We start from the raw sequence: 57,671 nt of genomic DNA, 5'->3' as shown, positions 1-57,671 counted from the left end.
GGAGCCGGAGACTGCGGAGAAGTTGATTAAGTCAGACGACAGGGAATGGCTTCTCTACCTGGCCGGTCTTAATGACGGCTACAGTGGGGAGGAACTTTCCGCGCTTGACGACGGGGATAGCGCGCGCAACACCACAGCGACACAGGACTAGTCGAGGAGCACTTTTCGTGAATGAGCAGGGCGGTCATAGTCACAATGGTGGCCACTATGAGGATCGGCAGGCGGACGTTAACCGTTCGGCATCGCTGATTACGCTGCTCATCGCGGGAATTAGCATTGTGGGTCTGGTGATTTTCGCGATTGTGAATACCACTGGTGGCAATGACGAGGCCGACGGTGGTGGGACTGGATCTGGTGTGAGTGTCGGTACGGATGGCGCTGGCAACGGTGATGGCGCTGGCAGTGATGGTGAAGTGGATGGTGCACCGGCAGCGCCAGCGATGTCGAAGGATGAGATCGCGGCGGTAGCGGGTAGTGGCTCGCTGACCGGTGTGCGCTTGCCGCTGTTGGCGGAGTCGGGAGGCTCGGCAGGCCAGGACAACGAGGTTGGGCAAGCGGAGCTGGTGGACATGGGGCAGGTCGTCGAGGGCAAGCCGACAGTGCTTAATGTCTGGGCGTGGAACTGTGCGCCGTGTCGCCAAGAGCTACCGCTTATTGAGCAATGGGCCAAGGACAATCCGGACGTGCAGGTGGCGACGGTGCATGCGGCTCGCGAGGCGGGGCGTGGCCAGGCCTTCCTGCAGGAAATCGGAGTAAAGCTACCGACCTACTCGGACACGGTCGACGTGGTCGGACCAGCGTTGAATCTACCGCGAGTTGTGCCCATCACCGTGGTGTTTAAGGCAGATGGCACGGTGGCGACCATTCATCCTGGTGAATTCACCGATGCGCAGCAGATTACTGACCTCGTGCGAGGTGCATTGAAGTGACTCAGGGACAGTCGTGGAATCGTGACGCAAGCTCGGGGCTGTATCTGCCGAAGTGGTTGACCAATAGTTTGCCGCCGCACCTGGTCAGCGCTGATCACGACGCGGCAGGTCACGCCAGCAGCGCCAGCCACGCCAGCCACGCCAGCACCAGCCATGCCAGCAGCGCCAGCCACGCCACAACAGGCCACTCGGAGCAGCAGGTGGCCGGCCGCTCCGCTTCGTCGTCAAGCGTGAAGCGTGCGTTTGCGAAGTTGCGGCGAGACTCTTCGACGCAGGAGGAACCGTTGCGGAATCCGGCGCGGTCGGCGGTGTTGGTGCTGATCAGCGGTGATGCGGAGGCGCACCAACGGCCGGAGGATGCCAGCGTGGTACTTACGCACAGGGCGACAACCCTGCGTAAGCATGCAGGCCAGATGGCTTTTCCGGGCGGTCGTGTCGATCCCGAGGACGTGGATGAAATCGATACCGCGCTGCGTGAAGCCGAGGAAGAAACCGGCCTGAACCGAGAGACGGTGACACCGGTGCGGGTGCTGGACTCGATTGACATTTCGCGGACTGGCTTCGCGGTGAATCCGGTGTTGGCGTATTGGCATGCACCGCATCCGCTGCGTGTGGTCGACCCTGCAGAGACGGAATCGGTGCTCAATGTGCCAATTAGCCACCTGACGAATCCGGACAACCGCATGATGCTGGGCTATCACGGCTGGACAGGACCGGCATTTAAGGTTGGTGACTTCGTCGTTTGGGGCTTTACCGGCGGCGTGCTGTCCTACTTGCTAGACGTGGCCGGCTGGTCGGAACCGTGGGACGACACCAACGTGCAGAAACTTTTGCCGGTGCTCGCGCGTTCCGCTAATGGTGAAAAACTGTCCGTACTGAAGGGAGGCCGACGATGATGCCTGCAATCGCTGTGTTTGACGTTGCGCTGCTGGCGGTCTTCATTTTCGCGCTTATCGTCGGCTGGCAGCAGGGCGCCGTCTCGTCGATTATGGCCATTTTGGGCGTTGTCCTGGGCTTGGTCATTGGTGTGCCCTTGGCGCCGCTAGCTATGGCGCAGGTCGAGAACCAGTCGGGAAAGGTTCTTCTGGGCCTCGGCACGGTGATTCTGTTGGCGTTGATTGGTCATGCGGTGGGAACAGTGGCAGGGCAGTCGCTGCGGAATACCATTCGCTCGCCGTTGGCTGTCGGCCTGGATTCTAGCCTCGGTGCCATCGTGCAGTCCGTGACGGCGCTGGTAGTGACATGGATGATCGCCGTACCCCTGGCCACCGCCGTGCCTGGGCAGTTTGCCGACTGGGTGCGTGAGTCCAAGGGCATGAACCTCATTGACCAGGTCGCGCCCGACGAATGGAGCGACGGCTTCAGTGGCATCCTCCGTCAGCTCCGCGATGATGGAATGCCCGCCATCGCTCCGCCATTCGGCTACAAGCAGAACGTCCCCGATGAACCCGCCGACCCCAATGTGATTTCACAAGGTGTCGTCGACAGTATTCGACCGTCCATCGTCCGCGTCTTGGGCGAGGCCCCGCAGTGCGAACGCTTGCTGCAGGGCACGGGCTTTGTCATCGCACCGGATCTGATTCTCACCAACGCGCATGTTGTCGCCGGCGCCACCACTGTTCGGCTGGAAACCGTGGTCGGCATGGCTGACGCAAACGTCGTGCACTACGATCCGCTTGACGACGTCGCCCTGCTCCGAACCACCGACCTACCCCTGGAGCCCATGCAGTGGGCGGACCAGGAAGCTCGTTTGGGCGATGACGCGGTAGTGCTGGGCTTTCCCGAATCCGGTCCCTTTAAAGCCACGCCTGCACGCGTGACGGAGAACATCATTATTCGAGGCCCGGATATTTATTCGTCGACTCGCCACGAGCGCCAGTCCTATGTTCTGAAGGCAGATGTGCGCCACGGCAACTCGGGCGGACCACTGATTACGCCACAGGGCCAGATCCTGGGCTTGGTCTTCGGTGCCGGTGTGAACAATGACCAGACTGGTTACGCGCTGACGCACGCCGAGGTCCAACCACACATTGATGAGGCGATGGATAACTACGGGGCCATCAGCACGCAGGAGTGCGTGGCGGGGTAAGCGGAAAGTTGTGTGGGGCGCGCCAGCCCCAGCCGAGCCGGAGTCTAAGACCCCTCCGGCAACCAGTGCAGGTGATCCCTGATTGCCTGCACCACAGCCTGAGGTTTCTCTGCCGGCAGGAAGTGCCCACAATCCGGCACAACGCGCACGTGACTCGAGCTGAGCTCCACTAGCGCACGTGGGGTACGAGTGTCCTGCTCGCCGACGAGCAGCACCGTGTGCTCATCGCTTTTCGACGACCCCTCCATCGCGCCCAACCACTTGCGGAAAGCGGCCGGAGCCGGTCGCGTCCACCAATTCATGTGAGCCAGTGCAGGGCGGAGTGCCCCACTGGCCAGGCTGTCAGCCATGAGTTCCGCGGTCTGTTTTCCCTCGGGGGTCTCGGCAAACCCTTGCCCGGTGGTGGACATGGACTCGCGCACGATGCGGTCAATAAGCCGCTGCTGGCGAGCCTCAGCCGCCTGCGTGCTGAACTTACTGCGACGCAACTGCGGTACCCGTGGCCGCGAGTCCCACCACGAACGGCGCAGCAGCGGGGCAAGGCTATTGCGGAAGTCCTCCGACCACGGGCTCTTCAACTGGTTGAGCCACACCTTCGGATGTGCAGCACCACAACCAATAATTCCGGCAACAAGGTTCGGCTGCCGCGAGGCCAGCGTCCATGCCACCCACGTGCCGAACCCCTGACAGACCAGCAGTGCAGTCGAGTGCCCCAACGAGCGAATCGACGAGGCGATGTCCTGGGCCGCCTCAAACGGATCATAGCCATGCGGTGTTCGGTCGGACTGACCGTAGCCACGCATAGAAATAGCCACAGCGTGCACGGGGAGGGGGTCTCCCGAGTCGTCGTTAAGCATTGGCAAAACCTCGCGCCATTCAAACCAACCGCCAGTCGAGCCGTGAATAAACAACACGAGCGGATCGGAGGGGCGGCCGCACTCGGCGATGTGTAGGCGCTGGCCGCGGACGTGAATGAGACGATGACGCCAGGGGCCAGTGAGAGAATCGCTGAGGGAGGTCATGAGGGGAAAATACCTTTTCCGAAGGGCTTAAACCGGGACTGAATAAGACAAAAGGGCGAGACCAACAAGTCCCGCCCAATTTCTTTTAAGCCTTTAGGTGTACATACCGTTCGACTGCGAAGACTTCTTCGCCGACCCCGACGGCACGACCCCCTTCAGCTCCTGCATCGACTCGATGGTCTTCTCCGGCTTGCGGATCGACTTGACCTTCTTCAGACCCAGCAGTGCTGCAACACCGGCGATGACCAGCATCAGAACGAAAACGATGAGGAACGCAGCCCAGGTTGGCAGCCAAACATCCAGCAGCCAGCCGAGGAAGAAGAAAAAGAAGAACGAGGAGTACAGTGCGACGACGCCGGCAACCGCGAAGAAGCCACCGCCAACTGCGCCCTTCTTAGCCTCGCCAGCAATTTCGGCCTTGGCCAGCTCAATCTCAGAGCGAACCAGAGCGGAAATCTGCGAAGAAGCATTAGACACGAGCTGGCCGACGCTAGCATCACCCGATGCGTTGCTATCCACATCACTCAGCGGGATAGCGGTAACACGCGGTTCGGTGCCGTCGGTAAAGAGACCCTTCGTATCGTCGTTGCTCACGTGTACTTCCTCCTACGCAGATGGTTGGAAAAGATGGTTTGAAACTTTAAAACTGCAGTTACAAACTGCCATACTACCTCTGATTGTGGGTAGGGCGCGCCATAAGGGCGAAAAAGCCAAGAACTCGTTGAAGTTTTTCTCATCTTTGACCATTTCTATATAAGTTTGTCACTTACTTAGCGGTGAAGAATTAGGGTGTGGGATATGAACAATCAGCCTGAGAACGTGCGTGGAGCCGATGGAATTGGCGCCGGTGCTGGCAACGGTGTCGGCAATGGCGCCGGTGTCGGAAAGGGTGGCCTAGCTGGCATGAGCCTGGGTGTGTCCTCCGTGTCGGCGAAGAAGCGCGCAGAGCGTGAGGCAGCGCAGGCGAAGGCATCTGAATCGGGTGCCGGTGGCGCTGACAGTGCTCCCGCCGCTGCTATTCCGCAGCTTGACCCCAAGGACCCCCTCGCGCCCCTGTGGCAGCTCGACGGCGTTGCGCACGCGGCTGATGTCGCGGCCAAGGCTATCCAGGCCGTCCATAGGCACAAGGCCAACCTGCGCAAGCACAACGTCACCGGCTCCGAGTCGGTCCTGCGTGGCGCTCGGGCATCGGCGTGGCTAGAAGGCGGCGAGCCATCGCTTCCCGACGACGGCAACATCACCGACCCCGTACTCGCAGCAGCCCTGCGGGTTGCCGACACCATTTCCCCGGAGTCAATTGGTGAGACCACCCGCGTGTGGCAGCGCGCTCCGCAGCAGGTGCTGGCCAAGTTTGCGTTGAACGCATCGCCCGCAGGTGAAACTGAAGACGGTTCCGAGGCTCGGATGAAGGCCGGCCGTCCGGTCGGTGACGACAAGCTCTCATCTGCGATGAAGGAGCAGCGTCTGCACGTGCTCGGTGACTTCATCACTGGCCGCAGCCAAATCCATGCTGGCGTGCTCTCGGCGATTGTGCACGGTGAGCTGCTGACTCTGCGCCCCTTCGAGTACCACAACGGCATCATCGCCCGCGCCGCCTCGCGACTGACAACTGTCGCAACCGGCCTGGATCCGCGTGGCTTGGCCGTGCCCGAGGTCTACTGGACCCGCCACCGCCAGGAGTATGTCGAGGCTGCAGAGGGGTTCGCGTCGGGAAGCGCCGATGGCCTTCGTGCGTGGATTCTGCTGCACCTGGAGGGGCTGAAGGCCGGTGCCGTGGAAGCGCGCGGTATCGCCGAAGCGGTGTAGGCGGGCCGGCTGCTGGATGGTGGGTTAGTCGGCCTTTGGCTCGTCGTCGTTTTTGCGCAGTGCCAACAGCGTCGCACCTGCGCCAAGCGCCAGTGTGACGCCGGCAAGAATTGCAGCATTGCGTTTCGACGGCGCGCGAAACAGCGGGACGGGATTCCGGAATTGGCGCACAGGCCACTCACGTTCCGTCGCAATCTTGCGCAGAGCGCGATCGGGATTGACCACGACGGGATGGCCGACTGCAGACAGCATGGGCTCATCAGTGATGGAATCCGAGTATGCGAAGCATTCGGCCAGGTCGAACTGGCGCTTTTCCGCTATCCGACGCATCTGCACAGCCTTGTTTTCGCCTCGGCAGAAGAACTCCGTTTCACCCGTGAAGAGCCCATCGCGGACCTCCAGCTCGGTGGCCACCACGTTGTAGACACCGAGCGCCTGCGCAATGGGCTCAACAATCTGTCGAGCCGATGCCGAGATAATAAACACCTGATGCCCCTGCGCGCGGTGTTCACGAATGAGCTCCAATGCCTCGGCGTAGATGTACGGCGTGATGTTCTGCTCTAGGGTTTCGATGGCGACCTGGCGCAGCTCCCTGGCACTGTGACCAGCGATAAGGGCGGAAAACTGCTCGCGGGTGGCCTCCATTTGCGCCTCATCATGCCCCTGCGACATGTACAGGGCATGGCTGAGCGCCATTTGCAGCATGTCTGTCGGCGAAATGATGCCGCGCTCGAGGAATTGCTTGTTGAACGCATATGCCGAGCTCTTGGCAATAATGGTTTTATCCAGGTCAAAGAACGCAGCGACGCGAGAGCCAGCGGTGGCGGAGGCACCTTCCACGATGCGTGTGTCCGTAGAAGCGCGCGGCTGCGGCGTTGTTGAAGCCTTGTTCTCGCCGGTGTTCATAGACTCCGAGCTTACCCATGGATGTCGGGCTCGGGGAGAGCATTATGAGTGTTTAATTGCTGGGTGGGGACTGGGGGATTGGGGCGGTGGCGGTCGTGGGGGCTTGGCGGCGATTGGGGCGCGGCATTTCCTGGGCGCGATTAATCGAGGAAACGTGACATCGAACATATTGGGCATTAAATCCTTTGAAAGGTATTTGCAGATTCCTCGGGATATGTAATACTTGGACGTGGCTGGCCCCTTCTTGTTCTTTTTAGAAACAGACTGCGAGGCCGCCCCGGCTCAATCCCCCCCCCGAGCCGGTTAAAGACGCCTCGCGCCAATCCCCCCCCCCGGCGCGGGGCGTCGCCCCTTTTTGCCCAATGTTGAGGGTTATGTAGAAAAAGTTACAGGCTGCAAATGTGAAACTGTATGAGTTTATGACACTTTCAAGCCATTTTTCGTGCCATTTTTGTCATAAACGCAGTCACTAACTTGCATTGGCCAGGCCGCGCAGTAGTCATGCCGCGCAGTAGCCATAAGGCAAAGGCGACGTGGCGTTCTGCAGTTATCCACAGTCTGAAAATTATCCACAGACAGCGAGGTTTTGGCCCCTTGTGGGCATCATTGAATCCGCCCTGTAGTGCACGCTATGGCCATGGCGATCAAGAAACTGTCCATGGCTCAGCGAACCGAGGCTCCAACAAATCCAGTAGTCAACGCCGTCGATGATGAAGCGCTGCGTGAAGAGGTTGCGCTCATAGTCGCTGCTACCGGTCGTGACTGTGTGCAGGAGACCGTGCCACCTGTGGCTGCAGCGTCAGTGGCCGCACAAACATTTGCTTCGCCGCCAGCATCACTATCATCATCAGCCCCAGAGCCTTCCCCATCGTCAGTATCGACAGGAGCGGGAGTTTCATCGGCCCTGTGGCGTCGGGCACCAGCGGTGTTCGTCGATGCACCGGCAGCCCGAAGATTAGCCGGGCGGCCTCATTGTGAGGGAGCAATCTTTCTGGTCCGCAGTGATACTGAGGCGGAAGATGCGCAGGTAGCGAAGGTTTTAGCTCCTGTTTACAGCGCTAGTTTGCCCGCGGATAACGTCGATATTGTCGAACTGCTCGGCCGAGCCGAGGTACGTCCGGATGGTCCGAGGCTCTCCGATTTCCACCACAGCTCGAGCCTTCTGAACCACCAACACACCCCAGCGTCACCTGCGAGCGCAGACGTGATTACAGCACCAGGTACAGAACCCGCACCGAACGTGCCAGCAACTACAACCGATTCCACGGCAACGTGCCTGATGGTGGTTCCTGCGGTCGGCGGTGCCGGTGCTTCCATTACGGCGGCAGCGAGTGCATTGGTTCTTTCCCGTGAAAAGCCCATCTGCTTGGTGGACGCAGATGCGCTGGCGGGAGGTATTGATCTGGTGCTCGGGATGGAAACGGAACCGGGACTGAGGTGGCAAGACTTCTCGGCTGCTGATGGCCGTCTTGACGGGGCGGCACTCTACGAAGCACTGCCATCCTGCCCGCGATCGCCCGCGCTGAAAGTGTTGACGTGGACTCGCAGTCGCACGCCCGAGACGGCTTACAACCACGCCTCGGCGGCCACCAAATTCGACAGTGCCGACAGACCCGGCAGAACCGACAGGCCCGACGATGTCCGGCACATTGCCAGCACCATTAGTTGCCTTATTCATGCCGGAATTACGGTCATCGTGGACTGCCCGAAGCAAGTGGAGTACGTCACCACTCTCGGCGCGCTTGCCGATGACACCGTCATCATCCTGCCCACCTCGGTCCGAGCTATCGCAGCCGGTGGACACCTGGCCAGCGTCTGTGCACAGGCAGGATTCACGCCAAGTCTGGCGGTTCGGCACCAGCAGCACCGCGATATCAGTGTCGAAGAGGTTGAGTACGCGCTCGATCTGCCCATTGCTGGTGAGATTGAGTACTGCAAGAAAGTAGCTCACGAGATAGATGTGGGCGGGCTCGCTGGAACCGTCGGCAAGCTGACGCGGGGATTGGAAGCGATGTTTGCCCTTGTCGGCGGTGGTGGCGATGGATGACGTCAGGCTGTTGGCGGCGGTGCGGGCGGCGCTTGCGGAGCGGCCTGGGGTGGCATCGCATAGCGAGGTCGCCGACATCATTCGCGCGGAGACCGCGGGAGTTGTCTCCGATGTGAAGGTGCTGGAGATTCTACGCACGATTCGCGAGGAAACAGTGGGCGCGGGTGTGTTGGATGCGCTGTTGCGACGCCCTGGTGTCAGCGATGTGCTGGTCACCGCGCCGGGCGAGGTCTGGGTCGACGCTGGCAACGGACTGGAGCGGGCCGAGATTTCCTTCGCGGACGAGGGCGAGGTGCGCGCGTATGCGGTGCGGCTCGCGTCGCGGTGTGGACGAAGGCTTGACGACGCGCAACCCTGGGCCGACGGCCATATTCCTGGTGGTGTCGGCGGCTGTGGTGTGCGAGTTCATGCGGTGCTTTCCCCACCGTCGGCGACCGGCACTCAGATTAGCCTGCGGGTGCTGCGTCCGGCTCGTCGCGGACTTGCGGAGCTATGCGATGTCGGGCTATTTCCACCGGAAATTCTGCCGGTGTTGCGGGGAATCGTGGCGGGACAGCTTTCGTTTATTGTCGCCGGTGGCACGGGTGCGGGAAAGACCACGCTATTGGCGGCGATGCTCTCAGAAGTTAATCCTGACCAGCGCATTGTGTGTATCGAGGACACTCCGGAGCTGCAGCCTCAGCATCCGCATGTGGTGAAGCTGGTGACCAGGGCCGCCAACCTGGAGGGCGCCGGTGCGATTGGGCAGCAGGAGTTGCTGAAGCAGGCGTTGCGCATGCGTCCCGACCGCATTGTCGTCGGTGAGATTCGTGGCGCCGAAGTGGTGGATCTGCTGGCTGCGTTGAACACGGGGCATCGCGGTGGGGCAGGGACAATTCACGCCAACCGGATTGGGGATGTCGTCGCGCGCTTTGAGGCTTTGGGGTTGATCGGTGGCCTTAGTCGCGCCGGGCTGCATGCGCAGTTGGTCTCTGCGGTGCAGGTGGTGTTGGTAGTCGAACGCGCTGATGTTCGCCGGCTGGCGCAGATCGGGCTGCTGCGCGGTAACCCACCGGAGGTGGTGGAGGTTTGGACTGCTCGGGACGGGCCGGGACCGGGGTGGGAAACGTTGCAGAAATTGCTGGTCGGCAGGGAACAGTCGGTGGAATAACCGGTGGAATAACCCGGGGGAAAAGTCAGGGGATTAGACGGGGAGATTAACAGCTATGGGGGAGGGATTTAGCGTGACCGTACTCATTGGGGGCGCGGCTGCGGCAGTCGCTATCTGGCCGGACAGCTCGGCGGCGGTGCGCTCGCGAGCGCTGGCAGGCCGTGCCCGTGAGGTGTCCTGTGGACTGAAGTGGTTGCAGCGCATGATTGGACTTGGTGCTGGTTCCACGGGGTCGAGCGCCGCAAGCACTGGCAGTGCGAATAGAGCTGCAGGGCTATCGATTCTCATCGTTGCAGGCCCGGCACTTGTGTTGCTGTGGCTCGCCGGGATTCCAGGTGTCATCGCCGGGCTATTGCTGGGCCGCACCGCAGGGGCCGTAGTGCGCGCTGTGGGGACTAGGCGCTGTGAACGTCGGGAAGCGGACAGCGCTGCGGTAGCGCTGGAAACCTTGACCGCGCAGTTGCGCGCAGGTGCGGCGGCCTCAAGAGCGCTCAACGCGGCAGCAGCGGAATTGCGCAGGGCAGAGGACATGACTGTGTTGGCCGATCATCTTGCGCACGCGGCGCACCGCGCGAACTTCGCCGACCCGTGGGAGGGCGAAGAATCTTCGGAGCAACTGCGTCGGATTGGGCGTATGTGGACGGTGGCGCAGCAACATGGTCTGAGTTTGGCCGGGTTACTGGACTGCGCGCGGGGTGATCTGCAGGCTCGTCAGGCACATCGTTCTCAGACCTCCGCTGCGCTGGCGGGACCACGCATGACGATTGCCATTTTGGCTTCGCTCCCAGTCTTCGGGCTGATTATGGGGCAAGCGTTCGGAGCGTCCCCCTTCGAGTTCCTCAGTCGCGGTATCGGAGGAATTGTGCTGGTCATCGGTGTTGGATTGGTGTGCGCGGGCATAGAATGGGCCGTCGCGATCATCGATCGTGCGGAGGCCGGACAATGATCGCCGCCGCACTTCTCATCGCTGCCTACCTCTGCTTGCCGACATTCAATCCCGTCCGCAGCCGACTGCCCGAATTGGTAGCGGAGTCGGATGCTCGTACGCGAGGAAGCGTGCGCCGGCAGGTGACCAGTCGGGTTGCGCAGATTGCCGCACAGGTGAGGGAACGTGTGCGAACTGTCATTGGCGGTGAGCGCATCAGCCCGGCTGTGCTTCTCGATGCCGCGGCGGCCCTCGACATCATTGGCGCTTGTTTGAGCTCCGGTATGCCATTGTCCCAGGCAATGGAAGCAGCCGCCGATGGCGCAAACTCTGAGCTGGCCGAGCCACTCCGACAGTGTTCCGCCAGGTTATCTGTGGGCGCGCACTCCGCTTGGGACAGCCTTGCTGCCACACCCGCGCTCGTGCCCCTGGCGACGGCTGGGCGCCGCGCAAGCGAATCCGGCACCGTTCTGGCGCAGGCATTGGAAGACACCGCTGCCACGTACCGCAGTCAAGCGCACGATGCGGCGCAAGCCGTCGCCGAAAAGGCTGGTGTCCTCATTGCCGGGCCGCTGGCGTTGTGCTTTCTACCCGCGTTTGTGGTGCTGGGTTTGGTGCCCACCATCGCTGGGCTTGCCGACGAAATGTTTGCAGGACTGATGCCGTCATGAAGCGTGGACACTTCTGCGCCCAGCCTCGCGCGCTGGCACGCGCCGGATGCAGTGCTGGTTGCGCTCTCAGCTGTGGCTTCGGTTGTGCGCGTGGTCCGCCTGCCGCGCCGCAATCCAACACGCATCAACCCGCATCAACGCGCGTCAATGCACATCACACCTCACAACTGACCTGTCACTCGACATCCACACAGGGGGAAACACTCATGACCACTCAAAACTCCAACCATCCGACCAACCTTCCAACCAACTCTTCAACCAATCCGCTGACCGCTGCGCAGTCCCAGCTGCGCTCGTATTTGCACAAGCGTCTGCACGCTCTGGCAACTGAGGAAAACGGCATGTCAACCGTGGAATATGCTCTCGGAACGATCGCTGCCGCCGCTTTCGGAGCCCTGCTCTACACCGTCGTGACCGGCGGCGATATCACCCAGGCGCTCACCGACATCATCGAAAGGGCGCTCAACACCGATGTCTAGCCGCATCCGCTCTACGCTTCATCGCCTGTGCGTCGGCGACGAAGGCCAAACGACGGTAGAAACCGCTTTCGGTCTCGCGGCGCTGGTCACGGTCATGGTCACGGCTCTGTCCGGGCTGGTCACAATCGCAATGTACCTAGGGCTTACCGACGCAGCCGGAGCCATCGCACGGGCTGAGGCGCGGGGCGATGCGGAGACAGTAGCCGAGCTTCGCGCAGACGCGGATGGGCAGGTCGCGATATCGGAAACCTCCGGTACCGTGCGCGTGACCATTCGGCGCTCAGCGGGGCCATTTTCGCTGGAAGCACGCGCGGTCGCACTGCGGGAAAGAGCGGCATCGTCATGAGAAACGTGACAGCCCGCCTTCTCCGCGAAGAAGAAGGTTCCACCACAGTCGCAGCTGCACTGTTCATCGCCGCTTTCGTCGTTCTGACTTTGGTCGGAGTTACGGCCGGGGTGAGGGTGGTGCAGGCTCGGCAGGCAGCGGTAGCAGCGGACCTGGCCGCGGTGGCCGGCGCCGTGGCAGCGCAAGAGAGCGACGACGCCTGCAAAGCTGCGGGGTCAATCGCAAAAGCTAACCACGCACGCCTTGTGACCTGTGAGATTGATGGGGAGGACGTGCAGGTCAGCGTCCAACGAAAGGAGAGAAAAGCCACGTCCAGAGCAGGGCCGGTAGCGGTGGAGGATGCTGCTACTGGCCGTCGTTAAGCGCGCGCGACACCCCACTGAGCACCTTGATTGCGCCGGCCTTGTCCAACGGATCGTTGCCATTGCCGCACTTGGGCGACTGGATGCACGATGGGCAGCCGGATTCGCACTCGCAGGCGGCGACGGCATCGCGGGTTGCGCGAATCCACTGAGCGAAGGCCTCGTAGCCACGGTCGGCAAACCCCGCACCACCAGGGTGCCCGTCGTACACAAAAACGGTGGGCTGCTGGGTATCGGCGTGCATGACCGTGGAAACACCGCCGATGTCCCAGCGGTCGCAGGTGGCAATCAGTGGCAGCATGCCGATAGCCGCGTGCTCGGCTGCGTGAAGAGCCCCCGGCGCGATGTCGGAGCCCACGCCCCAGGAGCGCAGGGTGGACTCGGGCATTGTGTAGGCCACGGCGCGCGTGACCAAACGTTGCGGAGGGTAGTCAAGTTCAACACTGTCGAGAATCTCGCCGGTATCCAGACGACGAAGATAGGAGGTGACCTGGTGAAAGACCTCGACCTGGCAGGAAGCGACCTGTAGGCCCTGGTAGTGGCGCATATCGTCAACGTCCAGAATGCGGATGGTGGTGTCCATGCGCGAGCTGGTGGAATAGCGTGGCTGCTCGGGGTGGACCAGGGCTACGAGGCTGTCGAAGTCCAGCTGGTCGACAAGGTAGGACTCGCCGCGGTGCAAGTAGACGGCACCGTCGTGGACCTGCTGCATCGCACGGCCAAGATCGATGGTGCCAAGCAGTCGGCCATCGGTCTGGTCGACGATAGCCACTTCCTGACCATCGCCGCCACGGACGTTCACGGCATCGTGAGCAGTGGCGATACGCGGCCCTTCATCGCGGTCGGTTGGGTAGTAGACGGGCTCTTGTCCTTCCCAGGTGCGCTTGCGCAACCATCCCGCGGCCACCATGTCTTCGGCTACGGGCATGGTTCCCCACGCTTGAAGCTGACTGGTGGTTACGGGTTTCTCCACAGCCGCGCAGTAGAGATGTGACCACACCACATGTGGGTTGCGGGGATCGAAGACGGTCTTTTCCACCGGCCTGCCCAGCAGTGCGGACGGGTTGTGGACCAAGTACGTGTCCATGGGGTCATCGCGAGCCGCCAACACCACCAGCGCGCCCTGGCCACGACGACCCGCGCGGCCGGCCTGCTGCCAGAACGAAGCGACCGTGCCCGGGAAACCGGCCTGTACCACCGCGTCGAGGCCGCCGACGTCAATGCCCAGCTCCAGTGCATTGGTGGTGGCCACACCTAGCAGAGTGCCGTCATCGAGCATGCGCTCGATGTCGCGGCGCTCTTCGGCCAGGTAGCCGGCGCGGTAAGACTCGATGCGCTCAGCGATATCGCTGCGGCGACGCTTCTCCAGGCGCTCGCGCACGCCGAGCGCTACCTTCTCAGCACTGTTTCGCGAACGGGTGAAGGTCAGGGTGCGGGCGCCCTCGACAAGCAGGTCGGCCATGATATCCGCGGCCTCGGTCGGGGCGGGGCGGCGCACGGGTGCGCCGTTCTCGCCTTGGAGGTCGGGGAGCAGGCCGGGTTCCCACAGGGCGATAGTTCGCTCGCCGACCGGGGCGCCGTCTTCGGTGATGGCCTCAACAGGCTCGCCGATGAGGCGACGAGCCTGGTCAGCGGGGTCGTTGGTCGTCGCAGAGGCAAAAATCACGGTCGGCGAGGCGCCGTACTCGCGGGATAGCCGCAGGAGGCGACGCAGAATCTGAGAGACGTTGGCGCCGAACACGCCTCGATAGGCATGGCATTCGTCGACGACGATATAACGCAGGTTGCGCAGCATCCGCGTCCATCGAACATGGTTGCCGAGGACCGAAACATGCAGCATATCGGGGTTGGTAAACACCCAACGGGCGTGGTCGCGGATGGCGCGCCGGGCGTCTTGTGGGGTGTCGCCGTCGTAAAGCGAAATCAGCGAACTCAGTGACGCCGGTGCCATCGCGCGTGCAGTGTCCAGCTGATCGGCGCCCAGCGCCTTGGTCGGGGAGATGTACAGCGCGGTGGCCGCGGGGGTGGCGGACAGTTCTGTGAGCACGGGCAGCAGGTAGCCGAGCGATTTACCCGACGCCGTGCCCGTCGCGACGACGCAGTGCACGCCCTCGCGGGCGAGGTTCGCGGTTGTCGCCTGATGAGTCCACAGGTTCTCAATTCCGCGATCTACCAGCACTTCTCTTAGCCAACTTGGCACCCACTCAGGCCAAGGCGCGGTCACGCCAGCACGCGCAGGAAGGTCCGCAATGTGCGTCACTGTCGCCCGCGGATGCGCACGAATAACCGGCCCCAGCAGCTCCCGCCCAAACGACTCCACCGACGCCACCCTTTCCTGTAAACGCGCACTTCATATGCTTGACGACGCTTCCTGCCAGCCACATTCTCGCTATTCGACACCCCAGTTTGTCAGGGCCTCGAACACGGGTTTACGGGGGTGGCAAGAAGCTGTTCCTAATCGGCGCTCGCGCCCCAAACGTGGCAGACTTTTTGAGTGTATCGCCCGCCAAAGGGCACCCAGCAAAAACTCGCACGAGGCGAAAGGGTGCTTTGGCCGTGTTTACTTCATTGTGTGTGGCCGGATGTGCGTGGCGAATACTTGTTTTATCGAATCCTGAAGTTGGGAAGTTTTGTAATGGCACAGGGTACTGTGAAGTGGTTCAACTCGGAGAAGGGCTTCGGGTTTATCGCCCCAGCTGACGGTGGCAACGACGTGTTCGTTCACTACTCCGAGATCCAGGGCACTGGTTTCAAGACGCTGGAAGAGAACCAGGCAGTCGAGTTTGAGATTGGTGAGGGCCAGAAGGGTCCGCAGGCTCTGGACGTGAAGCCTCTGTAAGTCAACCGTTTCCGGGGTGAACTGGGCTTTTGTCTGGTTTGGCGCGCGGAATTTTTGGCTTTTCAAGGTCCATGTTGTGTTCATGGGGTGAGCCTTGATTCTCCCACGTGGAAAGTAATTTCTGCGTGGGATTTTTGCATTTCTGGTGGCGTTGGGGCGATGCGAGTTACTGACTACGTTTATGACAAAAATGGCCCGAAAAATGGCTTGAAAGTGTCATAAACTCATACAGTTTCACATTTGCAGCCCGCGATCACGCGGCCGCTGCGGCGGCTGCGCCCGCTGCGGCCTGTCGTGGCCAGCCACTGACAGCCACTGGGATAATCATGGCCAGCCGCACAGCAGTCGTCGGGTCGGCAACTGCCGGCCACCGGGGATCCCCCACAGCAGCCCCTTCAGTCACACCCAAAATCCGCCCGATACTTGAGGAATCCACGCGACAAACTAGATTGTGTGTACGGTATTCCTTATATTCTTCATATTCTTTCCAGATAATCTTCCGGGGAGAACGCGGCCGGGAACTGATTTGCACTGATCGGAACCGGTTGGAACCGATTGCGGGCCTCTCACAGCTGAAGCCCAGCCAGAGTCCGGCCAAGAACCCCAAGATTTAAACGAAAACAAGAATCTAAACAGTCAAAAACATTCAACGTTGCAGGATAGAAAAACTTCTATGGCGAATTCAGACGGCCTCAAGCGCCTTGTAATTGTCGAGTCGGCGACGAAAGCTCGCAAGATTCAGCCGTATCTCGGCGATGATTACATCGTGGAGGCGTCGGTGGGCCACATTCGCGACTTGCCCCGTGGCGCAGCCGATGTTCCGGCTCGTTACAAGAAGGAGCCCTGGGCTCGTCTGGGTGTGAATGTCGACAACGGATTCGCTCCGTTGTATGTCGTCAGCGCTGATAAGAAGAAGAAAGTCGCCGACCTGAAGGCCAAGCTCAAGGAAGTCGACGAACTCTATCTCGCAACGGACCCCGACCGTGAGGGCGAGGCTATTGCCTGGCACTTGCTGGAGGTTCTGAAGCCCAAGGTGCCGGTGCGCCGCATGGTGTTCCATGAGATCACCAAGCAGGCCATCTTGGAGGCCGCGGCCAACACTCGTGAGCTGGACCAGAACCTGGTTGATGCCCAGGAAGGTCGCCGTATCCTCGACCGTCTTTACGGCTACGAGGTCTCCCCGGTGCTGTGGAAGAAGGTCATGCCGCGACTGTCTGCAGGCCGTGTGCAGTCGGTGGCAACGCGGGTCATCGTCGAGCGTGAGCGCGAGCGCATGGCGTTTATCTCCGCTGAGTACTGGGATGTCGCCGCAACTTTGGACACCGGTTCGGCTTCTGCTGATGCCAACCAGCCGAAGGAATTTGTCGCAACCCTGACCAGCGTTGATGGTCAGCGCGTAGCGCAGGGCCGGGACTTCGATGACCGTGGCCAGCTGAAGAAGTCTGAGGGCATTCGGGTCGTCGATAAGCAGCTCGCCGAAACTCTGGCGGCGGACCTCGTGGGCTCCGAGCTCAAGGTCGCGTCGGTGGAGGAGAAGCCGTACACCCGCCGGCCGTACCCGCCGTTTATGACGTCCACGCTGCAGCAGGAGGCCGGCCGCAAGCTGCATTACACCTCTGAGCGCACGATGCGTGTGGCGCAGCGTCTGTACGAAAACGGTCACATTACCTACATGCGTACCGACTCCACGACGCTGTCCAAGGCCGGCATCGACGCCGCGCGTAAGCAGGCGTTGGAGCTTTACGGCTCGGAATACGTCGCCGATGCGCCGCGCCAGTACTCGCGCAAGGTGAAGAACTCGCAGGAGGCGCACGAGGCGATTCGTCCGGCTGGCGAGACGTTCGCAACGCCAGGTCAGCTGGCTGGCTCACTGGATGCCGAGGAGTTCAAACTCTACGAACTGATCTGGCAGCGCACCGTCGCCTCGCAGATGGCCGACGCACGCGGCACGTCCATGAAGGTCACTATCGCCGGTGCCACCGACACGCACGCCGTCGAGTTCGCCTCCACTGGACGCACGATTCGTTTCCCGGGCTTCCTCAAGGCATACGTCGAGGTCTCCGCGCTTTCCGACGGTCGCAAGGTCGCCGACAACGCCGAGAAGCGTCTGCCACAGTTGACGGAAGGCCAGGGCCTGACGGCCACGGACTTCAGTGCCGACAGTCACTCCACCAACCCGCCTGCGCGCTTCACCGAGGCCAGCTTGGTGAAGAAGATGGAGGACCTGGGAATTGGGCGTCCGTCGACCTACGCGTCGATTATCAAGACCATTCAGGATCGCGGCTACGTCTACTCCCGCGGCAACGCTCTGGTGCCCTCGTGGGTGGCCTTTGCCGTGGTGGGGCTGATGGAGGAAGCGTTCTCCGATCTGGTCAACTACGACTTCACCTCCGAGCTGGAGGATGAGCTCGACGGCATTGCTGCGGGCAATAAGGATCGCACGACCTGGCTGACCGGTTTCTACTTCGGCGATGACAAGGATCACCGCCACAAGGGAGCCGACGCTATTGCGACCCACGGTGGTCTGAAGAGCATCATCGATGTGAACTTGGAATCGATTGATGCTCGGAAGGTCAATTCGCTCCACCTTTTCGACGATGCCGAGGGCAACCCGATCATCGTTCGCGTTGGCCGCTATGGGCCGTACCTGGAGCGTACGCGCCCGGGGGCCGGTGAAAACGGTGCCGACGAGGTGCAGCGCGCCAACATCCCGGAGGCCATGACTCCGGACGAGCTGGATCTGGCCGCTGCCGAGAAGCTGCTGGCGATGCCGCAGGGCGGACGTGAGCTGGGCATTAACCCGGCCAATGGTCGCATGATTGTCGCTCGTGATGGCCGCTACGGCCCCTACGTCACCGAGCTGGTCACAGACGAAGAGCGCGAAGGTGTCGTAGCCAAGGCTGAGGAGATTATCGCAGCTGAGCGCGCCGAAGAGGACGCTCAGCGCGCTGCCGAGGGCAAGCGGAAGAAGAACTGGGAAACCAAGACCGCCGCCAAGCAGAAGGAAAAGCGCACCGCGGAAATCATCGAGGAAACTCTGAAGCCGAAGACGGCCTCGCTGTTTTCCTCCATGGAGCCGTCGACTGTCACGCTGGAAGAGGCTCTGAAGCTGATGAGCCTGCCGCGCGAGGTCGGTGTCGATCCGGTCGATAACGAGGTTATTACCGCTCAGAATGGCCGTTACGGTCCGTACCTGAAGAAGGGCACCGACTCGCGTTCACTGGCCAACGAAGAGCAGATCTTTACCGTGACTTTGGATGAGGCTCGTCGCATCTATGCTGAGCCGAAGCGCCGCGGTCGTGCTGCTGCGAAGCCGCCGCTGAAGCAGCTGGGCGACAACGATGTCTCCGGTCGTCCGATGTCGGTGAAGGATGGCCGTTTCGGTCCGTACGTCACCGATGGCGTCACCAATGCTTCGTTGCGCAAGGGGGATACCCCTGAGACGCTGACTGATGCCCGCGCCTGTGAGCTGCTGTCTGAGCGTCGCGCGAAGGAAGCCGCCGATGGCGGCACCAAGAAGGCTGCCAAGAAGTCGACTCGCAAGACCACAAAGAAGGCTGCGAAGAAGACCACCAGGAAGGCGGTCAAGCGCACCACCAAGCGAGTGGTGAAGGCGACCCGCCGGGGCAAGTAGGGCAAGTAGGTCTTAAGCGCCCGCCGCACCCGCCGCACCCGGCGCATCCTGCGGAGCAGGCTTGGGGCCGCCGACCCCGGCCAACTCCGCCCGCATCGTCGGCCCGTACGACAGCCGGCGATGCACCTTCTCAAACGGACCCTGCATGCCGCGACGCTCCATCGCCCACGCGGCGAACAATGTCACCAACCAGACGCCCACAGCAATGAGAGTTTGCACGAACGCGCCCATGTCGCGCGGGATGTCCAGCATAAACGGGTACACCAGCGCAAAGAAGATCACCGACTGCATCAGGTAGCCCGTCATCGAACGCTTACCGAGTGCCACAATCGGCACCAGCCAACCAGGTACAGCGGCGCCCTCGTTCAGGCGTCGTTGGAGCGGCTGCAGTGCTAACGCCAGCCCGGCTAGGATGCCAGGACCGGCGAACACTCCGGCAAAGTTATTAATTACCAAGAAGGCCATGTGCTGTCCGGCTGGAAGAACTCCAATCGCTGCCAACCCCATAGGGATGCCGACACCGAAAGCCACGACCACAGCCACCACGAGCCACCGAATAAGCAGGGGGCGGTGCGCGTCAACGTCGTCAAGCACGCCCTTGCGAGCCCACACGAAGCCAATCATCATCACCGGCAGGTAGAGGAACAGCTGCAGCGGCAGGGTAGTGATGCTCATTGTCAGGACCTGGAGATTCGCGCCGAGCATATCCAGGTAACTCGTTTCAATCGCGCCGCCGTTGACGAACTGGCTCATGTCGGAGCCGACGAACTCGGCGTCGGGCATCGCAATTACGAATCCCAAAAACAGCAGGCTCAGTGCAGCGTTGATCGTCAGCGCAATCCACGCGAGAATCGTCAGCACCTTGTTGCTGAGGCCCATAAGCAGCCCCAGGATGATGCCGCAGATGCCGTAGAGAAACATGATGTCGCCAAAGAACAGAAACAGCATGTGCGCGATGCCGAACAGCCCCAGGAACGCATAACGCTTTACGACGACCACCCGCGCCCGCGACCGTGGAAAGTTCCTCCTGGCCAAACTGCGGACGATGAGTCCCACACCGAAGCCGAGCAGCGTTGCGAACATCGGCAGCCCGCGGTTATGCGCGGTCACTGCGGTAAACAGCACGGTGGCCTTGTCGGCGATGCTGTCGTTTATGACGCCGCCGAAGAATGCTGCGGGCAATTCGGGATCTGCAACCAGCCAGGCAGTGGCAATGTTCGCGATTGCGATACCGAGGAGAGCGAACCCGCGCGCAGCATCGGGGACAAGCATGCGGGGACTAGGGGTGGGGCTAGAACTGGGGCGGTTGTCAGTCATTCCTCCAACGTAAAGGATTGGCGGGAGGGTGCGCAGGTTGGCGGTGGACGGCGATTGTTGCAGGAGCCTTGCGGCATATCGAAAAGCGATATAGTATCGAAAATCGATACATCGAATAACGATGTGTTGGGGTTTGGCTGCAGCTCCAAGCGCCCCGCAGAATAATCTCACTAACCGCGCCAATTACGGTGCAGTAAGGAAGTTAGCTATGGTATCTCCACAGACCAAGAAGCCAAATGACCCGTATGTCAATCAAACTAAGGAGCGCCGGGATGTAATCGTGAGCCTTTTTGCCGGAGTGTTTGCACTGGCTTACATTTTGCTCCAGCTCCGCCATCCGGTTCTTCATCAGCAGTTCCCCAGTGATCTGACCCTGCTTTTGCCCGAAGTGCTGGGAAGTGACAAAGGGGTTCCTATCGAGGTTATGAGTGGTGGAGTCCTCTCCTTGTTTATTGCTGCGACTGTTGTTCGATGCGCTATCGTCGCCGCGATTGCCGTGCTCTGCGTGTTGTTCTCACTCTCGTACCTGAAGGGCGAGTTTTTTACAGTTAAGACTGCGCGACGAGTTATGGCTATCTCCTGGCTGGTAGCGATGTATCCGGCAAGTAGTTTCCTGCAGCATATGGGTGAAAACTGGGTCGCAAGTGGCCTGAATCTGAGCGCGTGGTACCAGCGTGATCATGCCGATTTCAATGAGCACCTGGGAATATGGTTTGTCCTTATGATAGTCATCTCCACTCTCGGAGTTATGTTGTTCCGAGCTGCGCGAATGCAAGAAGACCAGGAAGGACTCATTTAAATGGCGAAGGTTGTGTGCCACTTAGATGAGCTGCTTGAAAGCCGCGGAATGACGTTGGCAGCCCTTTCCGAACAGGTCGGGGTCACTCCGGTCAACCTCTCAGTGCTGAAAAACAACAGGGCGAAGGCCGTGCGATTCACGACGCTCACTATGTTGTGCGCAGCTTTGGACTGCCAGCCAGGAGATTTATTCTCGGTGGAGTAAGTGTGTTCGCCGTCTGAGAAGTCTAGGGGTACTGGGCGCCCAACGAGCCCTAAGCTTCGTCGGCAAGCGTTGGGCGCACCGGGCGCGCAAGCTGCGTCATGTGCGTACGGCCGCGCAGCTCCACGGACTTCAGGGTGGTCCAGCGAGCCTGCTCGTCCTCGTTGGCCAGGCGAATGGTGGAAGCTGTGGCGAGCACGCGGCCCGGGGTGTCCTTGGCCAGCTCGGTCAGACGGGCAGCCTGGTTAACCGCGTCACCAATAACCGTGTATTCAAAACGGTCGCGGGCACCGATGTGGCCGGCAACGACGTGCCCGGCGGAGACGCCGATACCCGCGGTGAGCTGGAGGTCGAGCAGTTCCTCGCGCAGTTCACGGGCGGCTGTGAGGGCGTGCCCAGCAGTGTCATCGAGGGGCAGGGGAGCGCCGAAGACAGCCAGAGCCGCGTCACCCTGGAACTTGTTGATAATGCCCTTATTGCGGTGCACACAGTCAACAACGTGGTCGAAGAAGGCATTGAGCTCACGGACAACGACTTCTGGCGAGTTCTTCTCCGCGAAGTTGGTCGAACCAATCACGTCCACAAACAGCACCGCGACGAGGCGATTCTCGCCGCCCAAAGTCGGCTTTTCTTCCAGAGCCTTACGGGCGACCTCAGACCCGACATAGCGGCCGAAGAGGTCACGGACCCGCTGACGCTCCTGCAGGCCACGCATCATTTCATTGAAACCCGCCTGGAGAACGCCCATCTCGGAGCCGTCGTAAATAGGCACGCGCGTATCCACCTGGCCCTGGCGGACCTTGTTAATCGCACCCGTGAGATCACGAATCGGGTCGACGATGGACATAGTGGCCAACATCGTGCCGAAATAGCCGGTAATCAGAGCCAGAATTGCCAGCGCGGTGATGGTGGGCAGCAAATCTGCCGCGTCATCTGTGAATAGACCACGGCGCTGACCTATCAGCACAAGCAGGATTGCTACCACTGGAACACCGCTGGTCAACACCCACGTCTGGCGCAGGCGGTGGCCAATCGGTGGCTCCAGCGAAGAATCCGGGGCCCTACGCGCCAGCGCCTCCACAGCAACCGGACGCACCATGCGCTCCGCAATTAGATAGGTCAACAGTGCCACCATGGCGCCACCGAGCACCGAGGTGAGCAGCACCATCAGGCCAATCTTGCTGTCATAGGCGAACGCGACTCCACTGAAGACAATCACGCCCAGAGACCAGATGACGGTACCCAAGAGTGCCTGATAGACAGGCACGCGCATGACCAGATAGCGCACCCGCCGCGGATCGTGCAGCTCTGGATGACGCTGCCATTTCAACAGCGGCTTGAACAGGATCCAAGTAGTGCCGATTCCCGCAATAATTGCCAGAACCAGGTAACCAGCCAGGGCATAGATGACCCCATTAGCCAACCGCGGCAGGTGAGTTTCTTGGTTCAGTGGCAACAGCATGCCGAGGAACAAGCCGACAATCATGGCTCCGACAAGGTTGCAGACGAAGATAAATGAGGCATAAGCAGGCCACATTGTCCCGCTTAGCCATTTCAGATTTCGCCAGAGCCGTTGCATGATTACTACCTTAGTGGCAACCCCGGATTGCAGGGAGTAGTTACCTCACAAGAGTCTCGTGGGGCGCGCTAGAGTTGTGGCCATGACAGAGCCGATGACAGAGCGCAGCGTGTTTTCTCGTATGCCCGAAACCGGTGGGGTTCGCCAGCGGCTGCAGGCTGCTGTGCGCGCTGCGCATTATCGCTTTGCCAATGGCCAACCGCTGGCAGGCGATGGGGCGGAGGTTTCGCCGGAAGGTGGGGACGCGGGGTCGTCGTTAAGCGATGTGCCACGCGACTCGGACATGACGCACGCCTGGCTGTTCACGGGACCTGCGGGGTCGGGGCGGTCGGTGACGGCGACGGCGTTTGCGGCGGCGCTGCTGTGCACGCGGCATGACAGCCCCGGTTGTGGCGAGTGCGAGGGCTGCCGGACGGCGCTGGCGGGAACGCATGGCGATATCAAGATCGTGCGCCCGGAGGGCACCATCATTTCGGTGGCGACGGTGAGGGATGAGCTGCGGCCCTGGGCCTACAAGATGCCCACGACGGCGGATTGCCGCGTGCTAATCATCGAAGACGCCGACCGCCTCAACGAATCCGCCTCAAATGCGCTGCTCAAGGTGGTGGAAGAACCGCCGCTGCGCACCGTCATCATCATGTGCGCACCAACGACGAACGCGGAGGATTTCTCCGTTACGCTCCGTTCGCGCTGCCGCCACGTCTATGTGCCGACGCCGCATATCGACGACGTTACAAACCTCCTGCGTGCAGAGCGACCAGAGCTTACCGACGAGCAAGCGGTCTGGGCTGCGACGGTATCCAATGGTCACATCGGGCGTGCGCGTGGCTTTGTCTCCGATGAGGGCTCGCGTGCCTGGCGGGGCAAGGCCCTGGATTTCGTAGAGGCCGTGTTCGACCCGGCGAAGTCGTATTTGGCGGCGCGAGAGTTAGCCAACGAAGTGGCTGGCGAGGTGAAGCGGCGGATGGAGCCGCTAGAGGCTGAGGAGCTGGAGAATCTCGAGCGCTCGTTGGGTGTAGGTGCGTCTGGCAAGGGTGCGCAGGCGGCGCTGCGCGGCTCTAAGGGCGTGATCAAGGAGCTGGAGGATAATCAGAAGCGGCGGCGCAGGCGCGCGGAGTCAGATCTGATTGACCTGTCGTTGACCGACATTATGGGGCTTTACCGTGACGCCCTGGTGCTGGCGTTTGGGGCGGAACGTGCTGGGTCTGCTTTTGACGCTTCTGTTTCAGATTCCGGCGCTGATTCCGAGTTTGGGGATGGCTCCGTCTATCTCATTAATCCGGACCGTCGTCGGACAGCCGCAGAGCTAGCCCGACGTCTTCCGCCGGAGGCGATATTGGCCTCCATCGATGCTGTCACCGAGGTGCGCGGCATGCTGGTGACCGCGGTGAAGTTGACGGTCCTGATGGATGAATTGATGGCTAAATTGCAGATCGCAGGGCAGGTTGGTCGCAGGTAAGCCGCGAAAAGCACCTAATTCAGCGGACTGCAGGCCCCATTTTGGTAGCGATGGGGGCAGTGCAGTAGTATTACCGCTTGTACATTTTGTGCAGGGTTATTTCTGCTTGCTTGAAAGCTCGGCGCAATGTGCGTGCCGCCTTAGCTCAGTCGGTAGAGCGTCTCACTCGTAATGAGAAGGTCGCGAGTTCGATTCTCGCAGGCGGCTCGGTTTGAAACGGGATCCTTGGAAAAGGGTCCCGTTTTTTATTTTTTGGATCGGTCAAACATGAGGAGAGCGAATCCGGCGGCAAGCCGACGTGCGGTGATTCCCCGAAACGAATGGGGGCGGAAATCTCGGAGCCGGGGACTCTCAATCGAGTGTTTGCTACTGTTACTCAGCACATGGCAGGTACGCAGATACTAGGAGAACGCACGATGCGACAGCCCGGACACCAGCGATTAGTAGTGCGACCATCAGCGGGACGACTAGCTGTGGTTTTGGCGGCCGCGGCAATCATGCCTGCCGGTCTTGTGGCCTGCACCATCGACACGGAGGCTTCCAGAGCAGGAAGCGCTCAGCAAGCTGCCTCGGCGGAAACTCAAACGTCCTTGGCAGCTGAAGAAGAGGCCATGCAGATGCCGAACCCCACTCCGCCGAATGAGGAGTTTGCAATGCCTGATTCTGCTAACCCCGACGCAGTCGCTCCGGGCGACGCGCCACAACAGCAAGCTAATCGCGCTACTTCGCGTGCCGACGGCTCCAGCGCTGTAGCCGGCAAGGTCATCTACCTCGACCCTGGGCACGCCGGCACCCCACCACCTGCTGACCTGATGGTCACTGACGGTCGTGGTGGCCAAAAGCCGTGTAATACCTCCGGCACCGCTTCCAACGACGGCTTCCCGGAGCACGAGTTCAATTGGCTGATGGCGCAGGAAATCAAGCAGCTGCTCGAACAGCGCGGTGCTCAGGTGCTACTCAGCCGCGAGGATGACGCAGGTCGTGCAGATTGCATCGATGCCCGTGCAGAGAAGGAAAATGCTTCCAACGCCGATGCCGTGGTGAGTCTCCACGCTGACGGCGCTGGAGAGGGCAACCGCGGATTCCATGTGTCGGCGATTTCTCAGCCACTCGCCAATAATGACGAGCAGGGCTCTACCGCGCTGGCAACCGCCCTGCGCGATGCTTTCGTGTCAGCCGGTTTTGCTCCATCCAACTATCTCGGCAGCGAGGGGCTGAATCCACGCGCGGATCTCACTGGACTCAACCTATCGACGAAGCCAAAGGCACTGGTCGAATACGGCAACATGCGCGATAGCAGCGACATTGCCCTCTTGACTTCCAGCGAAGGCCGTCAGCGCTTGGCAGAGGCCACTGTGGCTGGGTTGGAAGGTTTCTTGGCGCAGTAGCCAACCGGCCAACCCGCTAAATAGCCGGGTTGGCCTTAGCCTTCGGCGTCATCGCTTCGTAAGGCTCCATCATGGGGATATCCAGCATGGTGCTGGGGACACCAAAGGCATCGACAAGTACCTCAGACCAGGGACCAAGGGAATCAACCAGATCGGCCAAGCCCGCTCGCGCGCCCTTGGTGCGAGTACCGGTGAGCAGTGACTGCTCCAAGAACCAGCCGGCGTTATCGCAGACAACCGACAAGAAGAACACATCACGAACCTGCTCGAGCACTTCTTGAGAGCGCTCGTCTGTGATCGTGGATTCGGCTTCGAAGAACGCTTCCAGGATCATGCGATCGATATGCGCCCACGCGCAGGAAATCATGTGGTCCTGGACCTTGTCCACCAGCCTCGCGGCCTTTTCAACAGGCAGTTTCCGCGCCGGGCGCAGCCTGCGAGCAAGGGACTTGAGAAGTCGGTTCTCGCGCTCGATAAGTAGCTGCATCTGGCTGGCGGGGTCAAAGAGCGAGGACTCATCAGCGTCAGTCAGCGCATCCAAGAGGTTCTGGACGACGGCATCTGCACCGGTGCGACGGCGCAATATGCCACTGAAATTGTCGAGGCCGAAGCGCACCATCTCCAGGTTGGAAAAACTCTGCACCTCCCGGGCAAAACCGCCCAAGAGTTCCTTGGTGACCAGCTGCAACATCACCACGTTGTCGCCCTCAAAAGTGGTGAATACGTCAGAGTCTTCTTTGAGAATGGTCAACAGGTTCTCTGCCATGTAGCCGGCTCCACCGGTGGCCTCACGCATCTCCTGGATGGCGTCGGTGGCATGTGCGGTGTTGGCGACCTTCAATGCGGCGGCATGCGCCTCCACTTCACGCAAATCGCGAGCCTGCTCCGGGGTGAGATTCGCACGGTCCAGCCCCTCCGCTTCGAGGTCGTGAATCCGCTTGATTAGCAGGTTGGTGGCAAATTGCAGACCGTACGAACGCGCAATGCGGGGGAGTAGTCGGATTCGGTGTTGGCGGTGCTCAATGAGCTTCTTTTCCGGCAGCGAATCGTCGGGAGCAAATTGGCGCCGCAAGTGTGCGTACTTGGTGCCGATGGTCAATGCGGTGCGGGTTGCCGCACCAGCGGCCGCACCGACTGTCACGCGGCCGCGCACGAGGGCACCGAGCATTGTGAAAAACCGTGCATTGGGGCTGTCAATATCGCTGCTGTACTCGCCAGTGGCCGAGACATCTGCAAAACGGTTAAGCAGGTTCTCCCGCGGCACGCGGTAGTGATCGAACATGAGAGTGCCGTTGTCCACGCCCAAGAGGCCGCCCTTGGTGCCGTGGTCGCCGATAGCAACTCCGTCGACAGGCGAACCATCATCATTGCGGATTCGAGCGACAATGCAGTGCACACCATGGGATTCTTCCTGCCCTGGTGTGTAGAGCTGGCAAAAGACCGCAGCCCAGCGCCCATCGCGCGCGGCATTGCCCAAAAACCACTTCTCAGAGGAAGCCGTAGGGGAATTGAGGATGAATTCTTCCGTCTCGGGGTCGTAGTGCGCCGTGGTCTCGAGTGATTGGACGTCCGAGCCGTGGCCGCGCTCGGTCATCGCAAAGCAGCCGAGAGCCCGCAGCTCAATGAGGTCACGCACCAACTCGCCGTGACGCTCAGTTCCCAAGTTGCTGACAGCGCCGCCGAAAAGGCCCCACTGCACTCCGGACTTCACCATCAACGACAAGTCGGTGTGGCCGAGCATTTCAATCCCGGAGAGTGTCCCGCCGGTATCTCCTGTGCCTCCCTGGTCAGTGCGGAAAGCACCATAGGGCATGCCGGTCTTAAGCACCTTGGACAACGCCTCGGTGGTGTGCTGCCTGGCCTCCTCCACGGTCAGCCCAGAGGTGGGCCGCAGGGAGGGGTCTTCTAGAAGGACGCGGACATCAGCGCGCGCCTCGGGGAAATAGCCGTCCAGGGCCTTTTGCAGTGCACCTGCCACTTCCGGTTCAGGACGGGAGGGGAGCGTCTTCGGACCATCGGTCGAGCGACAGCGGGGGATTCGCGTGGAGCTGGAAGAAGTCTGTGCCATAACCCAACGTTAATGGGATATCTGGGGCTTGTCAGCCGCTTTCGACTGAGAAACTCATGAGGAAATCGGGGCCACGGGTCGGAAACAAGCTACCGGGATAGAACGAAGGCGGAAACGCAAAAGCCGTCGTCAAGCAAATACTGCGTTGTGCAGTGCTTGACGACGGCTCGCGTAATCAGACCCTCGGTGGGGCAGACCCCCTAGCTGTGGGAACTAGACGCGCGACTTAACTTCGTCGAGGTTAGTTTCCGGGTGCTCGATGAGGTCTCGGTCTTCAAGACCCTTCGGCAGCAGGAACAGGGCAATCAGTGCCGGGATAGCCATGGCCATCAGGTAGATGGAGATGTAGAACGGGTTACCGGTGGCGTCCATGATCATCTGGGCAATCATCGGTGCGAATGCACCACCCAGGACAGCGCCGATGGCGTAAGCGATGGAAGCGCCGGAGTAGCGAACCTCAGCCGGGAACATCTCGGAGTACATGGCCGGCTGCGGGCCGAAGGTCAGTGCCAGCGGCAGAGTGAGGACTGCGACGGTCATGACGTAGAGGAACGGGCCCTTATCCAGGAGGCTCCACATGACGGCTTCCCAAATCATGATTAGGACGTAGCCGATGATGAAGGTCTTTGCGCGGCCGATACGGTCGGACCAAGCGCCAGCCATGAACATGAAAATGGTCCAGCAGATACCGGCGACGAGAGTGCCTGTCCAAGCGACAGTTGCGGGGTAGCCCAGTGTCTTCTGTGCGTAAGCGCCGAAGAATGCGATCACGAGGTAACCGGTGGCCTGCTGAGCAGCGAAGATCAGGGCGCCCTGGATAACCTTGCCCCAGTGGTTGCGGAAGAGCTCCGGCAGCGGAGCGGAGCGCTCAGCAGACTCAGCCTGCATAGCCTGGAAGACCGGGGACTCATCGACGGTGCGACGAATCATGTAACCAATCAGAACCAGGATGAAGGACAGCAGGAATGGCACACGCCAACCCCAGTCCATGTAGGCTTCCTCGCCGATGATAGCCATAACAATCAGCATGGTGCCGGTAGCCAGGGTCAGACCCAGCGGAACACCGGCCTGCGGGAATGCGCCGTAGATACCGCGCTTTTCCTTCGGTGCGTACTCCACGGACATCAGGGCCGCACCGCCCCATTCGCCACCCGCGGAAAGGCCCTGGAAGATACGGAGCAGAACCAGCAGGATAGGTGCAGCGATGCCGATTGACTCATAAGTCGGCAGCAGACCGATACAGAAAGTAGCTGCACCCATGCCGATGAGGGTGAAGACCAGAATCATCTTGCGGCCGTAGCGGTCACCGATATGGCCGGCGACGATAGCGCCAAGCGGGCGGAAGAGGAAGGAAATACCCAGGGTTGCCCAGGCGAGCACCTGAGCGACCTGTGGGTTCGACTTCGCAGCCGGCTCGATGAAGTGCGGAGCGAGCACGATAGCTGCGGCCTGAGCGTAAATCAGGAAGTCATAAAACTCGATGGTCGTACCCACGAGAGTTCCCGTGAGCACCTTGCGGCGCTGCTTGGGATCATTCGCGATGATCGAAGTAGTCATAAAACAACAAGACTTTCTTTACATACCCGTCCGCACGGCCATCGAGGACCTTGGCGATCTCAGCGGTCGTGCAGAAATCGCCCCAGGTTTTTCTCAGCCAGCGTTTGGGGAATGGACAGATTGTTTGACGGTGTCGAATTCTTACACAGCCAGACCGGTAGCGACCAGCGTTTGAACTTCAGCGAGCGACGACAAAAAGTGGGCAACGGGGGTAATGGGGGTTGGTGAATGGCGGTAGATTTCCTTTGTTTGTGACCGAATTCATTTTCTAGATGTCTGAAAAAGGTGGAATCGGGGGTATGTAAAGGGTGTGGAATGGATGCTGCTTAACGACGGGCCGTTTCCGGCCTGATGTGCGCGAGCTGATGGCCGTTTGTGCGTGAGACTGTCTTAAATAGGGGAAATCTGCGTTTTATGGCTGTTCGGCTACCCCCACATTGAACTAATTTGTAATTATATAATCAGAAGTTGTGTGAATAGTGCGGCGAAAGTGGCGCAAGATACGAAAGAAGTAACGGAACAATAACGATGTAGTGTCGAAAAGGTCATTGCCCCCGGATGGGGCAGGGATGCAAGGTCGGCAACATGCCACCCCGAGACGGGGGTGTGAGCCCCAGGTTTCAGGGGCATTTGTGCCGAAACCAACCCGAGGTGACCAAACTGGGCACGCCACCGCATTAGCCACCACTCCACTAGTCGCCACAGCACTAACCGACTCAGTTGCCCCGCCCCGCCTGCTCAACTATCTCGGCACACCTCTTGTGGTTAGCTCCGGTGGCTTAAAATCTGCACCATTGTGCGTAAGGCGCTGGGGACCGTCGTAAAGTAAACGACATGTCTTCTCACGCAGGAACTAACGGCAATGAAAATGAGGTACCTCACGGCAGGGCCAAATCCAATAAAGGCACGCCGTTGTGGCTGCTCGCCGCAATTGCAGTTTTCGCCGTCGCGTGGGGTGGCAATGAATTCACACCGCTGATGGTGATGTACCGCGAAAACGCTGACCTGGCGCCGGTGTTCATTGACCTTCTATTGCTGGTCTACGCTCTCGGCATCGCGCCGGCACTGCTGATTTCTGGCCCAATCTCGGACCGTATCGGCCGTAAGCCGGTGATGCTCGCCGCGCCGGTGCTCTCGATTCTGGGCTCGACTCTCATCGCGCTGGGCGAGACCATCGCTCCGCTCATTCTCACCGGTCGCTTTATCTCGGGCCTGGCAGTCGGCATTGTCATGGCCGTGGGCGGCTCGTGGGTAAAGGAGCTTTCCGATCCACGCTTTGACCCCAAGGCCAAGTCCACCTCGGGTGCGAAACGTCAGTCCATGGCGTTGACCTTGGGCTTTGGCCTGGGTGCGGGTATTGCCGGCACGTTGGCGCAGTTCGCACCGCTGCCGGGGCAGTTGGCTTATATCATCCACATCCTGATTTCCATCCCAACGATCTTCGGTCTTGTGGCTGTGCCGGAGACCCGCCAGTCGCCGCACCTGGGCGGCAGCAACGCTCCGCACGAAAGCGTCTGGGAGTCTCTACACACCCCTTCGGTAACTAACCGTCGCTTCCTGCTCGTCGCCGCGATGGGAGCGCCGTGGGTCTTCGGTGCAGCCGGTGTTGCCTACGCAATCATTCCTTCGCTGCTTCAGGACCACGTCTCACAGCCGGTGTTCTACTCCGCGATGGTCACACTGTTTGCGCTGCTCTGTGGTTTTGGCATTCAGCAGATTGGTCCACGCTTTGTGACCGAGCACAACGCCCGCGGTTCGCTAATCGCAATTGGCATTGTGGTCATCGGCATGGGAATGGCCGCATGGATGTCCACCAACCCCACTGCAGTGACGGCGTTTATTGCAGCGCTGGTGCTGGGCACCGGCTACGGCCTGGCCATGTTTACCGGCCTCAACGAGGTACAGCGCATCGCCGGCCCGCGCGACATGGCTGGGCTGACCGGTATCTTCTACTGCCTGACTTACATCGGCTTCGCATTCCCAGCAATTCTGACCAAGCTCTCCGAGTCCATCTCCTGGATGACCTACCCGGTCATGCTCGGTGGCGGTATGGTCATCGCCATCCTGATGGGCTTGGTTATTTTCTTCAATTCCACCGTCAACCTGCCACAGCGCGCTGAGTAATCTCGCATTCCCTGGAAGACTAATCAACCCCGTCAATGTGAGGTTGGCACACGTATAAGCGGCTTTCCTTACTAAGCGCCTATAGTTCTTCCTATGGAGAAGCACAAGAACGAATCACCGGCCACCGCGATGACAGAATCGTCGGCAAGCGCGAAACCGCGTGCGCTGGTGACGGGTGGTGCGGGATTTATCGGTTCGACGCTGGTTGACCGGCTGCTGGCTGAAGGGTACGCAGTCACGGCGCTGGACGATCTCTCCCACGGAAAGCTGGAAAACCTCCAGCAGGCATCGCTTAACGACGACTTTGAGTTCATAACCGCCGATGTGCTGGAGGTGGACTGGGACGAGCTGCTCGAGCAAAACCGTCCGGAGGTTATTTTCCACCTCGCAGCGCAGATTGATGTGCGGATTTCCGTGGCCGCCCCGGTGCGGGATGCGACGCTGAACATCATTGGCACAATCAAACTTGCCGATGCGGCCCGAAAGCACGGTGTCCGCAAGGTTGTGTTTACATCTTCGGGCGGTTCCATCTACGGCACGCCGGAGGAGCTTCCGGTGTCGGAGAACGTGCCGGTTAATCCGATGAGCCCCTATGCCGCTTCAAAGGCGACGGGCGAACTGTACTTGAATATGTTCCGCAATCTTTATGGGCTCGAATGCTCGCACATCGCGCCGGCGAATGTGTACGGCCCGCGGCAGGATCCGCACGGCGAGGCCGGTGTGGTGGCTATTTTCGCCCAGCGTCTGCTGGCGGGAGAGTCGACCAAGGTGTTCGGCGACGGCGGAAATACCCGCGACTATGTGTATGTCGACGATGTGGTGGATGCTTTCTACCGCGCATCCGGCGAAGTCGGTGGCGGAATGCGCTTCAATATTGGCACCGGTGTCGAAACCTCGGATCGGCAGCTGCACTCGCTGGTGGCGCAGGCTGCGGATGCCGAGGATAATCCGGAGTTTGCACCGCCGCGCACTGGTGATGTGGCGCGGTCGGCGTTGGACCCTACGCGGGCGCGTGAGGTACTCGGCTGGGAGCCGGCTATGAGTATTCAGGAGGGCGTTGCCCGTACTGTGGAGTACTTCCGGAATCAGGGCTAGCGCAGCTTAAGCGGGCGGCTTCATGCACTCGCCCGCATAAGTTAGCAGCAAGTCAGCGCAGCTTACTTGCCAGCTTCTTCCATGCGCTTTGCGTGGATGAGAGCCAGCTCGATATTGTCCTCGAACACGTCGAGAGGTTGTGCGCCCGAGACGAACTGCGTACCAACGAGGAAGCCCGGAGTTCCGGAAATGCCCAGCATGGAGCCGAACTGGGTGGCATTCTCGACTGCCTCGGTCCACTTGCCGTCCTTAAGCTCCTTTTCAAAGCGCTTCATGTCCGGCACACCGGCCTCACGCGCGACGGCAATCAGGTCCTTCTCAGTGAACTCCGGGTGGCCCTGGCCTTTTTCCCCGGCCTTCTTAAACAGCGCACGGGAGAACTCCCAGAACTTGCCCTGAGCTGCCGCGGCACGGCCGGCCTCAGCATCCTTGATGGCCTTCTCGCCATTGATGGCCATGTCGTTCCACTCCAGGCGGACCAGTCCCTCGTTGACGTACTTTTCCACGAGGTCAGGCTCGGTTTCGTTTGCGAACTTCGCGCAGAACGGGCACTCGAAGTCCGAGTAGATCGAGATTACGACCGGCGCATCCACTGCACCGAGAGCAAAAGGATCATTTTCATTGCGGCGGTGGACATTGTCCATGTCCTCCGGGGACTTCAGCTGCGCTCCCGCCTTTGGTCCGTAGATGCTGGCGTCGAAAGAGCCATTCGGGCCAGGCACTGGCGCAATCTCGCCCTTGCCTGGTGCAACACCCGCCATGTTGACGGTGCTCACGCCGTTGAAGCTAGCCGAACGCGAACCAGCGAAGAAGCCCGCTGCGCCGACAACAATCAATGCGACGACAGCTAGCGCCCATGCGGCGTTCGGGATCGAGTACCACGACTTAGTTTTCCCACCGCTGTCGGCAGACCAGGACTCCAAGTCCTGCTCAGTGGGTACCGGCTGAGAACCTTGCTGGGGTTCCTGCGGTGTCTCCTGCCACGCTGCGTCTGTCGAGGGCTGCTGCGAATCGCTGCTGTTGTCAGCGGCGGCGTTGTCCTTATTTTCTTCGCTCATGGCTTCTATGGAACCACAGCCTCAGATTCACATGCGCTTAGCGTGCCGATTAGTCGGACGGAGCGTTGTTCTCGACCTTCGTCGCGCTGTCCTTTTGGCTGCTGTTCTGGCTGCCCGAAATCACAATTTCTTCTTCCGGACGCACAGCGGTCTTCAAGGCCACTGCACGAGCCAGTCGTGCGTAGCGCAGCTCCTGTTCGCGGAAGCGAATGTAGGACGACACCGTGGTAAACACGAACGCCAACACCAGTACGTAGAGCAGCAAATCGGTGCCCCGGGTCACACCGATCCAGTTGGCCACCACGGTCAGATCGTCGGGACGCACGATTGCCCACAGACACGCGATGACGAAAACGACGAATCCCAGTTTCACACCCGCCTTGGCGCGTGCTTTACGACGGTTAGCGACGAAGTAAGCGACCAGGCCCACCATCGCCAGCAGCAAAATAATTTGAACGATGGATGCGGTCATGGCAGCCTCTTCGAAATCAGGGAGTCGGCAAGGATATTGACACCGTTGAACAAGGATTGTCCTTTGGACATGGAGTATTCCGTGTAGAGGATATCCACCGGCTGCTCAGCGGTACGCCAGCCTCTGTTGTCCATGACCTCGACAAATTCGGAGGCATGGCTCATGCCGTTCATGCGTAGGTTCAGTTGCTCTGCCACCGTGCGGTTGAAGGCGCGCAGGCCGTTGTGGGCGTCGGTAAGCCCGAGTCGGCGCGTGCGTGGTGACAACATGACCACCGTCTTGAGGACAATTCGCTTAATCAGCGGCACCTGGTCATCCTCGGCGCGAGGGCGGCCGAAACGGGTTCCCACAATGATGTCGATTGGTTCGGTGCGCAGTCGCTGCACCATAGCGACGACGTCCTTGACCTGGTGCTGGCCATCGGCGTCGAAGGTGACAAAGTACTTCGATCCAGCCTGCGCGCGAGCGTATTCCACGCCGGTCTGGATAGCGGCACCTTGACCCAAATTGACAGGGTGGTTGACCAGGTGAGCGCCGGCCCTGTGGATCTCCAGGCTGGAATTATCCGAAGAGCCGTCGTTGACCGCGACAATGTTGGGGAAGGTCTCGCGAGCGTGCTCGAGAACCTCACGAATAACCTGGCCCTCGTTGTAGCACGGCACAATCAGCCAGGTGTCCGAGAAATCCATGTTGTCAGTCATCGCTCCGAAGCCTACCGCACAAACAATCGTCGATATGCGCGTGACATGAGCTGAGTTGGCAAAAGTCGGAAAAGTGTCCGCACCGCCAAGTTAAACACCGCCCGCGGCCGGGAAATCAGTCCCTCAGCTACCAGCGTGCGCTGGAGCTGACGTTCACCGCGGATGATGCCGCGCGAGGTTCGCCGCTCGAACATGCCGTCGGCACGGAAGTACACCAGCGGCTCGGGCAGATTCTCAAACTTCGCGCCGGCGGCCATGAGGCGCACCCAGAGGTCGTAGTCCTCCATCAGACGGATGTCGCGATACCCACCGACCTCACGCACCTTCGCCGTTCGTAGCATCGAGGAGGGGTTATTCACGGGCGAATTGATCTTGATATAACGCGCAATCTCGGCGTGCGTCTGCGGCAGAGTCCGCACGCGCACCACATTGTCCGGCGTGCCCTCGAACTCCGCCATCGCACTGCCCAACACATCCAACTCCGGATTAGCGGTCAGCACGTCCCACTGCTTTTCAAAGCGGTCCGCACGCGCAATATCGTCCGCATCCAGCCGCGCCACCCATGGCGTTTCCACCAACTGAAGACCCGCCTGCGAAGCCACTCCCGAGCCGCCATTTTCCGCACAACGCAGCACGGTCATCTCCGAATGCGCCTGCTCATGCTTGACGACGACCCGGTCGAGTTCCTGCCCGATCGGGCCATCGATGACCACAATGACGTGCGCGGCCGGACGCGTCTGGTTCCACAGCGACTGCAGCGCAGCATCGAGCTGGTCGGGGACGACGCGGTGGTAGACGGTCATGAGAACCGTGAGGTTAGTGATGGTGGACATGTGAGTCTCGAACCTTGGGAGTTGCAGGGGGATTTGGACAGTTTTTTTTGGGGGGGGGACGGTATTGGATGCGGGTGGTGTTATTCCACCGCAAAAGCCTCCGATACGGCTGACCTGGCAGCACGTGGGGAAAGTTTGCGCAGCGCAAGCAGGTGAATGACAACACCTACTGCAGAGCCTACGGCGATAGCCGCGACCGTGCGTACCGACAGGTGCCCAGGGAGGAAAAGAATGGCAACGGCGATCGTGGTCGCAGCCAACCAACCGATCAGATACATATGGTGCTTTTCCACTGCCAATGTGACCGAGCCGGTAATCATCAACATGGCGGTCAAGGTCGCGCCGAGCGTCAGCGCTGCGAGCACCGGCCCGGATACGTGATAGCTATCGTCCAGGATGAGAGTCATGATCCACGGGCCGATGAGCCATGCCAAGCCTGCCCCGAAGGTGCCGAAAGCAGCCAGCGCTCCCAACGGCTTGGCCAGCGCTGCCAGCACGCCCTCGGAGCGGTGCCGGACAAAGCTCACAATGATGGCGTTTTGGAACTTCTCCAAGGGCATGAGCAGCGGAGCGCGGGTCAGCGTTACGGCGTAGGCGATACCCGCAATGGTCACCGCTGCGGTGAAGTTGTTGGCATGCGGCGGGGTAAGCGACTCGGCTATCCCTGCGCCAGTGGTGACCGCTTCGCCGGCAATCTTGACGATTGTCGGAAAACCTGTGACCAGCACAGCAGATGCGCCGGATGCGCCCATGGCCGTGACCATGAGAGTGATGAAGCGGCGCACCGGGACGTCGGCACGCGCGAACATGACCGAGCGGGTTGCCGGGGAAAACAGCGCGAGAATAAGCCAACTGACAGTGCCGAAGACCGTGATAATCAGCCACGCCAGCAGGCCCCAGCCGAAGTACCAGGCGATGAGTGCCAGAGCCACGCGCACGAGAATGTCAATCATGATTAGCGCGGCGTAGGGGCCCCACAGTTGGCGGCCGCTGAGCAGACCCGAGGTGGTGGCCTGCATGGAGTACAGCGCCAGACCAAAAGCCATGAGCAGAATTGCAGTGCCGGCGTCATCCTGCACGACCAGTGGGGCCCACAGCGGACCCGTCACTGCCATGGTGATAAAAGTAACTGCGGCGACGCCCAGGGACACTGTGATGGGACGAGCGCCGAGAGTTTGATCTGCTGCCGAGGCTTCCTGCTCCCGCTTCTGCTCCCGATTCTGCTCTCGATTCCGCGATTCCGCAGCACCGATTGCGCGCGTGGTCTCCTGCATCAGCCCGCCGAGAACACCCGTGAGCGCGAAGAAAAGCCCCCAGAACGCCACGAACTGCAGGTTTACCGCATTGGGAAGTGCGCGGGCCGAGATAATCAGCACCGCGAAGCTGCCTATCGCCGCGACAATCGTGGCCAGCGACAACCATTTGAAACCGGACATTGACGTGCCTCTAGCTCTCTAGTCCTTGGCCTTCGAGTAGCCGAGCTTTTCAAACTGAGCGGCCAGTTCCTCGTCCACGATTGGAGCACCATTATCGTCGATGCCCTGGTCAGCAGGGGAACGCGTTGGGTCGGTGGGGAAGTCCGGCAAGGAGCTGCGTGACAGCCAGGAGTCAAAGATGACATCCAGGTGCGAGGTGGTGATGCCACGCTCACGGCATACGCGGTTGGCCAGTGCGCGGAAGTCCACTGCATCGACCACACTGTGGCGGTTGGTGGTGGTCCACTTGCGCACCAGGTCGAAGAACACCTCGTCGCCCAGCAGCAGACGCAGAGCGTGCACAGTCAGCGCGCCGCGCTTGTACAGACGGTCGTCGAACATCAGCTTGGGCCCTGGGTTGGCGATGACGATGTCCTGATCATCTTCAAGCAGGTCCAGGTAGTGCTTGCGGGCGTGCACATCCGCGCTGGCACCGCCGCTGACCTCGGACCACACCCACTCGGAATAGCAGGCAAAACCCTCGTTGAGCCAGATATCGCGCCACTGCGAAATGCCGACACTGTTGCCGAACCACTGGTGCGACAACTCGTGGGCAATCAGTCGATTCCACGTGTCCTTGCCGTCGGCGTGGTTGGCTCCGAAGATGGACAGACCCTGTGCCTCGATGGGGATCTCCAGGTCGTCTTCACAAATGACCACCTGGTAGGCACGGAAGGGGTAAGGGCCAAAGAGCTTGGCGAATTCATCGAGCATGCGTCCCTGGTCGCGGAAGTCGTGGCGGGCATTTGCCACCAACTCAGAGGGCACCCAGGCCACTACGGTCGAGGTCTGGCACGGCAGCTCGACCTTCTTAAACTGGCCGACATTGATGGTGGCCAGGTAGGAGGCCATGGGCTCCTCGGTGACAAACCGCCAGCGGCGGCGCGATCCGCCCACGTTCACCGGAGCGTCGGCAAGTCCTGGTGCGACGACCTCGTAGGGAGCGTCGGTGACCATTGTGAACTCGTAGAACGCCTTGACCTCGGGATCGTCATCGCAGGGGTACCACGACGCCGCGCCCACCGGCTGCGATGCCACGAGCGCGCCGTTTTCCAGTTCCTCCCAGCCAATTTCGCCCCACTTCGAGCGCACCGGACGTGGCGTGCCCGAGTAAGTCACAATCAGCCGCAGCGTCTCGTCGGGAGCCAACTCGCGGTCAAAGGTGACGCGCAGCTTGCGTCCCGAATGGCGCCAGCGCTTTACATCGATTGAGTGTGCCTGCGAATCGGAAATCGCATCCACCGAATCGGCCCCCAGCGCATCCGCAAAGTCGAGCGTGATGTGTGAGGTCCAAGCATTGATTTCGATATGCAGAGTCGCCGTCGCCTTCAGACGATTCGGCCCGACCCGATAGTCGAGGTCCAGCTCGTATTTGTTCACCCGGAAGCCCAGGTTGAACGCAATACCGGTATAAGGATTAGTGAAATCAGCGCTACTCACGGCTGTTACCTTACTTGAGCTTGTTCCACAGCCACGTAGATATGAGTGCCTCGACGAACGCGACCTGCGAATTATCCGCCGCACCGGCGTGCCCTCCTTCGGTATTTTCGTGATAATCCACCGGCTGTCCCGCTTCCTCCAGCAGCCACGCCAGGCTCCGCGCATGCGCTGGGTGGACGCGGTCGTCCCTGGTAGACGTCGTAATCAACGCTGGCGGGTAGGCGCGCTGCTCTCGCTTGACGACGCGCTGGACCGGCGAATACTGCGCAATCGCAGCCCGCTCGGTGGGGTCGTCCGGGTTTCCATATTCGGCCATCCAGGAGGCTCCCGCGGACAGCTTGTGATAGCGCATCATGTCCGCCAGTGGCACCTGGGACACCACTGCGCCCACCAACTCCGGGTAGGAGGTTAGGCAGACAGCGGTCAGCAGCCCGCCGTTGGAACCACCGCGCACGCCCAGCTGCTCGCGCGTGCAGTAGCCGCGTTCAACCAGGTCGCGCAGCACGGCCTGATGATCCTCATAGACCCTCATCCGCTCAGTCTTGACCACCGAGGAGTGCCAGGTCGGGCCGAATTCGCCACCGCCACGCAGGTTGGCCTCCACGAAGTACCCGCCCCGCTCGAGCCAGGTCAGGCCACGAATCGCCGAGTACTGCGGGACCAGTGAGACCTCGAAACCGCCGTAGGCGTGCACGAGGGTAGGGGCTGGGTTCGGAGCGGGTGTGGCTGTGGTTGTCTCTGCACTAGCGCCTGCGTCAGCACTTGCACCAGCCCCCGCGCCGAAGCGACCGGTGATGCGATACGGAATCCGCGTGCCATCGGCCGAAGTCGCCCAGTGCTGCCGCGTCTCCATCCCCTCACTGTCGAAGAGCGCCGGAGCACGCCGCACTTCCGTGAGCGGGCTGCCGACCTGCCCGTACCAGAGGGTTGCCGGCTGCGTTGCCGACGTCGAAACCAACCAGATCTCATCGTCGCGTTCAGAGGCTGTATCAATCACGCTCACAGTGGCTTGCGCAGGTAACTCGCCGAAAGCCTCCACCGGCTCCCACGAGCCCTCCCGCAAGACGACCAACTTCGTCGCGACATCCTCCAGCAGCGTCAACACCAGGAAATTCTTCGTCCACGCCAGTTGCTGGAACGAGGTGTGCGCATCAGGGGTGAAAATCACCTCCACCTCACGCGAGCCCGCCAGCCACTTATCGAGCTCCACAACGGCCACGCCACCAGCCGGAATGCCATTGAACTCCGTGCGGGGCATCAGCACCAACCACTGCCGATGGACACTCGTGCGACAGTCCTGCGGCACCTCCAGGATCTGCAGGGAAAAGTCCCCGTTTTGCTGCGCCGCCAACTTGCCCGGACGCTCCGCTGCCACGAACCGCTGCGAATTATAAAAATCATGCGCACGCTCGACGAACAGCCGCTCGAAACCCTCCGTCGCGTCGAACCAGCCGCCCACGGCCACATCATCACTGTGGCCTGAGAAAACCACATCCGCGCTTGACGACGGCATGCCGCGCCGCCACCGACGCACCTGCCGCGGGTAGCCCGAATCCGTCAGTGACCCCGGACCAAAGTCACTGCCAACGAGAATTTCGTCACGACCCAACCAACAGACATCGGACTTCGCCTCCGGGAGGTAGAACGGCTCATCCTCCACAAAAGTGCAGTTGACGAGGTCAAACTCCCGCACCACAGTGGCATCGGCGCCGCCGCGAGAGAGCAGAATCAACGCGCGGTCATACTCCGGATAACGGCACACCGTGCCCTTCCAGACCCAGTTTTCTCCCTCGGCTTTCGCCAGCGCATCGAGGTCGATGAGAGTTTCCCACTTGGTCGCCTGCGGATCTTCCTGACCAGCCAGATAGCTCTGCAACGACGTCTGCCGCCACAGGCCCCGCGGATGCTCGGCATCCCGCCAGAAGTTATAGAGGTACTCGCCGCGCCGCACCGGGTATGCGATCCGGGCATCGGTGTTGAGCGCAGCCAGGATGCGTTGTTCCAGATTGGTGCGGTCGCTGGTGTCGTCGGCAAGCGAATCGACACCTGCGACGGTGGCCTTCGACTGCGCGCGAGCCCACGCCAGCGCCTGGGAGCCGTCGATATCGTCCAGCCAATCGGGGACAAGATCAGTGGAGAGGAAGGAGAGATTGTTGCCCAAGTCGGTGTCCGTGTCGGTGCCCATGCCCACCACCGTAGCCGACCGCAGTAGGTAAAACCGGGACTCGCGCGTGAAGTAAAGACAAGTCGTGCGTAGACTTGTGCACGTGGCTGAACATTTTGATCTTGTAGTACTCGGCGGCGGTCCTGGCGGATACGTCGCAGCAATCCGTGCATCCCAGCTGGGGCTGAAGACTGCTGTGGTGGAGAAGCAATACTGGGGCGGTGTCTGCCTCAACGTTGGCTGTATTCCATCCAAGTCTCTGTTGAAGAACGCCGAGGTGGCGCACATTTTCAACCATGAGGCTAAGACCTTCGGTATCTCCGGCGATGTCTCCTTTGACTTCGGTGCCGCACACGCGCGTTCGCGCAAGGTGTCCGCGGGCATCGTCAAGGGTGTTCATTTCCTGATGAAGAAGAACAAGATCACCGAAATCAACGGTTTCGGTGAATTCACTGGCCCGACCTCCATGGCCATCACTGATGGCGATGACAAGGGCAAGGAAATTACCTTCGACAAGGCGATTATTGCAACCGGCTCTGTCGTCCGTTCCCTGCCGGGCGTTGAGGTCGGCGGCAACATCGTTTCCTACGAAGAGCAGATTCTCTCCGACGAGCTGCCGGACTCCATGGTTATCGTCGGCGCTGGCGCCATCGGTATGGAGTTCGCATACGTCTTGGCCAACTACGGCGTGGACGTCACCATCGTCGAGTTCATGGACAACGTTCTGCCGAACGAGGACGCAGACGTCTCCAAGGTTATTGCCAAGGAATACAAGAAGCTGGGCGTCAAGCTCATGACCGGGCACAAGACCACCTCCATCGTGGACAATGGTGACTCGGTTGAGGTCAAGGTCGAGGCCAAGGATGGTGGCGACGAGCAGACTCTGACCGTCGACCGCGTTATGGTCTCCATCGGCTTCGCACCGCGCACCGAGGGCATCGGCCTGGACAAGGCCGGTGTTGAGCTGGGCGAGCGCGGCGAGATTGTCATCGACGAGTACATGCGCACCAACGTCGGCAACATCTACGCCATCGGTGACGTCACCATGAAGCTGCAGCTGGCACACGTCGCTGAGGCACAGGGCGTTATCGCAGCTGAGCACATGGCGGGTCACGAGACCGAGACCATCCCGGACTACAACATGATGCCGCGCGCAACCTTCTGTAACCCGCAGGTTGGTTCCTTCGGTAAGACCGAGGCGCAGGCCAAGAAGTGGGCAGAGGAGAACGGTCGCGAGATTAAGGTCTCCACCTTCCCGTTCTCTGCAAACGGTAAGGCCCAGGGGCTGGCGGAGCCGGCTGGTTTCGTGAAGCTCATTGCAGATGCCGAATACGGCGAGCTGCTGGGTGGCCATATGGTGGGTGCCAACGTTTCCGAGCTCATGCCGCAGCTGGTTCTGGCTGAGAAGTACGAGCTGACCACTGAGGAAATCGGCCGCGCCGTCCACATTCACCCGACCATGTCCGAGGCTATGAAGGAAGCAGCTGAGGGCGTTATGGGCAAGATGATCAACCTGTAAGAGGTTGTGGCTTTGGCCTGGGGCCAGTTTTCGCTGGTCCTGGCTCTCACTGGGCTGGTTCCGGTTCAGGCAAATACGAGTTAGTGCTTAAGTTTATGACAGTTTGACCGTGAAAATCGGTGCGAAAGTGTCATAAACTTAAGCACTTTCTTTTTGGGGTCTTCCTTTTTGGGGCATCCTGCGCGAACCAAGCCCCCGCAAACAGGCCGGCCCTGCGCCCGTCGTAAAGCGAACTAGTACGGCGAGACGGTGGAGCGGTGCATGTTGATGTCGATATCGCGATGGATCGGCGGGAACGCGCGCTGCGGACAGGCCTCGCGGGAGCAGACCCTGCAGCCGGCACCGATTGGAGTGGCGGCGTCGAGGTCCGCGAGATCGAGACCATCGGCGTACACGGTGCGCTCAGCGTGACGGGCCTCGCAGCCCAAACCGATGGCAAAAACCTTACCTGGCTTGCCGAAACGTGCCGCGTGATGCTCCACGGTCCGCGAGATCCACATGTACGGCCGACCATCCGGCATGAGCGCGACCTGCCGCATGACCTTGCCGGGGTAGGAGAAGGTCTCGTAGACGTTCCACAGCGGGCAGGTACCGCCCGAATGCGTGAAGTGGAAGCCCGTGGCGGATTGACGTTTGGACATGTTGCCCGCGCGGTCGACGCGCACGAATGTCCACGGAATACCGCGCAAGCTGGGGCGTTGCATCGTGGACAGTCGGTGGCAGATGGTCTCGTAGCCCACGCCGTAAGTGCGCGACAACAGCTCGATGTCGTAGCGTTTCGACTCAGCCATCGCGTGGAACGACTCATACGGCAGAATCAGCGCCGCCGCGTAGTACGTCGCGACTCCGCGCTGCGCCAGCTTCCGCGACTCCTCCGACATGAAATGCCCGGACGCGACGGCTTCGGAAATGGTCTCGCCCTGCTCCAAAAACCCCAGCTCCGTGGCCATGCGGAAGGCCCGCTGTCCCGGCGAGAGGTGCCGCGCGAGGTAGAGCGTCTTCGTCCGCCGATCAAGGCTGTGCTGCACATCGCCTAACGACGATTCCAGCGCAATCCGAATCCCATGGTCGTTGGACAGCCTGTCGGCCAGCACAGAGACCACATCGGTGGTCTCGTCGGTGATGCGCAGCTCGCGGGCCAGCTCCTCGGCGGCGGTGTCTACCGAAGCGATGTAGTTCTGGCGGGCGTAGAAGTAGTCGCGGACTTCCTCGTGTGGCATGGTCAGCGCCTGTGAGCCAGAGGCAGTGTCGGTGCTGTTGCCGAAGTTGCGCTCCTCGGTGGCCAGGGAGAGTTTGTCGGTGACGTTGCGGTAGCGGCGGTGGATGTCCACCATGATGCGGGCGATGTCGGGGTGGTCGCGGACCATTTCCGAGATCTCCTGCAGATCCATGGGGGACTTAGCAATCTCCTTGTCCATCACCACGTCCTGAACCTCAGCGAGGAGGCGGGAATCGTCATCGCGGGAGAAGAAAGTCGCATCAACGCCGAATGTGTCCGTGATACGAAGCAGAACAGGAACGGTCAGCGGGCGGACGTCGTGCTCGATCTGGTTGACGTAACTAGCCGAGAGGCCCAACGCCTGCGCGAGCGCGGCCTGGCTGAGGTCGCGCTCGCGGCGTAGTTGGCGGAGGCGAGATCCGACATAGGTTTTCGACATACTGTCCAGCATATCGCGGGCTTTGCTTAATTTGTGTAGAAAACCGTTGCAACCTTTGCTTACGTGTGTAGGTGCTGAGGTTCTCGGGCATGCTTAGTTGCCGGAGGTCGGAAACTCGAACTTCGGCAGGCCAGGCGAGCTCAAGGAATCAAAGAAGCTAGGTTGTGTATTGACCAGCATCTGGCGTGGTTCCGACTTTGCGTCACCTCGGGCTGCGGTGACGGTGACAGTGCCCGGGATAGACGGAAGGAATCCGAGATTGCATGAGAATGCTCCCTCATCATTGGTCTTGGCTACGCAGCGGGTACCACCTGGGCCCAGGGCTTCGATAGTGGTGCCCGGCTCAGCTTTTCCGCTGATGACTGTTTGCGCCTTGCCAAAAGCGTTGGCGGGTTCGACCTTCAGCTCCGAAGGGGCCCCGGGCGGAGCGACGGTAACGGTGATGGACTTGGTGGCCGAACTGCTGCCGAGGATTTCATCGGAGGCCTCTAGAACTGCCTTGACATCGAAGTTCCCAGCGCTGGTTGGGGTCCAGTCACACGTAGCTGTATCGGTGATGGCTGCGATATCGGCAGTGCAGAGAGTGTTGCCGCCACTGACGAAGCTCACCTTCTTACCCGCCAGGGAAGGAGCGTCCACGCCGTCGTTTGCACTGGCAGTAACCTTTGCTTTCAAGGTGAGCGGGCGATCCACCACTGCTGTGTCCGGAGTGTCAACCAGCTCTACGGACGTGCGGACGCGGCTAGCGTCGACAACGGTAATTCCTGGGCCGCCATTGAACTTGTCACTGCCGTAGGTCTTTGAGCTCAGAAAGCTTCCGTACTTGTAGTAAAACCCAGAAGTGAGTTCCTTGCCCTGTGCGCATGCGTCACTCACCTTGTACTGCAGAGTAAACGTGTGCGGGGCGTCCTTGTTAAAGGTCCAGTAGCCGGAGGCATCATTGGACTTGATGGCGGTGGCACCTGGCGTAGCAGTCACTTTGTCCTCGGGGAGTGTGATTGCGGAAGCGTTGCCGATCTGGAGTGTTGCAGAACCCGACTGGTACTCGAGGCAGGAGTCTACGTTGTTCTTCCAGTCGTAGATGTAGTCATTTCCAGAGGTTGTGGTGAAGGTTTGGGCGTAGGTGATGATTTCACCTGGAGCCGGTGTCGTGTTGCTGACAGTGCGGCTGTAAATGGATTGGCTGTCGGTATGGGTCGCAGTTGCGCTGTCTGCCATAGCAGCCGGAGCAGACAAGAGGGCAAATGCGGAGGCACAGGCTACTGCCGTGGTGATGCGCAGGGTCTTGCGAGAGGTCATGGCATTGCTTTCTATCGAAAGGGTCGTACGTCTGTCCGCTGAGCGGTCACTCAAGGACAGTTACCTGGAGAAGGGACCGGGAGATCTGAGGAGACCCGGGCAGCGGAATTACTCTGAGGCCTCGGCCTCGGTACCGGCAGTTTCTGCTGCCGGTACTGTTTCGGGGTTATCAGGGGCCTGTGAGCCTGGGCTCTGGAAGCCCGGGCTCTGTGGCGATGGCAGGCCTGGGGAGCCGAAGAATGCGCTGCCTGGTGTGCGAGTTCCCTCCTCGTAGCCGGTGAAAGCGTATGCGGCATTACTCTCATCGGTGCACATGATGAAGGCGGCAGCATCGAAATCCGTGCGCGGACCTGAGCTCGGGTTGTTCAGATAGACGGAGAAGTCGTGAGTTGCACCAGGCTCAATGGTGAACGCGTCAATCAGACCTGCGTGACCCTTCACACGCTCAGTGGAGTAGTCCTTTGCAATCTGGTTGCGCTGGGCATTCGGGTCGCCAAGCAGTCCACCGAGTCCCTGTAGGAGTGGTCCGAGCATTCCCAGGTCCAGCTGTCCCAGCGGAATGTTGCCAATGATGGGGATGCCACCGATCTGGATTGGCACCTTGGGCAGTTCGCGGAAGGTGTTCTTGCGGTAATAATCCTCAGACTCCGCCACCAGTTTTGACGTGGTGACGTCGCCTGCGACCTTGCCGGAGCCACGTGGGCCAGCACAGGTGAACTTCTTATCTGAGGTGTTGGTGACCTTTCCGGAAATTTCAGTTGCGGCAGCATCAGCTGCATCCACGGTAACGGTCAGCAGCTTCGTGTCAGTGTGCACGACAATCGAGGATTGATCCGCGCCGGGCACGACATTGCTGTGGGTATCTGCAAGAACGGGAGTGGTGGAAAGCAGGGTAACGGTGGCGGCTAGAGCCACTGCAGGAGTGGCGGCCTTAGCTACACGAGACAGAGAGAAAGTCATGGAATCCAGGTCCTTAGAGGCGAAGGGATAAGGGGGCCGGGGAGGGGTCGTCGTAAAGCGGTGGTTCACTACGACATCTTTAGTGAGGGAGAAGGGAGGCCAGGCGAGCCGAGTGAACCGCCGAAGCCGCCGACCCTGGGAGCCTTGCCGGATTCGTAGCCCGCGAAGACGTACTGCTGCTTATGCGGATTATCGTTGTCCGTGCAGTAGACGAGAGCGGCGGCCTCGAAATCTGTTCGCTCGCCAGAACCTGGCTTATTCAGAACGACTTCGTGAGTGGAAGTGTCGAAAGGCTTGAGCTCGAAGACGGGAATCTCGCCAGTATGGCCGGCCAACTTTGCCTGCTCCCAGGCGCGGAAAAGCTGCGCGCGAGTGTTCAGCTGCTTGCCCAGGGCGGAGCCCAGCAGCCCGTCCGGAACAAATTCCAACAGTCCGTTGGTGGGGATGACACCCAGGAGAGGTACATTGATGCCATCGGAAGGGACATTTGGCCAGGTGCGGTAGTAATCCACAGCCTGCGCGACGATTTCGGCTTCAGTCACCGTGTTAGGCAGTTGAGCTGGCTTCTTCGCATCGGTAGAAACACCCGGAGCGAAACAGGAGAAGTTGCTGTCGTAGTTGTTCTTAATTTCGACGGTGACGGTGTCTTCACCCTTGTTTTCCCCGACATTGACCTGGATTCGTGGGCTGTCGGTGACGACAACGTTGCCGTCAGACGATGCGCCGGGCAGAAGGCTGTTCATATCCTGCGCCGAGGCTACGGAGGCGGATCCGAAAACTACGGCAGTAGCTACTGCAATGACAGTGGCGGGCCTGACTGAGTTCTTGGGGGAAAGCGTACTGGACATGCGTGAGAAGAGTCCGGATTTCATAAACGTATCTTTCGTGGAGAAGTGAATATTCCCCGTGGCAACCACGCGCAACTGAAATCCCGAAGGGTTGGCGAGGAAGGATTGAAAAGCTCCGAAAACTATCCACGGGGGCATGGGATACGCACAGGAAGCTGTACCCATGACCACAAAGGGTGATACGGATGTTACCAGCGTGACTACCGTGACACATGTTGTAAAAATGCCACGGGGGTAACCACATTAATCCAGGTGGGAAGGCATTTATGAAATCAGATGCATTGCGGTGTAGCTGGCAATAGTCAAGCTCGTTGAAAGGTTGCATGCTTCACGACGGCCCGGAGTCGACATGTCGATGAACACACAAAAACACCCAGCGAGGGCTGCAAGTGCAACCCTCGCTGGGTGTTGAAGTTAGGCCCTTGACCTAAGCCCTAAGCCGAGTGACTTAGAACTGACCCTCCTCGGTGGAGCCCTTCAGGGCGGTGGTGGAGGAGTTCGGGTCGACGGTGGTGGCGATGCGGTCGAAGTAGCCAGCGCCAACCTCGCGCTGGTGCTTGACAGCGGTGAAGCCGCGCTTCTCGGCAGCCTCGAACTCGCGGTTCTGCAGGTCGACGAATGCGGACATCTGCTCGCGAGCGTAGCCGTAAGCCAGGTCGAACATGCCGTAGTTCAGGGCGTGGAAGCCAGCCAGGGTGATGAACTGGAACTTGAAGCCCATCTTGCCCAGCTCGTTCTGGAACTTGGCGATCTCGTCCTTCTCGAGGTGAGCGGACCAGTTGAAGGACGGGGAGCAGTTGTAAGCCAGGAGCTGGTCCGGGTACTCAGCCTTGACGCCCTCAGCGAACTTCTTAGCCAGCTCGAGGTCCGGAGTACCGGTCTCCATCCAGATCATGTCAGCGTACGGAGCGTAGGACTTTGCACGCTCGATGCACGGCTCCAGGCCGTTCTGGACGTGGTAGAAGCCCTCGGAGGTGCGGTCACCGGTGATGAACTTCTGGTCGCGCTCATCAACATCGGAGGTGATGAGGGTAGCGGCCTCAGCGTCGGTGCGGGCGATGATGACGGTCGGGGTGTTGGAGACGTCAGCAGCCAGGCGAGCAGAGGTCAGGGTGCGGATGTGCTGCTGGGTCGGGATCAGGACCTTGCCGCCCAGGTGACCACACTTCTTCTCAGAAGCGAGCTGGTCCTCCCAGTGGGTACCAGCGGCACCAGCGTTGATCATAGCCTTCTGCAGCTCGTAGACGTTCAGAGCGCCACCGAAGCCAGCCTCACCGTCAGCGACGATCGGCAGCAGCCAGTTGTCGACGGAGTCGTCGCCCTCGATACGAGCGATCTCGTCTGCGCGGAGCAGAGCGTTGTTGATGCGGCGAACGACGTTCGGCACGGAGTTGGCCGGGTACAGGGACTGGTCCGGGTAGGTGTGGCCGGAGAGGTTAGCGTCACCAGCAACCTGCCAACCGGAGAGGTAGACAGCCTTCAGGCCAGCGCGAGCCTGCTGAACGGCCATGTTACCGGTCAGTGCGCCCAGAGCGTTGATGTAGGAGTCGTCCTTAACGTTGACGCCTTCCCACAGGATCTCAGCGCCGCGGCGAGCGAGGGTGTTCTCCTCGACGACGGAGCCCTGGAGCTCAGCAACCTGCTCAGCGGTGTAGTCGCGGGTGATACCTTCCCAGCGCGGGTTCTCGTCCCAATCCTTCTGGATTTCGGCGGCGGTACGTGCCTTACCAACGTTAGACATAAACGGAGTCACTTCCTTTTGCTTGCTTTTTGAACTCCGGGTGCTGACTTAAGAACAATTCCGACAGAACCGATCTACAGGCTGACCCGATAGTGACCGCGGTGTCACGTGAATGCAGGGGGCGCTAGCAAAGTGCTGTACCCCTGCACGCAAACACGCGAACAAAAACAATGTCCGCTTCCGCGTGCCATGTCTCACATTTTGGGGCATAGCGCTACGTTCGTCAAGCAGCTTCCGATGTGAATTCAAGTATGTAATACGGATAACACTTGTGAAGATTGCAAACATTGTGATGTGTAGCTTGGCTTTAACGATTTTCGCCTGTGACCGGCCGGTACATTTGTACTGTTATTTCCCTATGGCGGGCTCGCGAATAATGTTCCCCCCGCTTTGGGGTGATTTATATTTTGGTATTTATCAAAGCTGGCCGTTAACAGTGTTTGGAGTTTAGGGGGTGTTTCGCTACCCCCGAAATTACGGCCGTAAAGGTGGAAACGGGCTTCTAAATACACTGCCGTTACACCGTCAGTACCCCGCCGGAGCATCCCTGGGTAGTGGCCAGGGTCTCGGTTGTCATCTCGCTTTTATGGTCTGGTTTGAAGGCGGAGGCTGTAGCGACGTGATTGGTCGCTGGCCGTTGATACGCAGGTCGCAATAGTAAATGTCTGTGAGGCGCGACACTTTCCCATTGTGTGTGGTGTTCTGTGGCTGGAGGAAAGAGTGCCGGGGATGCTGCAGTCAATGCGGGTGGGGGAGGGCTGGTTGTGGCGTCAGGATTGAATGCCCGAATGGTCATTGGGGAGGGGTGGGGTCTGTTCGCAGGGTGCTCGTCGTAAAGCGAATGAAATGGCAAATGTGAGCGGCGTTATACCGGGCTGGCGGTTGGCGGTTATGGAAAAAGACGGTTCATAAGTGCGCCGAATCACATACAGTAGGGGAACAACGCATCCAGTGTGAGCCGCTGACGTGGCCATGGCTGGATGGGCAAATTGCAATCAATAGTTTTGAGGAGAGCAATGGCACAGCGTATTTCGGCAGGTGGAATGCAGGTCGCGAAGGTTCTTTACGACTTCGTTAATGACACCGCACTCCCCGCCGCCGGCATTGAGGACAAGGACGCGTTCTGGAACGGCTTCGGTGACATTGTCGCTAAGTACACTCCGCGCAACCGCGAGCTGCTGGCCAAGCGCGATGAGCTGCAGGAAAAGCTCGACGCTTGGTACAAGGAACACCCGGGCGAGCAGAATCAGGATGAGTACGTCGCATTCCTGAAGGAAATTGGCTACCTCGTTGACAACCCGGGTGACTTCCAGGTCACTACCGCTAACGTCGACACCGAGATCACTTCCACCGCTGGCCCGCAGCTGGTTGTGCCGGTCCTCAACGCCCGTTTCGCCATCAACGCTGCGAACGCACGCTGGGGCTCGCTTTACGACGCGCTGTACGGCACCAACGCTATTCCTGAAGATGGCGGTGCGGAGAAGGACACCCCGGGCTACAACAAGGTCCGCGGTGACCGCGTTATCGCATGGGGTCGTAACTTCCTGGACAAGGCTCTGCCGCTGGTCGACGGTTCCCATGCGGACGTCACCTCTTACGACATCGTCGACGGTCACCTGCAGGCAACCCTGGAAGGCGGCGCTACCTCCGGTCTGCGCGAGCCGGAGACCCTGGTCGGCTACACCGGTGACAAGGACGCGCCGGAGTCCATTTACTTCAAGCACAACGGTCTGCACATCCAGCTGCTGATTGACCCGGAGTCCCCGGTTGGCAAGACCGACAAGGCTGGGGTCAAGGACATCATCCTGGAAGCCGCTGTCACCAACATCATGGATCTCGAGGACTCTGTCGCCGCAGTTGACGCTGCAGACAAGACCCTGGGTTACACCAACTGGCTGGGCCTGAACGTCGGTGACCTCGCAGTCGAGTTCACCCGTGGCGGCAAGAAGCTGTCCCGTACCATCAATGACGACCGCACCTACACCGCTCTTGACGGTTCCGAGGTCACCCTGCACGGTCGTTCCCTGAACCTGGTCCGTAACGTCGGCCACCTGATGCAGAACCCGGCCATCCTCGACCGCGACGGCGAGGAGATTTTCGAGGGCATCATGGATGCCGTCGTCACCGCTGTGTGTGCAATCCCGGGCCTGGACCAGGACAACGCACGTAAGAACTCCCGTACCGGTTCGATCTACATCGTGAAGCCGAAGCAGCACGGCCCGGATGAGGCTGCATTCACCAACGAGCTGTTCGCAGACGTTGAGAAGCTGCTGGGTCTTCCGCACAACACCCTGAAGGTCGGCCTGATGGACGAGGAGCGTCGTACCTCCGTCAACCTGGACGCCGCCATCAAGGCTGTTTCCGAGCGCGTCGTCTTCATTAACACCGGCTTCATGGACCGCACTGGTGATGAGATCCACACCTCCATCCAGGCTGGTCCGATGTTCCGCAAGGCTGTTCAGAAGACCGCTCCGTGGATGCTGGCTTACGAGGACAACAACGTCGACTCCGGTCTGGCACACGGCCTGCAGGGCAAGGCTCAGATTGGTAAGGGCATGTGGGCCATGACCGAGCAGATGGCTGAGCTGTTGGAGCAGAAGATCGGTCAGCCGAAGCAGGGTGCTTCCACCGCATGGGTTCCGTCCCCGACCGGTGGTGTGCTGCACGCTACCCACTACCACGAGGTTGACGTCTTCGGCGTTCAGGACAAGCTGCTTACCGACGGTCGCCGTGACACCTTCGGTGACCTGCTCACCATCCCGGTAGCGGCAGCTAAGGCTGGCGAGCCGGGCGCTGACTGGTCCGATGAGGACAAGGCCAACGAGCTGGACAACAACTGCCAGTCCATCCTGGGCTACGTTATCCGCTGGGTTGAGCAGGGTGTTGGCTGCTCCAAGGTGCCGGACATCAACGATGTTGACCTGATGGAGGACCGCGCTACCCTGCGTATTTCCTCCCAGACTCTGGCTAACTGGCTGCTGCACGGTGTTGTCACCGAGGAACAGATCATCGATTCGCTGGAGCGCATGGCCGAGGTCGTTGACCGCCAGAACGAGGGCGATGAGGCATACCTGCCGATGGCTCCGGACTTCGACAAGTCCATTGGTTTCCAGGCCGCCAAGGAGCTCATCCTCGATGGTGTGAACCAGCCGTCCGGTTACACCGAGCCGATTCTGCACCGCCGTCGCCTGGAGTTCAAGAAGCGCGAGGGCATCGACCAGGATTAATTCTTGGTCGGGCTGCGGCTGCCGAGCCTGAAATAACAAAATAGATATCCATACTGCCGGTGTGTAGGTGGTATTGGCTAACCTCTGATGCCAATACCGCATGCGCGCCGGCAGTTTTGTTTTTGGGGAAGCGCACCATGATTCTCAGATTCGAGATACCCGGGTTCGCAAGCGGGGCAGGGGCAACGTTGCTAGCGTTGATTGGGAAGTTAATTGAGAAAATGCAGTCTGCAACGTCCAAGGAGCTGCGCCCCCCCCATGACTAATTCCACGACCGACAGTGCTACCAACCTCGCCAAGGCCAAAGAATTCCTCCATAGCGCGGGCGCAATCCTCTTTGACCTCGACGGAGTGATTACCCCTACCGCCGATGTGCACGAGCAGGCGTGGGCGGACATGTTTAGCGACTACTTCGAGCACAAGGGCGTCTCGGCCTACACAGAGGAGGACTACTTCACCTACCTCGATGGCCGCCGCCGCGATGAGGGCATCGCAGCAATCCTGGAATCTCGCGGCATTTCGCTGCCGCACGGTAGCGATGAGGACACAGCGAAAGACGAGACGATTGTCGGGCTCGGGAAGCGCAAGAATGATGACTTCTTGGCGCGAGTCGAGAGGGGAATTGAGGCCTACCCGGGGTCGGTTGCGCTGCTCGACGAGTTACAGGGCGCGGGGGACTCGTCGGCAAGCGAAAAACCGCAGTTGGCGGTGGTTAGCTCGTCGAAGAACGCGGTGCCGGTGCTGACGGCCGCTGGGCTGCGTGAGCGGTTCGTGGAGATTGTTGACGGCGTGGTGGCGCATGAGAACAACCTGCCGGGTAAGCCAGCCGCCGATACTTTCGTGTACGCGGCGAAGAATCTGGGGGTGGCGCCGCGCGATGCTGTGGTGGTCGAGGATGCCATCAGTGGTGTGCAAGCGGGTGCAGCCGGCGCATTTGGTCTGGTCATTGGTGTTGACCGCGGTGCTGGTGCGGAAGCGCTGCGCCGAGCGGGCGCCGACGTTGTGGTCAGTGACTTGGCGGCACTCGTCTAGGCTGGCTCGTGACAAATGGCTGAGAGAAAACCGGAAGGCATCATGGCCAACGATTCGACCACAGCAGCAGTCGACGAGACTGAGCGTGTGATTCCGCAGGGGCAGGGTCACGACGCGGAGACCGCAGAGGCTGAAAAACAGGAGGAGACGGTGTCCCCAGTTCGTCGTAAGCAGCGTCGTAACTTCCCGGCGGATCGTGCGGATAAGCACCACCACCTTGTAAATGCCGAGGGACTCATGGACCGAGACATCACTCCGGTCGATGAGTGGCGTCTGATTGAGACGAAGCCGAACGGCCTCCCGCTCGGTTTGGGCGAGACGCTGTTTGCGCTGTCGAACGGGTACATCGGCATGCGTGGCAACCCGCCGGAGGGCCGTGACTCCAGTGAGCACGGCACTTATATCAACGGTCTGCATGAGACCTGGCCGATTAGGCACGCCGAGGACGCCTACGGCCTAGCCCGCCAGGGGCAGACGATTGTCAATGCTCCGGACGCTAAGGCAATGCGTCTCTACATTGACGATGAGCCCCTGCGTCTCGGCAATGCTGAGGTCAGCGACTACGAACGTAGCCTGGATTTCCGCGAGGGCGTGCTGCGTCGTCGGTTCATTTGGCGCACCCCGGGTGGCAAGCGCGTTCGCGTCACCTCTGAGCGCATGGTGTCTTTCCAGGAAAAGCATGTCGCCGCGATGAGTCTGGAAGTCGAGCTGCTGGATGCGGATGCTGCGGTGATGATTAACTCGCAGATCCTCAACCGCCAGGACGGCGAGGACGAATACCACGATGCTGCTAAGGCGCAGGGCACCGAACTGGATCCCCGTCGTGCCGAGGCGCTGGAAGACCGCGTTCTCATTCCGGCATTTCAGTCGGAATCGGCGCACGGGCAGCGCTCGACGCTGGGCTACCGCTGCGCGAACTCCGGTATGACCGTGGCTACCTCCATGGACCACACCTTTACTGTCCGCACTCCCGACGGCACGGAGCCGTTCGTAGAGATTTCGCAGTCGACCGAGCCGGATGTGGCCAGCTCCCTGTTCAACCTGGATGCGCCAGTCGGCACTGTCATACGCCTGGAGAAGCTGGTCGCGTACCACTCCTCCCGTAAGGTGCGTGCTGAAGAGCTGGCATTCCGCTGTGAACGCACCCTGAACCGCGTCGGTCGCATCGGCATGCTGGGGCTGATGGAGAACCAGGAGGAGTGGCTCGAACGCTTCTGGGAGCGCTCTGACGTGGTCATTTACAATCAGCCGGAGATTCAGCAGGCAGTGCGCTGGAACATTTGGCAGATTATCCAGGCCGCCGCCCGCGCCGAATTCCAAGGCGTCCCAGCCAAGGGAATGACCGGCACCGGCTACGGCGGCCACTACTTCTGGGACACGGAAATCTACGTGACCCCATTCCTTACCTATACGTCGCCGCAATTCTCGCGCAATGCCATGCGTTTCCGCTGGGACATGCTCGAAGCCGCGTGGGCGCGTGCCGACGAACTGGCGCACGACGGTGCCCTCTTCCCGTGGCGCACTATCAATGGTCAGGAGTCCTCGGCCTACTTTGAGGCCGGCACGGCGCAGTACCACATCGATGCGGACATCGTGTACGCGATGATGAAGTACGTCTATGCCTCCGGCGATGAGGAGTTCCTGCTCAAGGAGGGCACGGATCTGTTGCTCGGCACGGCCAGGTTTTGGATGTCGTTGGGATTCTTTGATGCCGAGCAGCGAGAGTTCCAAATTCACAGCGTCACCGGTCCAGATGAGTACAACACGGTGGTGAACAACAACCTGTACACCAACGTGATGGCGCAGTATAACCTGCGGGTTGCTGCGGACGTCGTCAAGCAGATGAAGCGCGATCGCCCTGCTGCCTATCGCGAACTGACCAACCGCTTCGACCTCACCGAGCGCGAGGTTGAAGAATGGGAGCAGGCTGCTGAGGCGATGTACATCCCGTTCGATGAGAAGCTCGGCATTCACCCTCAGGATGACCAGTTCCTACTGCGTAAGCGCTGGAATCTCGACGATCCCGAGGTCGGACCCCTGCGCCCGTTGCTGCTGCATTACCACCCGCTGACGATTTACCGTCACCAGGTCATTAAGCAGGCGGACGTCGTCCTCGCACTGTTCCTCATGGGCAATCGCTTTACGACGGAACAAAAGCGCGCAGACTACATGTATTACGATCCGCTCACCACTGGTGATTCCTCGCTGTCCGCCGTTGTGCAGTCCATTGTTGCGGCCGAGTTGGGCTTGCAGGAGCAGGCAATGGATTTCTTCCTCCGCGGACTCTATGTGGACCTGGCGAACTTGCATGGCAACGCTGCCGATGGTGTCCACGTGGCATCTGCCGGTGGTGTGTGGCAGTCCCTGGTCTATGGCTTCGGTGGTTTCCGCGATCATGACGGCCGCTACAGTATTGACCCGCGTCTGCCGGAGGACTGGAGTGGTCTGACGTACCGAGTCACTATTCGTGGTTGTCGTATCCGAGTGACGGTGCGCGGCCGCACGGTGGAAGTCGTCCTGGAGGAGGGAGACCACCAGGTTGGGCCGATTATGGTCGCAGGCCATGAGGTGATCATTGGCCCGGAGCCGTTGACCGTGGTGATGGCGAACCCGGATCAGGGCGAGGATTAGTCGGACGGCTTCGGCCGTACCGGCGCCAATGGGGGGGGGATTGCCTGTTGGGGGTGGCTGTTTGGGCCTTTGGGGAATTCGGCAGGGGTAAAAATAAAGAATTTCGCAACATAATTATTGAGTATTAAATCCGTCCACCTGAGAAAAGTGGGCGGTTTTCTATTTTCGTGCTATTTATGTTGCGTTATTAGTCGGTTTGGACGGGTGAAAAATCGGCAAAAGTCGGGGTAGGCGCGTTTTTATGGTGGGGGAGAGGGTTTATGCAGCGACGACCTCAGAAGTGGCTAAAATGCGATAACCTGAGAAAAGGCGGAGAAAAGACCTAGGTAACCTGTGAAAATCCCCACCCAAAAGGGGGAAAAATGTTTACCAGGCGCTGTGTGACTTTAGAGTGAATATGACACTGGAGGTGCCATGACTGTTAAAAGTTCAAACCGTGACGCAATCGCGCACGGCAAAATTAATGTAGAACCGCTGCGCGAGCAGCCTAAATACCCTTCATGGGCTCTGAAGCTGACCATGGCCGTCACTGGCGTGCTGTTTGGCCTCTTCGTTATTGTCCACATGCTGGGTAACCTGAAGATTTTCGCTGGCGAGGAAGACTTCAACGCATACGCGACCTTCCTACGCACTGTCGGTGCTCCGGCAGTTCCGAACGAGGGCATTCTGTGGATTTTCCGCATTGTCCTGCTGGTAGCTATTGTCCTGCACATTTTCGGTGGCCTCACCCTGGCTGCACGTGCAAAGCAGTCCCGCGGCAAGTTCCGCCGTCAGGGCATGGTGTCCAGCTGGAACACCTTTACTGCACGTTCGATGGTGATCACCGGCATCGTGCTGCTGGCCTTCATCATCTTCCACCTGCTGGACCTGACCATCGGTGCTGGCGTTTCTCCGTCTTCTTTCGAGCACGGTGAGGCATACCAGAACGTGGTTGCGTCCTTCTCGCGTCCGGGTGTTGTTGTTTGGTACATCATTGCTCAGCTCGCTCTGCTGCTGCACCTGTCCCACGGTCTGTGGACCGCTACTTCCGACCTCGGTATCACCGGTAAGCGCTGGCGCAAGGTTCTGCTGTTCCTGTCCGGCCTGCTGCCGCTGCTGGTTGTTGTCGGCAACATCTTCATCCCAGTCGCCGTCCTGACCGGTCTGGTCTCGTAGGTCGAGGAGGAAATTTACTATGACTAACACTGAAGCAACCGTCGCTGCGGACTTCCGCGCGCCGGAAAGCGCTGTCGACGGGGTCAAGATCGGCAAGGTTCTGTCCGATAACTCCCCGGGTGACAAGGTCTCCATGAAGGACCACTGGCAGTACCAGAAGGATCACGCCAACCTGGTTTCGCCGCTGAACCGTCGTAAGTTCCGCGTCATGGTCGTCGGTACCGGCCTGGCTGGCGGCGCTGCCGCTGCTGCCCTCGGTGAGCTCGGCTACGACGTGCAGGTTTTCACCTACCACGACGCTCCGCGCCGTGCGCACTCCATTGCTGCACAGGGTGGTGTCAACTCCGCTCGCGGTAAGAAGGTCGACAACGACGGCGCTTACCGCCACGTCAAGGACACCGTTAAGGGCGGCGACTACCGCTGCCGCGAGAACGACTGCTGGCGTCTGGCTGTCGAGTCCGTCCGCGTCATCGACCACCTGAATGCAATTGGTGCTCCGTTCGCTCGCGAGTACGGCGGTACCCTGGCAACCCGTTCTTTCGGTGGTGTGCAGGTCTCCCGTACGTACTACACCCGTGGTCAGACGGGTCAGCAGCTGCAGCTGTCGACTACCTCGGCTCTGCAGCGTCAGATTGGTCTCGGCAACGTCGAGATCTTCACCCACAA

48 protein-coding genes and 1 tRNA gene (2 of these 49 only partly in view) are annotated in these 57,671 nt (G+C 60.2%); 28 read left to right on the top strand and 21 right to left on the bottom strand.

From position 1 onward, the window contains the following. The 4 genes in view from nth to QP981_RS01265 are tightly spaced (at most 16 nt apart) and all read left to right on the top strand, a layout consistent with a single transcriptional unit that may run on beyond the window. Positions 1–151 carry the 3' end of an endonuclease III gene (gene nth / locus QP981_RS01280; protein WP_502869545.1) on the top strand. Its footprint begins 779 nt before the window's first position, so the window shows 151 of its 930 coding nt (coding positions 780–930); its start codon lies beyond the left edge, outside the window; the stop codon is at positions 149–151. 16 nt (positions 152–167) lie between these two features. Beyond that, positions 168–929, top strand: a complete 762-nt coding sequence (locus QP981_RS01275; RefSeq protein WP_284857303.1) for a TlpA family protein disulfide reductase — start codon at positions 168–170, stop codon at positions 927–929. Beyond that, positions 926–1,825 carry an NUDIX hydrolase gene (locus QP981_RS01270; RefSeq protein WP_284857302.1) on the top strand — a complete coding sequence of 300 codons (900 nt, stop codon included), beginning with the start codon at positions 926–928 and terminating at the stop codon, positions 1,823–1,825. Before QP981_RS01275 ends, QP981_RS01270 begins: the two co-directional genes overlap by 4 nt. Further along, on the top strand, positions 1,822–3,018 hold the full coding sequence (locus QP981_RS01265) for a MarP family serine protease (protein ID WP_284857301.1): 1,197 nt from the start codon (positions 1,822–1,824) through the stop codon (positions 3,016–3,018). Before QP981_RS01270 ends, QP981_RS01265 begins: the two co-directional genes overlap by 4 nt. Before the next feature lie 44 nt (positions 3,019–3,062). Here the strand turns inward: QP981_RS01265 and QP981_RS01260 are convergent, their stop codons facing one another. Both QP981_RS01260 and QP981_RS01255 read right to left on the bottom strand, forming a co-directional pair. After that, the gene (locus QP981_RS01260; RefSeq protein ID WP_284857300.1) at positions 3,063–4,040 is read right to left on the bottom strand and encodes an alpha/beta fold hydrolase; all 978 of its coding nucleotides are present in this window, start codon (positions 4,038–4,040) and stop codon (positions 3,063–3,065) included. 93 nt (positions 4,041–4,133) lie between these two features. Further along, positions 4,134–4,634 (bottom strand): phage holin family protein, encoded by a 501-nt coding sequence (locus tag QP981_RS01255; RefSeq protein ID WP_016421928.1) that lies wholly within the window; start codon positions 4,632–4,634, stop codon positions 4,134–4,136. A gap of 204 nt (positions 4,635–4,838) precedes the next feature. On the opposite strand from QP981_RS01255, the gene QP981_RS01250 reads away from it, so the two are divergent. Then, positions 4,839–5,846, top strand: coding sequence for a Fic family protein (locus tag QP981_RS01250; protein ID WP_350309461.1), 1,008 nt, complete (start codon positions 4,839–4,841; stop codon positions 5,844–5,846). A gap of 24 nt (positions 5,847–5,870) precedes the next feature. On the opposite strand, the gene QP981_RS01245 is transcribed toward QP981_RS01250, so the two are convergent. Then, on the bottom strand, positions 5,871–6,752 hold the full coding sequence (locus QP981_RS01245) for an HAD family hydrolase (protein WP_284857299.1): 882 nt from the start codon (positions 6,750–6,752) through the stop codon (positions 5,871–5,873). A gap of 637 nt (positions 6,753–7,389) precedes the next feature. On the opposite strand from QP981_RS01245, the gene QP981_RS01240 reads away from it, so the two are divergent. The 8 genes from QP981_RS01240 to QP981_RS01205 all read left to right on the top strand — a co-directional run bounded on the left by QP981_RS01240 (position 7,390) and on the right by QP981_RS01205 (position 12,732). Further along, entirely contained in the window at positions 7,390–8,799 is a 1,410-nt protein-coding gene (locus tag QP981_RS01240; protein WP_284857298.1) for a CpaE-like family protein, read from the top strand. Then, a complete protein-coding gene (locus tag QP981_RS01235; protein ID WP_284857297.1) occupies positions 8,792–9,949 on the top strand; it encodes a TadA family conjugal transfer-associated ATPase in 1,158 nt (385 codons plus the stop codon). The genes QP981_RS01240 and QP981_RS01235 overlap by 8 nt, the downstream gene beginning before the upstream one ends. 73 nt (positions 9,950–10,022) lie before the next feature. Next, positions 10,023–10,895 carry a type II secretion system F family protein gene (locus tag QP981_RS01230; RefSeq protein ID WP_284857296.1) on the top strand — a complete coding sequence of 291 codons (873 nt, stop codon included), beginning with the start codon at positions 10,023–10,025 and terminating at the stop codon, positions 10,893–10,895. Beyond that, entirely contained in the window at positions 10,892–11,545 is a 654-nt protein-coding gene (locus QP981_RS01225) for a type II secretion system F family protein (protein WP_070601320.1), read from the top strand. The genes QP981_RS01230 and QP981_RS01225 overlap by 4 nt, the downstream gene beginning before the upstream one ends. A gap of 3 nt (positions 11,546–11,548) precedes the next feature. Next, a complete protein-coding gene (locus QP981_RS01220) occupies positions 11,549–11,716 on the top strand; it encodes a hypothetical protein (RefSeq protein WP_284857295.1) in 168 nt (55 codons plus the stop codon). A gap of 35 nt (positions 11,717–11,751) precedes the next feature. Further along, positions 11,752–12,024: a DUF4244 domain-containing protein gene (locus QP981_RS01215; RefSeq protein WP_016421935.1), complete on the top strand. Its 273-nt coding sequence runs from the start codon at positions 11,752–11,754 to the stop codon at positions 12,022–12,024. Further along, complete coding sequence (locus QP981_RS01210; protein ID WP_053092999.1) at positions 12,017–12,370, top strand: TadE family type IV pilus minor pilin; 354 nt, start codon at positions 12,017–12,019, stop codon at positions 12,368–12,370. The genes QP981_RS01215 and QP981_RS01210 overlap by 8 nt, the downstream gene beginning before the upstream one ends. Beyond that, positions 12,367–12,732: an Rv3654c family TadE-like protein gene (locus tag QP981_RS01205; RefSeq protein WP_070603587.1), complete on the top strand. Its 366-nt coding sequence runs from the start codon at positions 12,367–12,369 to the stop codon at positions 12,730–12,732. The genes QP981_RS01210 and QP981_RS01205 overlap by 4 nt, the downstream gene beginning before the upstream one ends. Here the strand turns inward: QP981_RS01205 and QP981_RS01200 are convergent. Beyond that, complete coding sequence (locus tag QP981_RS01200) at positions 12,716–15,052, bottom strand: DEAD/DEAH box helicase (protein WP_284857294.1); 2,337 nt, start codon at positions 15,050–15,052, stop codon at positions 12,716–12,718. The genes QP981_RS01205 and QP981_RS01200 overlap by 17 nt on opposite strands. A gap of 315 nt (positions 15,053–15,367) precedes the next feature. Here QP981_RS01200 and QP981_RS01195 point away from each other — a divergent pair, with 315 nt between their 5' ends. Beyond that, a complete protein-coding gene (locus tag QP981_RS01195) occupies positions 15,368–15,571 on the top strand; it encodes a cold-shock protein (RefSeq protein WP_005511370.1) in 204 nt (67 codons plus the stop codon). A 253-nt stretch (positions 15,572–15,824) separates the two neighbouring features. Here QP981_RS01195 and QP981_RS01190 read toward each other — a convergent pair whose 3' ends face one another. Next, on the bottom strand, positions 15,825–15,956 hold the full coding sequence (locus QP981_RS01190; protein WP_255466839.1) for a hypothetical protein: 132 nt from the start codon (positions 15,954–15,956) through the stop codon (positions 15,825–15,827). Between the two features lie 288 nt (positions 15,957–16,244). Here QP981_RS01190 and topA point away from each other — a divergent pair, with 288 nt between their 5' ends. Continuing rightward, positions 16,245–19,205 carry a type I DNA topoisomerase gene (topA, locus tag QP981_RS01185; protein ID WP_284857293.1) on the top strand — a complete coding sequence of 987 codons (2,961 nt, stop codon included), beginning with the start codon at positions 16,245–16,247 and terminating at the stop codon, positions 19,203–19,205. A gap of 12 nt (positions 19,206–19,217) precedes the next feature. Here topA and QP981_RS01180 read toward each other — a convergent pair whose 3' ends face one another. Further along, positions 19,218–20,522, bottom strand: a complete 1,305-nt coding sequence (locus QP981_RS01180) for a DUF418 domain-containing protein (RefSeq protein WP_350309460.1) — start codon at positions 20,520–20,522, stop codon at positions 19,218–19,220. A 208-nt stretch (positions 20,523–20,730) separates the two neighbouring features. Here QP981_RS01180 and QP981_RS01175 point away from each other — a divergent pair, with 208 nt between their 5' ends. Continuing rightward, a complete protein-coding gene (locus QP981_RS01175) occupies positions 20,731–21,321 on the top strand; it encodes a hypothetical protein (protein ID WP_101688042.1) in 591 nt (196 codons plus the stop codon). Next, positions 21,322–21,525: a helix-turn-helix domain-containing protein gene (locus QP981_RS01170; RefSeq protein ID WP_284857292.1), complete on the top strand. Its 204-nt coding sequence runs from the start codon at positions 21,322–21,324 to the stop codon at positions 21,523–21,525. 49 nt (positions 21,526–21,574) lie between these two features. On the opposite strand, the gene QP981_RS01165 is transcribed toward QP981_RS01170, so the two are convergent. Next, the gene (locus tag QP981_RS01165) at positions 21,575–23,101 is read right to left on the bottom strand and encodes an adenylate/guanylate cyclase domain-containing protein (RefSeq protein ID WP_070549776.1); all 1,527 of its coding nucleotides are present in this window, start codon (positions 23,099–23,101) and stop codon (positions 21,575–21,577) included. An 82-nt stretch (positions 23,102–23,183) separates the two neighbouring features. Here QP981_RS01165 and QP981_RS01160 point away from each other — a divergent pair, with 82 nt between their 5' ends. The 3 genes from QP981_RS01160 to QP981_RS01150 all read left to right on the top strand — a co-directional run bounded on the left by QP981_RS01160 (position 23,184) and on the right by QP981_RS01150 (position 25,948). Continuing rightward, positions 23,184–24,560, top strand: coding sequence for a DNA polymerase III subunit delta' (locus QP981_RS01160; RefSeq protein WP_284857291.1), 1,377 nt, complete (start codon positions 23,184–23,186; stop codon positions 24,558–24,560). Positions 24,561–24,694: 134 nt separating this feature from the next. Further along, positions 24,695–24,767 (top strand) — tRNA-Thr (locus QP981_RS01155). Between the two features lie 209 nt (positions 24,768–24,976). Further along, positions 24,977–25,948, top strand: coding sequence for an N-acetylmuramoyl-L-alanine amidase (locus tag QP981_RS01150; RefSeq protein ID WP_069359066.1), 972 nt, complete (start codon positions 24,977–24,979; stop codon positions 25,946–25,948). Between the two features lie 16 nt (positions 25,949–25,964). Here the strand turns inward: QP981_RS01150 and QP981_RS01145 are convergent, their stop codons facing one another. Both QP981_RS01145 and QP981_RS01140 read right to left on the bottom strand, forming a co-directional pair. Further along, the gene (locus QP981_RS01145) at positions 25,965–28,016 is read right to left on the bottom strand and encodes an acyl-CoA dehydrogenase family protein (protein ID WP_284857290.1); all 2,052 of its coding nucleotides are present in this window, start codon (positions 28,014–28,016) and stop codon (positions 25,965–25,967) included. Between the two features lie 213 nt (positions 28,017–28,229). Beyond that, positions 28,230–29,573: an MFS transporter gene (locus QP981_RS01140; protein WP_048732297.1), complete on the bottom strand. Its 1,344-nt coding sequence runs from the start codon at positions 29,571–29,573 to the stop codon at positions 28,230–28,232. A gap of 834 nt (positions 29,574–30,407) precedes the next feature. Here QP981_RS01140 and QP981_RS01135 point away from each other — a divergent pair. Beyond that, a complete protein-coding gene (locus QP981_RS01135) occupies positions 30,408–31,697 on the top strand; it encodes an MFS transporter (RefSeq protein ID WP_284857289.1) in 1,290 nt (429 codons plus the stop codon). A 129-nt stretch (positions 31,698–31,826) separates the two neighbouring features. Then, complete coding sequence (locus QP981_RS01130) at positions 31,827–32,792, top strand: GDP-mannose 4,6-dehydratase (RefSeq protein WP_284857316.1); 966 nt, start codon at positions 31,827–31,829, stop codon at positions 32,790–32,792. A gap of 62 nt (positions 32,793–32,854) precedes the next feature. Here QP981_RS01130 and QP981_RS01125 read toward each other — a convergent pair whose 3' ends face one another. The 7 genes from QP981_RS01125 to QP981_RS01095 all read right to left on the bottom strand — a co-directional run bounded on the left by QP981_RS01125 (position 32,855) and on the right by QP981_RS01095 (position 40,956). Further along, entirely contained in the window at positions 32,855–33,850 is a 996-nt protein-coding gene (locus QP981_RS01125) for a DsbA family protein (RefSeq protein WP_258225608.1), read from the bottom strand. Positions 33,851–33,899: 49 nt separating this feature from the next. Next, positions 33,900–34,322 carry a DUF2304 domain-containing protein gene (locus QP981_RS01120; RefSeq protein ID WP_284857288.1) on the bottom strand — a complete coding sequence of 141 codons (423 nt, stop codon included), beginning with the start codon at positions 34,320–34,322 and terminating at the stop codon, positions 33,900–33,902. Beyond that, positions 34,319–35,011, bottom strand: a complete 693-nt coding sequence (ppgS, locus tag QP981_RS01115; RefSeq protein WP_048732520.1) for a polyprenyl-phospho-N-acetylgalactosaminyl synthase PpgS — start codon at positions 35,009–35,011, stop codon at positions 34,319–34,321. Before ppgS ends, QP981_RS01120 begins: the two co-directional genes overlap by 4 nt. Positions 35,012–35,034: 23 nt before the next feature. Continuing rightward, positions 35,035–35,856: a glycosyltransferase gene (locus QP981_RS01110; RefSeq protein ID WP_049192969.1), complete on the bottom strand. Its 822-nt coding sequence runs from the start codon at positions 35,854–35,856 to the stop codon at positions 35,035–35,037. 80 nt (positions 35,857–35,936) lie between these two features. Then, positions 35,937–37,292: a lipopolysaccharide biosynthesis protein gene (locus QP981_RS01105; RefSeq protein ID WP_284857287.1), complete on the bottom strand. Its 1,356-nt coding sequence runs from the start codon at positions 37,290–37,292 to the stop codon at positions 35,937–35,939. An 18-nt stretch (positions 37,293–37,310) separates the two neighbouring features. Then, positions 37,311–38,771 carry a M1 family metallopeptidase gene (locus QP981_RS01100; RefSeq protein WP_069359072.1) on the bottom strand — a complete coding sequence of 487 codons (1,461 nt, stop codon included), beginning with the start codon at positions 38,769–38,771 and terminating at the stop codon, positions 37,311–37,313. 10 nt (positions 38,772–38,781) lie between these two features. Next, positions 38,782–40,956: a prolyl oligopeptidase family serine peptidase gene (locus QP981_RS01095; protein ID WP_284857286.1), complete on the bottom strand. Its 2,175-nt coding sequence runs from the start codon at positions 40,954–40,956 to the stop codon at positions 38,782–38,784. 82 nt (positions 40,957–41,038) lie between these two features. On the opposite strand from QP981_RS01095, the gene lpdA reads away from it, so the two are divergent. Continuing rightward, on the top strand, positions 41,039–42,454 hold the full coding sequence (gene lpdA, locus QP981_RS01090) for a dihydrolipoyl dehydrogenase (RefSeq protein ID WP_048732524.1): 1,416 nt from the start codon (positions 41,039–41,041) through the stop codon (positions 42,452–42,454). 233 nt (positions 42,455–42,687) lie between these two features. Here the strand turns inward: lpdA and ramB are convergent, their stop codons facing one another. From ramB to aceA, 5 genes are all read right to left on the bottom strand, one after another. Then, positions 42,688–44,112: an acetate metabolism transcriptional regulator RamB gene (ramB, locus tag QP981_RS01085; protein WP_038629316.1), complete on the bottom strand. Its 1,425-nt coding sequence runs from the start codon at positions 44,110–44,112 to the stop codon at positions 42,688–42,690. A 93-nt stretch (positions 44,113–44,205) separates the two neighbouring features. Continuing rightward, positions 44,206–45,411, bottom strand: a complete 1,206-nt coding sequence (locus tag QP981_RS01080; RefSeq protein ID WP_048732312.1) for an Ig-like domain-containing protein — start codon at positions 45,409–45,411, stop codon at positions 44,206–44,208. Positions 45,412–45,519: 108 nt separating this feature from the next. Next, positions 45,520–46,371: a hypothetical protein gene (locus QP981_RS01075; RefSeq protein WP_048732315.1), complete on the bottom strand. Its 852-nt coding sequence runs from the start codon at positions 46,369–46,371 to the stop codon at positions 45,520–45,522. Between the two features lie 68 nt (positions 46,372–46,439). Then, on the bottom strand, positions 46,440–47,219 hold the full coding sequence (locus tag QP981_RS01070) for a hypothetical protein (RefSeq protein ID WP_152681234.1): 780 nt from the start codon (positions 47,217–47,219) through the stop codon (positions 46,440–46,442). A gap of 448 nt (positions 47,220–47,667) precedes the next feature. Further along, entirely contained in the window at positions 47,668–48,960 is a 1,293-nt protein-coding gene (aceA, locus tag QP981_RS01065; RefSeq protein WP_016421960.1) for an isocitrate lyase, read from the bottom strand. 1,016 nt (positions 48,961–49,976) lie between these two features. Here aceA and QP981_RS01060 point away from each other — a divergent pair. From QP981_RS01060 to QP981_RS01040, 5 genes are all read left to right on the top strand, one after another. Beyond that, positions 49,977–52,187: a malate synthase G gene (locus QP981_RS01060; RefSeq protein WP_048732321.1), complete on the top strand. Its 2,211-nt coding sequence runs from the start codon at positions 49,977–49,979 to the stop codon at positions 52,185–52,187. Positions 52,188–52,445: 258 nt separating this feature from the next. Beyond that, complete coding sequence (locus QP981_RS01055; protein WP_179078196.1) at positions 52,446–53,219, top strand: HAD family hydrolase; 774 nt, start codon at positions 52,446–52,448, stop codon at positions 53,217–53,219. A 15-nt stretch (positions 53,220–53,234) separates the two neighbouring features. Further along, positions 53,235–55,850 (top strand): glycoside hydrolase family 65 protein, encoded by a 2,616-nt coding sequence (locus QP981_RS01050; RefSeq protein ID WP_284857285.1) that lies wholly within the window; start codon positions 53,235–53,237, stop codon positions 55,848–55,850. Positions 55,851–56,264: 414 nt separating this feature from the next. Then, positions 56,265–57,005, top strand: a complete 741-nt coding sequence (locus QP981_RS01045) for a succinate dehydrogenase cytochrome b subunit (protein ID WP_016421964.1) — start codon at positions 56,265–56,267, stop codon at positions 57,003–57,005. Between the two features lie 19 nt (positions 57,006–57,024). Further along, positions 57,025–57,671 carry the 5' end (the start) of a fumarate reductase/succinate dehydrogenase flavoprotein subunit gene (locus QP981_RS01040; protein ID WP_016421965.1) on the top strand. The gene runs 1,372 nt beyond the window's last position, so the window shows 647 of its 2,019 coding nt (coding positions 1–647); its start codon is at positions 57,025–57,027; its stop codon lies off the right edge, out of view.

Origin of the sequence: Corynebacterium sp. MSK047, assembly GCF_030232285.1 — a bacterium.
GTDB classification, from domain to species: Bacteria; Actinomycetota; Actinomycetes; order Mycobacteriales; family Mycobacteriaceae; genus Corynebacterium; species Corynebacterium jeikeium_D.
The sequence above is the reverse complement of the archived record's forward strand: the minus strand, read 5'-3'. Positions and strand labels throughout refer to the sequence as shown.

What these genes read in the sequence shown, in the direction of transcription:
- QP981_RS01240 (WP_284857298.1), top strand. Translation starts at nt 7,390, where the DNA reads ATGGCGATCAAGAAACTGTCCATGGCTCAGCGAACCGAGGCTCCAACA.
- QP981_RS01205 (WP_070603587.1), top strand. Translation starts at nt 12,367, where the DNA reads ATGAGAAACGTGACAGCCCGCCTTCTCCGCGAAGAAGAAGGTTCCACC.
- QP981_RS01140 (WP_048732297.1), bottom strand. Translation starts at nt 29,573, where the DNA reads ATGACTACTTCGATCATCGCGAATGATCCCAAGCAGCGCCGCAAGGTG.
- QP981_RS01070 (WP_152681234.1), bottom strand. Translation starts at nt 47,219, where the DNA reads ATGTCCAGTACGCTTTCCCCCAAGAACTCAGTCAGGCCCGCCACTGTC.
- QP981_RS01215 (WP_016421935.1), top strand. Translation starts at nt 11,752, where the DNA reads ATGACCACTCAAAACTCCAACCATCCGACCAACCTTCCAACCAACTCT.
- QP981_RS01170 (WP_284857292.1), top strand. Translation starts at nt 21,322, where the DNA reads ATGGCGAAGGTTGTGTGCCACTTAGATGAGCTGCTTGAAAGCCGCGGA.
- QP981_RS01235 (WP_284857297.1), top strand. Translation starts at nt 8,792, where the DNA reads ATGGATGACGTCAGGCTGTTGGCGGCGGTGCGGGCGGCGCTTGCGGAG.
- ramB (WP_038629316.1), bottom strand. Translation starts at nt 44,112, where the DNA reads ATGTCGAAAACCTATGTCGGATCTCGCCTCCGCCAACTACGCCGCGAG.
- QP981_RS01250 (WP_350309461.1), top strand. Translation starts at nt 4,839, where the DNA reads ATGAACAATCAGCCTGAGAACGTGCGTGGAGCCGATGGAATTGGCGCC.
- QP981_RS01260 (WP_284857300.1), bottom strand. Translation starts at nt 4,040, where the DNA reads ATGACCTCCCTCAGCGATTCTCTCACTGGCCCCTGGCGTCATCGTCTC.
- QP981_RS01175 (WP_101688042.1), top strand. Translation starts at nt 20,731, where the DNA reads ATGGTATCTCCACAGACCAAGAAGCCAAATGACCCGTATGTCAATCAA.
- QP981_RS01125 (WP_258225608.1), bottom strand. Translation starts at nt 33,850, where the DNA reads ATGAGCGAAGAAAATAAGGACAACGCCGCCGCTGACAACAGCAGCGAT.
- QP981_RS01210 (WP_053092999.1), top strand. Translation starts at nt 12,017, where the DNA reads ATGTCTAGCCGCATCCGCTCTACGCTTCATCGCCTGTGCGTCGGCGAC.
- topA (WP_284857293.1), top strand. Translation starts at nt 16,245, where the DNA reads ATGGCGAATTCAGACGGCCTCAAGCGCCTTGTAATTGTCGAGTCGGCG.
- aceA (WP_016421960.1), bottom strand. Translation starts at nt 48,960, where the DNA reads ATGTCTAACGTTGGTAAGGCACGTACCGCCGCCGAAATCCAGAAGGAT.
- ppgS (WP_048732520.1), bottom strand. Translation starts at nt 35,011, where the DNA reads ATGGATTTCTCGGACACCTGGCTGATTGTGCCGTGCTACAACGAGGGC.
- QP981_RS01080 (WP_048732312.1), bottom strand. Translation starts at nt 45,411, where the DNA reads ATGACCTCTCGCAAGACCCTGCGCATCACCACGGCAGTAGCCTGTGCC.
- QP981_RS01160 (WP_284857291.1), top strand. Translation starts at nt 23,184, where the DNA reads ATGACAGAGCCGATGACAGAGCGCAGCGTGTTTTCTCGTATGCCCGAA.
- QP981_RS01050 (WP_284857285.1), top strand. Translation starts at nt 53,235, where the DNA reads ATGGCTGAGAGAAAACCGGAAGGCATCATGGCCAACGATTCGACCACA.
- QP981_RS01135 (WP_284857289.1), top strand. Translation starts at nt 30,408, where the DNA reads ATGTCTTCTCACGCAGGAACTAACGGCAATGAAAATGAGGTACCTCAC.
- QP981_RS01195 (WP_005511370.1), top strand. Translation starts at nt 15,368, where the DNA reads ATGGCACAGGGTACTGTGAAGTGGTTCAACTCGGAGAAGGGCTTCGGG.
- QP981_RS01180 (WP_350309460.1), bottom strand. Translation starts at nt 20,522, where the DNA reads ATGACTGACAACCGCCCCAGTTCTAGCCCCACCCCTAGTCCCCGCATG.
- QP981_RS01105 (WP_284857287.1), bottom strand. Translation starts at nt 37,292, where the DNA reads ATGTCCGGTTTCAAATGGTTGTCGCTGGCCACGATTGTCGCGGCGATA.
- QP981_RS01265 (WP_284857301.1), top strand. Translation starts at nt 1,822, where the DNA reads ATGATGCCTGCAATCGCTGTGTTTGACGTTGCGCTGCTGGCGGTCTTC.
- QP981_RS01110 (WP_049192969.1), bottom strand. Translation starts at nt 35,856, where the DNA reads ATGTCCACCATCACTAACCTCACGGTTCTCATGACCGTCTACCACCGC.
- QP981_RS01120 (WP_284857288.1), bottom strand. Translation starts at nt 34,322, where the DNA reads ATGACCGCATCCATCGTTCAAATTATTTTGCTGCTGGCGATGGTGGGC.
- QP981_RS01245 (WP_284857299.1), bottom strand. Translation starts at nt 6,752, where the DNA reads ATGAACACCGGCGAGAACAAGGCTTCAACAACGCCGCAGCCGCGCGCT.
- QP981_RS01130 (WP_284857316.1), top strand. Translation starts at nt 31,827, where the DNA reads ATGACAGAATCGTCGGCAAGCGCGAAACCGCGTGCGCTGGTGACGGGT.
- QP981_RS01055 (WP_179078196.1), top strand. Translation starts at nt 52,446, where the DNA reads ATGACTAATTCCACGACCGACAGTGCTACCAACCTCGCCAAGGCCAAA.
- QP981_RS01075 (WP_048732315.1), bottom strand. Translation starts at nt 46,371, where the DNA reads ATGACTTTCTCTCTGTCTCGTGTAGCTAAGGCCGCCACTCCTGCAGTG.
- QP981_RS01045 (WP_016421964.1), top strand. Translation starts at nt 56,265, where the DNA reads ATGACTGTTAAAAGTTCAAACCGTGACGCAATCGCGCACGGCAAAATT.
- QP981_RS01225 (WP_070601320.1), top strand. Translation starts at nt 10,892, where the DNA reads ATGATCGCCGCCGCACTTCTCATCGCTGCCTACCTCTGCTTGCCGACA.
- QP981_RS01150 (WP_069359066.1), top strand. Translation starts at nt 24,977, where the DNA reads ATGCGACAGCCCGGACACCAGCGATTAGTAGTGCGACCATCAGCGGGA.
- QP981_RS01165 (WP_070549776.1), bottom strand. Translation starts at nt 23,101, where the DNA reads ATGCAACGGCTCTGGCGAAATCTGAAATGGCTAAGCGGGACAATGTGG.
- QP981_RS01145 (WP_284857290.1), bottom strand. Translation starts at nt 28,016, where the DNA reads ATGGCACAGACTTCTTCCAGCTCCACGCGAATCCCCCGCTGTCGCTCG.
- QP981_RS01060 (WP_048732321.1), top strand. Translation starts at nt 49,977, where the DNA reads ATGGCACAGCGTATTTCGGCAGGTGGAATGCAGGTCGCGAAGGTTCTT.
- QP981_RS01095 (WP_284857286.1), bottom strand. Translation starts at nt 40,956, where the DNA reads ATGGGCACCGACACGGACACCGACTTGGGCAACAATCTCTCCTTCCTC.